Here is a 57,671-nt window from a genome sequence, read left to right on the forward strand (position 1 = left end):
TTCCTGCTGCTCGGCAAGACGCACCGCGAGGACCTTTCCCCCCTGACACTGCTAGAGCAGCTGCTGCCGGTCTACGAGGAGCTGCTCCAGCGCCTGGCCGCTGCAGGCGCCGAGTGGGTGCAGCTGGATGAGCCTTGTCTGGTACTGGACCTGGAGCCCGCTACCCTTCAGGCGCTCGAACAGAGCTATGCTCGCCTCAGTCAGGCGGCGCCGCAGCTGCGCCTGCTGCTGGCGACCTACTTCGGCGATCTCGGCCCCGCCCTCTCCACGGTCGTACGCCTCCCAGTGGCCGCCGTTCACCTCGACCTGGTGCGCGCCCCCCAGCAGTTGGAGCGCGCCCTGGCCGAAGCCCCCTCGACCCTGACCCTCTCACTGGGCATCGTCGACGGACGCAACGTCTGGCGCACCGATTTCGAGCAGGCTCTGACCCTCATTGAGCAAGCCCTGGCGCGACTCGGCTCGGAGCGCATCCTGCTGGCCCCCTCCTGCTCACTCGTGCATGTGCCGGTCGACCTGGAGCTGGAGAGCGAGCTGGACGCTGAACTGAAGCAGTGGCTGGCCTTCGCTAACCAGAAGCTGCAGGAGATCACCCTCCTGACACGAGCGGCCAACGAGGGACGGCAGGCCATCGCCGAAGAACTGGAGCGCAACCGTCAGACGATCGAGCGGCGGCGCACCTCGCCTCGCATCCATAATGAGGAGGTGGCTCAGCGCGTGCGCCAGGCGCGGGCCCAGCCTGCGCGGCGCCAGAATCCTTACCCTGTGCGCCGCCAGCGCCAGCGCGCTCAGCTGCAGCTCCCACCCCTGCCAACCACGACCATCGGCTCCTTCCCGCAGACCGACGAGGTACGGGCGGCCCGGGCTGCCTTCAAGAATGGACGCCTCGACGCGGCTGGCTATGAGGCCTTTCTGCGCGGCGAGATCGAGCGCACCATTCGCTTCCAGGAAGAGATCGGCCTCGACGTCCTGGTGCATGGGGAGTTCGAGCGCAGCGACATGGTCGAGTACTTCGCTGAGCAGCTCGACGGCTTCCTCTTCACACGCAATGGTTGGGTGCAGAGCTATGGCTCGCGCTGCGTGCGCCCTCCGGTCATCTACGGCGACGTCCAGCGCCGTGGCCCTATGACCGTGCGCTGGTCAACCTTCGCCCAGTCGCTGACGACGCGCCCCGTCAAGGGCATGCTCACCGGTCCTGTGACTATGATGCAGTGGTCATTTGTGCGCGACGATCAGCCACGGGCAGAGACCTGCTATCAGCTGGCGCTGGCGCTTCATGACGAGGTGCAGGACCTGGAGGCGGCGGGCATTCGCATCGTCCAGATCGATGAACCCGCCCTGCGCGAGGGCCTGCCCCTGCGCCGCTCAGAGTGGGCCAGCTACCTGGAATGGGCCGTCGACTGCTTCCGCCTGGTCTCGGCCTCGGTCCGGGATGAGACGCAGATCCATACGCACATGTGCTACGCCGAGTTCGGCGATATCATCGAGGCCATTGCTGCAATGGATGCCGATGTCCTCTCCATCGAAGCGTCGCGCTCGCGCCTGGAACTGCTCAATGTCTTCGTCCACTACCGCTATCCGAATGAGATCGGGCCAGGCGTCTACGACGTCCACTCGCCGCATGTCCCTTCGGCCAGCGAGTACGAGCAGCGCCTGCTGCGTATCCTGGAGGTGCTCCCCCCTGAACAGCTCTGGGTCAATCCCGATTGCGGCCTGAAGACGCGCCGCTGGGAGGAGGTCAGACCCGCCCTGGCCCATTTGACTCAGGCAGTGCAGGCAGTGCGCTCCCGCCTGGAGAGCGCGCCAGACTCGAATCTGAGGGCATAAGGCAATAGGACAGGGCTGGGCTGGGCTGGGCTGGCTGCTGGCTGTTGCGGGCGCTGGATAGGGAAACGCTCGCACCCGACTTCGACTGGGCATCCTATCCAGCGCTTGCCTCTCCTTGCTGGACTGCTTCTCTCTCCGCTTCCTCCCCCATCTGGGATGGCCGACGCCCCCTCCCTCCTTCCTCCGGCTCCTTCTGGCAAGGCGGGCTGGCTCTCCCTTGCCTGCAGGCTGTGAAGGAGATCACAGTAGCGCTGTGAGCTGCGTCCTGGTAACGACCATTCTACCGGACTATCTTGCCTTGCAGAGAGGAGAACTGGCAGCGCTTCTTGCTCACCGTTCCCGCGAGACCGCTAGCTAAGGCTCAAATGCGCTCTCTGGCTGCGTTTGTCACGCTGGCCTTGTCTGCCTGTCCCGTGGAAGTGTTCCGATAGAAGCATAAGATCTCCTGGCCCATCCAACTGGTGTGTCAGCCACAGCAGGTAGCCTGTTGATTCATTCATTCGCTGCCTATCCTGTGATATCATTGGTATTATTGCACCTCTGTTCTGTGAGGTGGCCTTATGACAACATCACATCATCCAGAAGGGGCGTCGGGCGGGTATAGCCTGAGCCGCCTCCTCGGGAGAACGAGCTTGGCAGAGACCTATCTCGGCGAAGAACGCGCCAGCGGAACGCCGATTGTCTTCAAGCTGCTCACACTCCCTCTCTCCGAGCGTGATCATCTTCAGCTCCTGGAGACGCTGCGCGCCTACGCGCGTATTCTGCATCCCGGTCTGGTGCGTATCCTGGAGGTCGGTCCGCGTGGCAATACCATGTTTGTGGTCACAGAGTATGCAGCCGCCGGCTCGCTGCGCCAGCGCTATCCGCACGGGACACGTCTCCGGCCTGAGATCGTGCTGCCGGCTGTCTCGCAGATTGGGGCGGCTCTGCAGCATCTGCACCGTCAGGGCGCCTTCCATCTGAACCTCAAGCCCGAGAACATCTTGTTGAAAGCCGATGGAAGCGTGATGTTGAGCGATGCTGGCTGGCCGAGCATGCCAGCACTGGCTCACCAGCGCCTGGCTGCCGAGATCGACAGCGTGGCCTACCTGGCTCCCGAGCAGCTTCTGGGCTTGCCGGTGGCGGCCAGCGACCAGTATGCTCTGGCCTGCCTGCTCTACGAGTGGTTGTGCGGACAGCCGCCGTTTGTTGGCTCACCGCGAGAAGTGCGACTCCAACATCTGCATGCGCTCCCCCCGCCGCTCAGAACCCCTCTGCCGGCAGAACTGGCGATGGTGCTCCGGCGCGCTCTGGAGAAGGACCCTGGCAGGCGCTTCCCCAGCATCACGGCTTTCGTGGAGGCTTGCACCCAGGCCTTGCGTGGGGCGATCAGCCAGAGCCAGCCAGCACCCGCCCCGGTCCCTCCCTCCACCCCTGCGGAGCTGGTACTCCACCAGCAAGAAGGAGAAAGAGGGGGGGAGATAGGTCAGCCTCCCTCTTGCCGGCTGTGCGGTCAGCCCCTCCCGACAGGCAGCAGCCTCCTGGCCTGTCCTGCCTGCGGCTACCCGGCAGATCTCCACGTGGAGCAACGCTTCCTGGAGCAGCTGACGAGTGAGCTGAGTCGCCTGGCCCAAGCCGGGGCAGCCTTCCTGCCTCTGGGGGCGCTGACCACGCTTTCTGTGCCGTCGTTGCTCGCGCTGCGACGCGAGGTGCAATTTGGGGCAGCCAGGTTGCCGCTTGGCCAGGCTGTCGACTACTACCGGCACCGTTTGCTTGAGGTGCAGCAGCGAGCAGCTGCCGGGCAGGAGCGCTTGAGCAGCGCCGCCTCATCTCAACAGGTGCCGAGCCAAAGCCCGGCGGTCGTCCAGCCCGCTCCCCGGCCACAGCCACCAGCCCCCACCCCAGTGCAGCGCGCTGCGGTGGCCTCCTCGGCTGAATCCTCCCCAGACCAGCCAGCGCCCACCGGCGAGCGCGAGGCGACTGGTGCAGGTGTAGAACAGCCTCTGCGACGGCCTCCGGCACCGCAGCCTCAGACGCCTGCCGCGCGTGTGGCCGGGTTGCAGGCGGGACCCCAGCAGCGAGGACCCAGCGAGGAGAAAAGACCGTCGCCTCGGCCTGCAGCTCAACCGGCTGTCCTGGCCCCCCTTCCGAGGCCACCGCGTCTCGGCCCCATTGCTACCCTGCGACCGCTGGTTGAGTCTCCAGTGGCCCTGATGGTCGCTCTGGGAACCTTCCTGCTGTTGGCCGCTCTGCTGGTCTTCCACATCGCGACGCGGCAGTATGCGCTTCCGGTAACCCTCTGCGCGCAGGCTTTCTTTGCTGCGATGATCGTTATCACGGGCCGCTCCAGCCACTTCCGTGAGTTTAGGGGCATCTATGCCCTCTTCTTCGCCTTGACTGTCCCACTCCTCTTCCCCGACCTGGGCGTGCTGCTCGGTCAATATGGACCCTGGCTCCTGGCCTTGACGGCGCTCTACGGAGCCGTGACCTACGGGGTGCTGGCCGTCTCTCAGCGTTTTGCTCCTTTTGCCATCCTGTGTACTGTAGCCCTTATAGTCTCCACTGTCTCTCTGGCGTGGGCCTTGTTCGGAAACCTCTGGTGGCAATGGGCGCCGGCTGGCCTCCTGGTGCTGGCCCTCATCGAGGGGGCTGCTCTGGGAGACCCGCCCACCGGGGCGCAAGGCTCGCCTCTGGTCCGGCTGCTTCATAGCTCCTGGGATGTCCTGCGACTGCCGCTGGCCTTTTCATCGCAAGCCCTGGCTTACGTGACCTCTGGACTGGTACTCATCGTCAGCCCCGTGCTGCTGCTGCTCCTCTGGATCTCGGCGCCTCTGGAGGGGATTCTGCGCTTCGCGGCGTCGGTTGCTGTGACCTTGCTTCTGGCCTGTGCCTGGTTCCTACGCGTGAGCGCGCGCACACGCCGGCCTGGGGCGCAACAGTACCCGCTCATGAGCCTGCTCTCCCTGGCCGTCCTGCTCATTGCTAGCCTGATCCACCCAGAAGCCGCCCGGCTGATGAGCTGCCTGGGTCTGCTCTTCCTGGCAGCCTGCTTGGAAGGCTATGCCCACCTGGCACCACCCTCGCTCTGGCTCTACCTGCGTCCCGGGCACGAGGTGACGACGCTGCGCTTCCTCCTCTTGCTCCTGCTTCCTTTCCTGGCCGTTCTACCCTCACAGATCACTGGTCAGGCAAGCGATCTGCTGCCTGGCTCATTGCTCGTCTTTGCCAGCGCCGCTTTTCTGCTGCTAATGGCGCTCTGGCCCGCTCCGGAGGCCTCCCCCGAGGGCAACCGTCGCCTCAGCGTTGACCGCTTGCCCTGGCTGCAACTGCCTGCTGGGGGGATGTTCCTCTGGGGCTATGCCGCCCTCGGGCAGGCTCTCAACTGGGGCTCCGCCGGACCTTTGTGGTGGTTTGGCCTCTTCTGTGGGGCCTTGCTGGCGCTCTCCTCCCTCATGCGCAGCCTGGCCGGACGTCAGCATGCTGCTCCCTGGGAGATCGTGACGCTCGCTGGGGCCATCCTGATCCTGGCCCTTCTCCCACTTCAGCAAGACCTGGTAGCCATGACGCTGGTGCCGCTGCTGCTAGGAACGGTGAGCTATGGACTGCTGATCGGACAGCGCCGTTCGCTGTGGCTCTTCCTGCCTGGCTTGTTCCTCGGCGTCGGGCTGTTGCTGCTTGGATTCTGGATCAGGCATCTCCAGGACAACGATGCCTGGGCCGTCGTTCTGCTAGGGAGTGCTGTCCTGTTGCCTCCTCTCGCTGCCACACTGCGGCGCCTGCTACCAGCCGGTCAGACGAACTTCGTGCAGTCGCTCGCCCAGACCTGGAGCAGCGAGCGCCTCTTGACGACCTGGGAATGGGATTGGCCGTTGACCGCTCTGGCTCTGGGAGCCAGCGGCTGGCTGGCTAGTTTGCTGCTAGTTGATCCAGTTCATTGGAGCGCAATGGCTCTGGCGGGGATAGCCGACTGGCCCTGGCTGGCTGGACTGATGCACTCTGGTTGGGTAGCTGTGGATGAGGCACTGCTGATGGCTCTGGCCTCCTACCTGGCTGGACTGTGGGCCAGGGCACGCCTCTGGCTGGTTCCCGCGGCCCTCTTTGCCCTGGTTGCGCTCTGGCTGGTCCAAAACCAGTTCTGGGCCTTGGTCGGCGTGGTCGTCGGTACCGCCACTGTGGGCTTGCTGGTCAGCCGCCTGCGAAGCCTGCGCTGGGCCATCCCCTGGTATGTCGCCAGCCTCTTTAGTCTGCTGCTGGTCATGAGGCACGCCTTGCTTCCTTCTGTCCAGGAAGATGGCACCTACGTCCTGCTGGGGCTGGCAGGCGTCGTGACGGTGGTCGGCTTGATGGAGGGGCAGCCAAAGGCGCTCTGGCTCGTTCCTCCCCTGCTGCTGGAAGCCTGTGTCGTGGCCTTACTCTACAGGCAGTTCTGGCTCTCCGATATGCTCCTGGTGCCCACGCTGCTCCCGCTGAGCGCGCTGGTAGGCCTGAGCTTAAGCAGGTGGAGTCAGCTGCAGCAAGGCAGGCCGGGCAGCGGGCAACGCTGGCGCTGGTCCCTCCCCTGGTACGTGGGGGGATTAGTCGGCCTGGGCGCAACGAGCCTGGTCGCCTTCGGGGGGCCGTGGAAGGCGGACCCGTTACAGATTCTGTGGCTGGTGGGGCCCTACCTGCTGCTGAGCTTTGCTGCTATCACCACTGTGGTCGCATGGCTAGAACGCACCCCCGAGCTGCTCTGGCTGGTGCCTGTCCTGATACTGCAAGTCTGCGCGCTGGCTCTGAGAGATCTCTGGACTGCCACGCTGGGCCAGCCTCAGCTCATGGTACCGGATCTGCTCTTGCCCCTCCTGGGACCGGCCTGCGCGCTGCTAGGGCTCCTGCTGAGCCGGCTGTCCAGGCACCAGCGCCTCTTGAGACTGCGCTGGGCTGCCCCCTGGTATGCCTCCGCCCTCCTGGCCCTGGGAGTGGTCAGCCTCGCGCTCTTCTCTCAACCGCCCCTGACACCCTGGCAGGGCAATCCGTACCTGCTCTTGGGCTATGCCGGCCTGACAACGGTCATTGCCTGCCTGGAAGAGGTGCCCGAGGCGCTCTGGCTGGCTCCGCTCTTGCTCATCGGGGTGAGCGTGGTGGCTCTGCTGCCAGCGAGAGCAAGTCGGCTGGAGAACGCCTTGCTCGTCCCGGGACTGGTTCCCTTCTCCGCCCTCCTCGGGTTTGGCCTGAGCACCTGGCGCCAGCGACAGCACCAACCCGCAGCCGCTGGGAGCTGGGAGCGCTGGCGTTGGAGCGGCCCCTGGTATGTCGGGGCCCTGGTGGGCATAGCCGCTACCAGCCTGGCGCTCTTCGCCGGAATCTGGACAGCTCATCTGCCAGCACTGGCCCAGGCGGGACCATACTTGCTGCTGGGCTTCGCCGGCCTTGCCACCGCCGTAGGCCTGGCCGAGGCCCTACCCGAGATCCTCTGGCTTGTCCCGTTCCTGACTGTCCTCGCCACCGTGGCGGCTCAGCTCACTGCCAGGGCCGATCTCGGGCACGCTCTGCTCCCGCCCGGCCTGGTGCTGCTCTGCACCCTCGTGGCGCTCGGGTTGAGTCGCGCTGCACGGAGGTGCTTGGGACAAGGATCGACAAATGCTGCTGCCTCGTTCTCCGAATTCTTCCTCCGGCTGACGGGCCCCTGGTATATAACGGCAACCTTCGCCGCCTGCGCCACCGCAACGTTCCCTTTTGTCCAGCAGGGAATGCCCTGGCCGGGCATCGTGCCTGTTCTACTCCTCGGCTATGCCCTGCTGGCCTTCCTCGCGGCGCTGCAAGAACAATGGCCGTGGCTTTCCCTGGCGACCATCGTCTTCGGACTGTGGGGGCTGGAACTGTTGATCAGGCGCGCTCCAGACCTGCTCCTGCCGCTAGGCGTCGGGGCGCTTGCTGTTGCCTTGGCGGCTGACTTGCTGCTGCGCCCGCCTCCCTGGCGAAGCTGGCCCGCCCCCCTGGCGAAGCTGGCCCGTCCTTCCTGGTCCCTGGCCTGGGTCCCGCTCATTGTTTTGACCTGGAGCGCGCTGGGCTGGCTCCGCCCACAGCCGGTGGCCTTCCTTCTGGCGCTGTTCCCTACGCCGGCTTTCTGGGGCGCTTCCCTGGCCGCGTTCCTCGTCTATGGCTCCGGTTTGCTACTGCGCCAGCTGCTGGTCTGCTGGCTGACACTGCCACTGGTCCTCTCTGCCCTCGCCCAGGTCAGCCTCGCCTCAGAACATGGCCAGTCAGGACCAGGCATCGGTGAGCTGGCCCTCTTCTGCCTCTTATGCACGCTCGCGCTGGCCATAGAAGCCTCGCTCGAGCGCCGCTGGCCGCTGCGTGCCTACCTCTTCCCGCTCGTGGCTGCCAACTGCGCTGGCGTCCTGATGCTGGGCATGGTGGGCACTACTGGACAGGGAGGAGCGGCCCTTTTCCTGGCCTCGGCTCTCCTGCTGGGCTATGGCCTCCTGAGCTGGCTCCTGGCCCTCCGCCTGGACTGGCCCTTGCTCACGCTGCTCACCGGGCTGTGGACCGTCTGGGGCCTGGCCTTGCTCGCACTCAATGACCAACAGGATCAGCCAGAGAAGATGCTGCTGGTCGTCATCATCGGCTCCGCTGCCACACTGCTGGGCCTCCTCGGCCTCCATCGCTCGACAGGCAGCGCTCCGGCCAAACGGCGTCAGTCGCCTGGCGCACATCCCCAGCCACATGAGGAGGAAACACTATGAGGACCCTTCCTCTCGTCAGCCGCCTGCTCTGGAACTGGCCCTGGTACCTGCTGGCGCTGCTGGCCGCCATCATCGTCGGACTCAGCTCTACCTCTTTCCGACTGCCCGGACTGGCCCTCTTCACCTTGCTCTCCGCACTCGTGATGCTCCGCGAGCGGCTCCCCGAGGCGCTGGTCTGGCCGGCGGCTCTCCTGGCCTGGCTGCTGGGCCTCTTGCCACAGACGCAACACTGGACCCTGGAGGAAACGCTGCTCCTGGCTAGCCTGGCCTGCGTCTTGCTCTTCTGTTCGCAGTTCATTTGGCTCCTCATCAGACCAAGGCCACTCTGGCTGACGCCGGCCACACCAGCCCAGCTGCTGGCGCTCGTCGGCCAGCTGGCCATTGTAGTCATCTGTGGCGGGGCCGCACTGGTGAGGAGCCAGTCCCACTCCTCACCGGGTACCCTGGCGCGCCTCCTCGACCTCTCTCTCCAGATGGGCCCGCTGGCCTTGACCGTCCTGGGCGGACTCCTGATCTGGCAGGCCCTGCTCCAAACGCGGCGCGCTCCACGCCTCTGGATAGGGTACACTGCGGGCTTGCTCCTGACCCTGGCCTTTTCCTGGGAGATGGGCAGCCTCTGGCAACCATCGCTTGATCTTCTCTGCCTGCCGCCGGCCAGCTATCTCATCGTGCTGAGTCCCTTCCTGCTCCGCGATCGCCAGACCGCGGGCAGCCAACAGCTGGGACGGGTGTTGACCGTGGTCGGCTCCTGCTTGTTGCTGATGCCCGCCTTCATTCTGAGCATCGTCACACAACAACTGGATGAGCAGCTGATGCCGCTCCTGCTGGCCCTGGCAGAGTCACTGAGCCTCTTCACCTTCGGTATCGCCGTGCGTGTCCGTTTCTTCGTCCTGGGGGGCGCTACTCTGGTGGTCGCTGGGGCAATCAGAGCGGTCGTCTATACCCTGACCAACCCTCACAGCGCTCCCATCGTCTGGCCAGCTCTGGCTTTAGCCGGAATGGCCTTATTGGGCGGCTCCATCTTCCTGACCCTGCGACGCTCGGCTCCCCAGCCCTGAACTCGGCCAGCGAACCACTTACGCTAGCCTCCAACTGCCTGGGCCGCCTAACTCCACCCTCCTCGCTCCCTTCGGGAAGCGGCTCGCTTTGGTGAGCACTCAGACATAGCCCCGCAGCCGATCCGCTTCCCGATAGGCCGCCTGCGCCTCCCGCTCGCGCCCGAGCTTCTTGAGGGCATTGCCGCGACGCTCATGCAAATCGGGATCGGTTGGCACCTGCTGCAGCAGGTGCTCATAGAGTGCAAGCGCCTCGGCATAGCGTCCGAGCACAAACAGCCCATCGGCGCGCCGCGACGAGGCTGTGGCCGTATCGCTGCGCTCCTCAGCCTCAAGCGCCAGCTCATAAGCCCGACGCGCCTCCGGCTCCCGCTTCAGTCGCAGCAAGGTCTCAGCCTGACCATAGCGCGCATCCACCAGCCAGGGATCGCAGCGCAGCGCATCCTCATAGGCCGTCAAAGCCCCTCGGTAATCGCGCAGTTGGTAGAGCGCATCCCCTCTGGCAGCGTGAGCCGCAGCAAAGCCCGGCTGGAGCTGGATAGCTCGCTCAAAGGCAGCCAGGGCCTTCCCATATTGCTCACGGGCCAGCAACAGAAGGCCGCGGCCATAGTGAGCTGCCACATTGCCTGGATCGACTTCCAGCGCCAGCTCGTAAGCTCGCAGGGCCTCCGCCATCCGACCAAGTCGCTGCAGCGCTGCTGCGCGCCCGCTCTGGGCTGAGCTGTCTCGCGGATTCTGACGCAGCGCCTGCTCATAGGCAAGCAGCGCCTCCTGGACATGGGCTCGCTGCCAGCAGCTATCACCCAGCCCACGCCAATCCAACGGCAGCTGCGGATCATGGGCCGTCGCCTGCAGATAGCTCTGAAGCGCCTCAGCATACTGCCCCTGCCGGGCGAGCTGGTCCCCGCGCTCCTTCAGGGCTTGAGCTTGTAACCGAGCCTGCACCTGCTTCGGCTCCTCTTCCTGCGACGGGCCAGGCGCCGCGACCGCCGAGCCAGCGGAGCCGACTGGAGAATCAAGCGGTGGAACAGGAGCAACCTGTGATCGCAAGGAGGAAGAGGCTGCCGCGGGCACTCCCTGCTGAGGAGCTGGCTTGAGCATCCTGCTTTCATATCGCAACTGGGGATCACCAGGATCAAGTCGCTCAAGCAGCTGATAGCGCAGCCAGGCTGTCTCTGCCTGACCCCCAACAGCCTCCTCGTGAGCCCGCTGCAGCCAACAGGCTTTCAGGTCCTCATAGTGGGCAGGATCAGGCGGAGCCGTCCGCAACGCTTGCAGGAACGCTCCTACCGAGGTGTGGCGCTGCCCCGGCTCCTTCATCAGCGCTTTCAACACAGCCAGCTCGATATACAGCGGTAGTTCCGAGCGAAAATGCGAGAGAGGAAGGGGCAGCTGCTCACGATGCTGCAAAGCCCAGCTGAACCAGCTCCCACGTGCGCCAGCCAGGGGCTGGCGACCAGTCAGCAGTTCATAGGCCAGGCAACCGAGCGCGTATTGATCACTGGCCGGCAATGCCCGCCCCTCAAATTGCTCCGGGGCCATATAGGGGAGCGTCCCCGCGATCGAAAGACGCTGCGTCGCCGCGACATCCAGAATCACCGCGATCCCAAAGTCAGCCAGCAAGGCATTGCCCACTGCATCAAACAGAATATTCTCTGGCTTCAGATCGCGATGAATCACTGGCTTTGCCTGGGAATGGGCATGTTCGAGCGCCTGTCCGACCTGCTCTAGAATCTGCAGCGCCGCCTCCACTGGCAAGCCACTCGGTTGCTGACGCAACCGCTCACGCAGCGATCCACCAGCAGCATAGGCAGCGATCAAATAAGGGGGGAAATCCTGGGCGAGGCCGGCATCATACAGCGGCAGGATATGGGGATGGCGCAGCGCCTCCAGCAGCCGGGCCTCTTGGAGAAAAGCCTGTTGCTCCTTGGCGGAGACACCATGCGCGCTACTGAGAAACTTGATCGCTGCGCGGCGCGGCAGCAGCAGATGCTCGGCCAGATAGACCTCGCCAAAGCTGCCGCTTGCTAGGTGCTCTCCAATGCGGTAATTCCCAAGTTGTTTACCGGTATAGGGTGCCGGTGCGGTCGGGGCCATCGTTCCTGTGCTCAGGCGGGCGCGCCCTCTCTCCTCTGGGGAGACTCCTCCCCATCCTGGTGCTCCTGCTCCCCATGCTCCCCACTAAGGATACCATACGCGAGGAGCAGGACGCCAGTACAGCACATCAGCCCTGAAAGGCACGTCTGTCGTCACCACAAAACAGACCTGGTGCCGCGGCTGGTCCCTCAGCCGCAACACCAGGCTGCTGCGCAGGTAATGGAGCTTTGCCGCCAGAGCAAAGATCCTGCTGACCGATCGAACCGGCCTAGAAGGGCGGATAGGCGTTCTGAACCAGGGTGTCGAAGCCCGCCTGGAACCAGGCCCCCGAGACCGGTGCGTTCGGCATCGCTCCCGTCGGCTGGTTATTGTTCATCGAGTTGCCCCCATAGGTCGGGTCGCACATCCGATCGAAGCCTTTGCCCGTTGGGTTATTCGGACCCTGTGGGATCAAGCTGCTGGACCCATCCGACTCCCCTGGTGGCTTGATCCACACAAAGGCGTCAAAGCCACTCGACGGGTTGGCCTGCGGACGCGCTCCAATCCCGCCTGGCTGGTTGCACCAGTTCCCCCGGCTGTAGCGGCGATCAATGCGCGTCTGATCCACGAACGTGTTCAGGTCCGTGGCTGTGCTCGGTCCCGTCGGACGGTTTGGCCCACCCCAGCCGTTGCGCGAGGTATCGATAAGCATCCCGATCGTACTCGGGAACCCCTGCGCAATGAAGGCATTGCGCATGTCAATGTCGTAGGGCAGCTCATCGATGTAGTTGTTCCACTGGTAGAAGTTCGCCGAGCGCACCGGCTGGCCCCCAATGGTCTCGTTGGCCGTCATGTACGGCTCCGTCGTCGGGGTGTAATTGGCCGTGTTGCTGATGAAACCATCAATGCTGTTGACCCCCGCCGTCGTTCCCTTGATCGTGTTGCTGATCAGGGTCACTGCCGGCTGGAAATTGCTGCTCCAACCCAGCCAGCCGCTGTGAGCAATGTCGACGTAGAGATAGACGTTGGGGATCGCATGCAACTTGTTGATGGCGTACTGAATCCCCTGCACATAGGCCCCACTGGAATTGGCCTCCGCACATTTGGCAATGCTGAGGTTGGTCACCAGGTTGGGCAGCGAGTCCGGCTCAATGATCGCCACAATGCGCAGGTTGCTGTACTTGGACTGGCTGAAGGTGGCCGCAATCGGATCGATGAACTGCGACTTGTAGGTGGCCAGCCCGTTGTTAGAGACGCTCAGCTCGCCGTTGGAGGCCAGGGCCGCACAGTCACGGTTAGGCAGATCGTAGACCACAAAGGTGATCACGATCGGCTGACTGCTGGAGGCCGCCTGCTGCTCGGCAGCGTCCAGGTAGCCGGAGAGGTTGGTCGGGTAGCCGGTCCCACCCGTGACCGCCCCAATGCTATCCAACCAGACTGCCGTCGAGTAGTTGGCTACCTGGGCTTCCTTCTGACCTAACGTGCCCCCAACGCTGGCCGCGCCCGCCCTCACTTCCGCCGCCCAGTAGGGATTGATGAAGCCCTGGGCCCCCGCGTAGGGGTTGTCCACGTGCACGCCCGGCGTGGGAGTGCTCGTCGGCGCCGCTGTGGGGGTTGGGGTCGGAGTGGTGCCCGGCGTTGGCGTGGGCGTTACCGTCGGCCTAGGCGTGGGAGTCGCGGTCGGAGTGCTGCCCGGGGTCGGCGAGGGCGAGGGGGTCGGTGTGGGGGTGCCACCGCCACTGCTTCCCCCGCAGGTGTTGCCATTGACGGCGAAGGTGGTCGGGGTCGGGTTGCTGGTCGTCCAGCTGCCGTTGAAGCCTAAACTGACTGAGCTGTTAACCGCTACAGTGCCGTTCCAACTGGCGTTGGTGACGGTCACGTTCTGACCCGACTGGCTGAAGTTGCCGTTCCAGCCCTGGGTGACCGCCTGGCCGCTGGCAGGGAAGGTAAAGGTCAGGGTCCAGCCGTTCCAGGTGCTGCTGCCGGTGTTCTGTAACACCAGGTTGACGCTGAAACCGCCAGGCCATTGACTGACGACGCTGTAGCTGACCTGACAGTAGCTGGCTGCATGCACTCGCGCCTGACTGCCAAATAGCCCCGTCAGCAGCAGGACGGGCAGGGCCAGCAGCACCAGCAGCTGCTTGCGCCTCCACAGACGCTGACGCCTGGGTACCTGTGATGCCATAGCTTTCCTTGCTTTCCTTTCCTTGTGCTACTACTCCTGCGCTCCCCGCTCCGCGAAACCGTCCCTGATTTCCACGGATCGCGAGGGCGAGTTTCCCCTCGCTTGCATCCCGCAAGCGGTACCGTAAACGATTACGTAAACGGTTACGAATAAATATATACCTGTAGGGGGCGCGCTTTGTCAAGGGAGGGAGAGAAAGGAGGCAGGGGGGCAAGGGGGCATCCCTCCTTGTTCCTCTGCCTCAGAGGGCCGGCATCCGTCTGAGAAGCAGCCGGGGCGCCAGTGGGCGTTACAGGTCATCGTAGCGACCGTGGCGGCCATGTCCCTCCACGAAGCGCCTGGCCCCGGCCTGGGCCTCATTCGACTGGAGTGTCTTGAGGCCATAGCTGGCTTCATGGCGCAGGGCCTCTGGCAGGGGGAGAGACCATTGCTCATAGAGCGAGCGTCGGTCAGAGCGCAGGCATTGCTGAGGAAAGCATGCGAGGTTGTTCGCCAGGGCCAGTGCTGTAGGCAAAGCCTCGCCGGGCGGAGTCAGGCGATTGACCAGCCCCATGCGCCAGGCCTCCTCACCTGAGACACCGCGTCCGGTCAGGATCAGGTCAAGCGCGTGGCTCTGGCCAATCAGGCGGGGCAGGCGCACTGTTCCCCCATCCATGAGAGGCACGCCCCAGCGACGATTGTAGACCCCCAGGATGGCGTTCTCAGCGGCCACGCGCAGGTCGCACCAGAGTGCCAGCTCCAGGCCGCCCGCCACTGCATAGCCCTCAATAGCCGCAATCACTGGCTTCTGCAAGAGCAGGCGCGTGGGGCCGAGTGGCCCATCCCCCTCGCTCTCAAGCCTGGGAGTCTCTCCTGCTGACAGCTCCTTCAGGTCGAAGCCGGAGCAAAAACTACCGCCGGCTCCCGTCAGGACCGCTACGGCCAGTTCCGCATCGTCGTCAAAGCTGCGGAACGTCTCCAGTAAGGCGCGGGCTAGCTCAACCGTGATCGCGTTGCGGCTCTGTGGGCGATTCAGCGTCACGATCAACACCGCCCCCTGACGCTCCACCAGCAGCGGCCTGGCTTCGTTGGGAGTACCCGCCGTGGTGGTCTCAGCATGCTCGGACATCGTTGCTCCTCTCCTTCTTCTGCGAATGGGCACAATGAGAATTCACAAGACCTCTTGGCGGGCCTCGCACAGCCCACCGCACCCCCTACTCTATCCTCTCGAGCTACCGCTTGTCCAGCCGCTGCTCCTGGCTAGTATTTATATGGGCTGCCCTCGGGCGTCGGCGTTGCCAGCTCGGAAAGCGAAGGGGTGGCCACGAACCAGCGTCCTCCAATGCCATTGCCCTGTGTCTGCCCCGGGGCGGTATCGCCGGCATACGTGTAGAGCAGGTGCCCGTTGTAGGCCACCTGCTGACCGTGGGCGTCTTGGACGACGCTAAGCTTGCCAGGAAGAGAAGAGGCGCTCTGAGGCGAGCCACTCCCCTGGAAGAGCAGCGGAGGCCAGGTACTGGCACAGCCACCTGTGCAGGCCGACTGCGTCGGCGTATCCGAGGTGAAGTAGTAGAGCGTCTTCCCCTGACTATCCGTCAGAATCGCTGTCGACTGGCCGTTGAGGGAGACCGTGGCAATCTTCACGACCACGCTGCCAGACATACTGACGGTCGTCGGCGTCCCGTTCATCGAGCCGCTTGCACTACTCGTGCCTGTACTCTGATTGCTACTGCCACATGATGCCAAAACGATCCCTGCGGCTAATATTGGCAGAAAGAACTTCAGCGGATTCGTGCGAAACCACTGCATCATTGACCCTCCAGCGTCGAAAGTAGGGATGAAAAGCTGGGTGCACAGTAGCCCAGCTATCGAGGTATCCGCTTAAGTCCTACGCTCGCAGGTTACAGGTTACCGAAGTCTGGATGAGGGGCTGCTGCCGAGACTCACGCTCCTTCATTCCCAAATTGGCCCGGGGTGACGGGATCAGGATGCCTTCGACGCGCGAACAGGCCCAAAAGTACCTGAGTGCCGGCCTTCCACCGGCACCCAGCAAGCCGCCTGGGGCGGCGAGGCTAGTTCCCGTAGGAGATCACCATCGGCGGCGGCTGTAAAGCCAGCACCTGAGCTGGAGTCATCAACGTTCGCGCCTCGATATGGTAGAAGAGCTTGAAGCCTCCATAGCGGAAATTATGATACTTCTGCATGTCCTGCTCTACCCACGTCGCATATTGGCGAATCTTATCCTGCTGATCGCCGCGATAGCCGCCAACACTATCGACGTGGATCACCACGTCAACGCGCGGATCATAGAGTAAATTGCGCTTATCTGCAAATTCTGCCATCGATGCATCGTATGGATTCTTCAGGCCATCTCCATCACCCCGATACTGATGAATTACCAGGATCTTGCGCGGGACATGGTATTGCATCGGCAGCGCGGCCAGCGTCTCAATGACTGGATTCAGATCGGCGGCCCGTACATTGCTGAGGTTGACGCCTGGAATCCCGTTGTGGCGCGGAAACATCCACTCGGGATCGATGGCCAGTTCCACAAAGCTATAGTGCTCCAGATAGGGCAGAAAGAAGCGCAACTCCTGCATCACAGGAGCTTGACCGAAACTGAGGTCCAGAAACAGCAGCAGATTGTTTTTCTGGCAGAAGCGGATGTAGGTCCCGATGGTTGCCGGGTCCAGGCGGTGGCTGTAGGTCTGCTCAGGCCCAGGATAGCGGTCGGGCACGCTGGCCACCAGGTCGATGGCCAGCTTTACGGGGTGGCTCGGATCAAGCCGGGCATAGGCTGCTCCTTGGGCCTGGAGCTGGGCCAACATCTGGGCGTTGAGCTGGTAAGCCGGTCCGGTCGCTGGCGCCCCGGGAATCCCGTAGAACGCTACCACCCGATAGCGAGGGAGAATCGCCCCCACATTAGGATCAAAGGGCTGTATTGGTTCCGCCCGCTCGCCCAGGCGCTCCTCATTGAGCAGCGCCGAGGGCTGCTGCTGACGGGCCACTAATTGCCAGGCCAGTACCGTCCCAGCTACCAGCAGCGGCAGCAGCAGCAGCCCAAAGAGCAGCCCCATCAGGACTGAGGTTCTCCTGGTGCCACGTGGACCAGGGCCCCTTCTGGCTCCCCCCAGGGGCCTGGTCGGAATGGTGCTGAGCGCCTCCCCCCGGCTGGAGCGTCTTGTCGGAGTCATCATGACGATCCAGGTCCTCCTCAAAAACCCCTGCTCTCTTTCCAGAAACGACCAATGGCGATACCTGTACATGGACGGTCACGAGGTGCCCCGGAGACACGGTTTGCTTCCTCCTGAACAGGACACTATAGACGGAAACGGTGCAGTGGCAGGATTCGGGATGCTCTCCCCCAGATAGGCTACTTCCCCTGGGGAAGGAGGCGAGGCGCAGGCCGTGGGCAGGGATATGGCTCCCTCTCGGCAACCATATGCTATCATAAAGACGGCTGACGGTCGTTCTCTCTATTTCCCGGCGTGACGAACGCTGCCGGAGCGGTCCGCTAAAGGAGGAGGGCACGCTATGCTTGTCAAAGATGTCATGACCAGAAAGCTGATTACAGTGACCCCCGATGATTCCCTTGGGCACGCTGCCACGCTGCTGCGCCAGTTTCAGTTTCATCATCTGCCGGTGGTTCAAGGGGAGCCTGCCATCTTCGGCTTCACGGGAGCGGCGAAGCCTCTCTACCTGGAAGGGCTGCTGACCTCGCAGGATATCGACCTGGCTGTCGCCGCCTCGGGTCAGCAGCCCTGGCAGGAGCGACATGTGCAGGAGGTCATGGACCATAGCCCCGTCTGCGTGACTCCCACGACCAGCGTCGCCGCTGCCGCCCAGCTGCTGGTTGAGCGCGGACTCAACGGCTTGCCCGTCGTCGAGTATGAGCAGCAGGAGCAGCGAACGCGCCCCCTCCTGGTGGGTCTGTTGACCCGCAGCGATCTTCTCATTGCGCTCGCCCGCGCTCTGGGAGCCTTCGAGCCAGGCATGCAGCTCCTGATCCCCTTCACTGCTGGCAACCCGACCCCATTGGCCCGTCTTCTGCTCCTGGCTGCTGAGCTGCATGTTCAGGTCCGTAGCCTGGTCGTCGTTCCGCCCAGGAACGGCCAGCCACACATGGCGACCGTACGCCTGGGCACCATTAACCCGGCCCCTCTCTTGATGCGCCTGCAGGATGAGGGCATCAACTATACGTTTCCTGATCTTGCTCTAGAGGAGCGCAGCCATGACCAAGCCTGATCTTGCTTCTTCCCACCCCCGCGTTTGCCTGGCTTTTGACCCGCTGGAACTCCACTACGATTTTGGGGCCTCCCACCCCCTGCAGGCAGACCGCATGCGCGCTTTGCTGGACCTGCTGGAGACCTGCCAGCTTTGGCGCCAGGACGATCCCCAGTTGCACCTTCCAATCCGCCCCGCTTCCCTCGATGAACTGCGGCTGATCCACACCGATGACTACCTGGCCGCGGTTCAACGGCTCGGGGCCGCAGCGACAAAGCTGCCCGCTCTTCCTCCCCAGCAACGACAGGAGCTGGAGCAACAGGCTTTCCGCTACGGCTTCGGCGATGGCGACACGCCTATTATGCCTGAAATGCATGAGGTTTCGGCGATGATCGCCGGCGGGACCTTGGTCGCGATGAGCGCCGTGCTCGGCTTGCCCGAGGGCGGCCAGTTCTCTTCGCCCGAGGAGCGGCCCGTGCATGTCTTCCATCCCGGCGGCGGCCTTCATCATGCCTGGGCCAGTCGTGCCTCGGGCTTCTGCATCTATAATGATGCTGCTGTGGCCATTGCTCATGTGCTGCGCGCCAGTGAGGCCAAAGTCCTCTATGTCGATTTCGACGCTCATCATGGCGATGGGGTACAGCGAGCCTTTTATGATGAACCGCGTGTCTTGACGGTCTCCCTCCACGAAACGGGTCGCTACCTCTTCCCCGGCACCGGCGATGTCCTGGAACTCGGGAATGGCCTTGGTCGCGGCTACTCTGTCAATGTGCCTCTGGAGCCATTTACACAGGATGACTCCTACATCGAGGTCATTGAGAATCTGCTGCCACCCCTGGCCCTCTCCTTTGCTCCCGACGTAATTATCAGCAACCACGGCTGCGACACGCATGCCTGGGACCCGCTGACCCATCTGGCCTTGACGACGCGGGCCTTACAGGCTCAGGTGCGGCTGGTGCACGAGCTGGCCCATCGCTACTGCGGTGGGCGCTGGGTCGCTGTTGGCGGCGGTGGCTATGATCCCTATCGGGTCGTGCCGCGGGCCTGGACCCTGGTCTGGGCGGAAATGTCCGGTCAGCCGCTCCCCACACAGCTCCCCGCCGACTGGATCGAGCGCTGGCGCCCGTCGTGGGAGGCCATGCGCGAGCGCGAGCGCGAAACCTGGGAGGTGATGGGCAAACCGCAACAGGAAAGCAGCTTCCCTACAGCCTTCGAGGACCAGCCTGCCCACTTCCCGCCGGTGCCGCGTATCCAGGAAATCACGCGGGCCAACCGCCATACGGCCTCTCTCGTTCGCCATCTAGCCGTGCCGCCTGCCGTGCGACCGGCATTTCCACCGCTGCGCCAGCGCTCACCGCTGGCGGGCCTCTTCGATTTGCTCCACCTGCGCGGCGCTGATACGCCCTCGCGTAGCCAGACCTTGCAAACGGCGCGCGGCCCGATCCTCCTGCGCGATTTCTGTCCACCCTCGCTTGTCGAACGCTTGCAACCCTCCAGCGGCCTCTGCTCCTTCACGCGCCTGCCCGAGCGTGAGCACCGTCTGCTACTGGAGATTGCGCAGCGGGCAGATTGCGCGCTCGCGCTCGCCCATACCCCGGGAGGCGAGATCATCGGCGAGGTGACCCTGGCCCCTGGTGACGCCTGGTGGGAAGGGTTGGAGCAGATCTATGAGGTGGCCATTGAGGTCAGCCGAGACTGGCGTGGTCTGGGCATCGCGCGCAATCTGCTGGCTTTTGCCCTCGATCTGGAAGCTCGCGAGGACTTGATCTTCTTTGCCGTTGGCCTCTCCTGGCACTGGGATATCGAGGGCACTGGCTTGTCGATCTATCGCTATCGGGAGATGCTTATCAAGCTCTTTGGTTCTCAGGGCTTTAAGGAGTATCCTACCAATGAGCCGAATATCGCTATGGACCCGGCCAATGTCTTGCTGGTCCGCGTCGGCAGCCGGGCTGATCAGCGCATCGTCAGCCAATTCTTCAGCCGGGTGCTGAGTACACCCCAGCTGCCCCGCTTCTGAGTTTGAGCTGAGCCATCTGGAACAACGGGGAGGTATCCCTCTTCTGACGGCGGCAAGGGGTGCCCCCTCGCCCGTCTTGGCTTGCTCGCTTGTGCGTCTGCCTCTTCGCCGCTCAGCGGGGACTGGCATTCACCTAGCACCTGGCTCACTTCCTGATCATTTGTGGAGGCTCTTCTATGGATCTGGGACTGGATGGAAAAGTCGCCATTGTCACAGGCGCCAGCCGGGGAGTCGGCCAAGCCATTGCCCGTGCGCTGGGCGCTGAAGGTTGTCGACTGGCTATCGTTGCCCGAGGGCGCAAGGCCCTGGAAGAAACTGCTGAAGGGCTGCGCAGCACCGGGATTGAAGTCTTGACCATCGCTGCGGATCTCATGCTCCCCCACAACGTCGAGCGCATTGTACAGGATGTGATGGATCGCTATGGGCGTATCGACGTCCTGGTCCATAACGCTGGGGGGGCCCGCGGCCAGACCATCTTTGACACCAGTGATGAAGACTGGCACGATGCTTTGGCCCTCAATGTCCTGGCCCTCGGTCACTTTGCTCGCCTCGTGGCCCCCATTATGAGCCGCCAGGGAGGCGGTCGCATTATTGCCATCTCCTCCATCTTCGGGCGCGAATCGGGCGGACGACCGGCCTACAATGCCCTCAAAGCTGCCTCCATCAGCCTCACCAAGTCGCTGGCTCGCCAGTTTGCTCCCAACAACATCCTGGTGAACAGCGTTGCGCCCGGCTCTTTACTCTTCCCCGGTAGCTCCTGGGACCGCCGACGCCAGGCTGATCCTGAGAGCATCGAAGCCTTTGTCAAAAGCGAGTTGCCGTTAGGCCGCTTTGGCACCCCTGAGGAGGTGGCCGCTGTTGTGGTCTTTCTGGCCTCCTCCGCGGCCTCGCTGGTCAGTGGGGCCTGCATCCCTGTCGACGGCGCCCAATCTCGTTCCAATATCTAGCTCGCGCGAACCAGCAGCCCTCGGACAAAGCTTAAAAAGCCCTAAGAAAGGCAGGCTCTGGTTTAGTTTCTCCTTAGAGCCTGCTACTGCAGAGCTTATCGGGGCCAGAATGCCTTGTAATCCACTCGGAAAAACGGTACTCTTCTGTCTAGCAAGAAGGAAAAAAGACGAAGAGCAACGAGGAAACGAAACGATGACAAAGCAAGAACGCCCTGCGGTCAATATAGATGGCATTCTGGCCCGAAAAGCCTTGGCCGGCGATGAGCAGGCCTTTGAAATGCTCTTAAAGCGCTATCAAACAGCTCTGTTCAGCTTTATCTATCACTTTCTCGGCGACTACGACCAGGCATGCGATATTCTGCAACAAGTGTTCTTGCAGCTCTACATCTCCCTGCCGAATCTGCGCACCGGTGAGCCGCTGAAAGCCTGGCTCTTCCAGGTGGCCCGGAATCGCTGCCTCGATGAGCTGAGGCGCAAGCGCGCCGTCCACTTCTCCGAGCTAGAAGGAAACACGGAGGAAGATGAGCCGTCGCCCCTGGATGCTCTCCCTGATGGCAATCCGTTGCCGGAGGAGCTGGCTGAGCGCCACGATCTCCAGCGCCTCCTGAGCGAGGCCATTCAGACCCTGCCACCGCGCTTCCGGGCTGTGGTCCTGCTGCGCTATCTGGCCCAGCTCAGCTTCGCCGAAATTGGCCAGACGCTCCAGATGCCCGAGGCAACGGCCAAAACCTACTTCCAGCGCGCCAAGCCGCTCCTGCGGGCGGCCCTGCGTGAGTACACCGGCAAGGCTACAGCGGCCCTGGCCTGAACGCTCTGCCTATCCCTCGGGGCAGAAGCCGCAAGCAACCCCTGCCTGATGAAACTTCCCCTGGATGTTGTTCGTTGTACATAGCAGAGCACGAGCGAGCTAAGGAACAACATCCAGGGGAATGTACTTATGCGGGAGCAGCGCGAGCGATCGCCTCGACCAGCGACAGAAGCGCAGGAAGGGGAAGAGCCGCAAGAAGAGTTCGATGAGCTAGACCGTCTGTTTGTAGAGCACCTGCCGCGCCTTGATCCCCCGCCGGAGGTCATTGAGCGTATCCTCGCGCTCGCGCGTCAGTCGCCTCCTCCAGTGGCCCCTAGTGCCGGGCACCAGATGCCTCATAGCTGGCAAGGGAAGGACAACTCTCATGAAAATCGGAGACGAGCGGACGAGCGAGAAAAGGATCATCGCAGCAAGTAAAAGGGGGAGAAGGAAGCAAGTTCTTCTAGAGAGAGGCGAGACTCCCAGCGACGGTTGGCAAACGAACGAGGGCAGCTTCTACCAGCCCTGCTGATCGGCAAGGCCGGGGCTGCCCTCGGCTGTAAGGTCCATGGCACCGAAGAGGATGAGACGAATGCCTGATCTTGCTTGGCGTAGCGCGGGCCAATCCTCTTTGCTACAGCAGACTCTTCCGGTTCCCTGCCCTCTCTTCTCTGGCGCGGGCCTCTCTCACTGAGAGTGATCGGCGCCGCCTTGCCTCATGCAATTTGATCGCTCAACTTCCCCCTTGCGACAAGCCAGCGGACAAACTCCAGGCGGCGATGTTCTGCAAGAGCCTGTTGTTGTTCCCTCTCGGCGTACTCCTCACGGAGCCTGGCCAGACGGCGCATTTCCACCTCATCAAAACCGCCACGGCGCAGTATCTCACGATCATCTTTGCGGTCCTGCATGTGGTCCTCCTTCTTCACTGGCAAGCGGGCGGGTGATCAAATTCACCAACGGGGCGGGGCCAACAGGCGTAGCTGCGACCCGTCTCAGAAGAGCCTGCTTGGCATCATAAGGCTTAGGCCACTGACACTGATCTTCTTTCCTTCCCTCCTCCTGGCAGTGAGCGCCTTCCCCAGTCTTCCAAGAAGCCTGCATGTGGGCGCTCAAGCAGGCGCTACGCTCCTTTCTTCTCACTGAGCGAACAGGCAGGTCACTATCAGCTTCTCTGCTACAGAGTATACATTACTGCGAGTGACAAATGTGTGAACACGGCCAGGGAGCCTGTGAAAATCCTGTGAAGGTTGATCTTGATGAATCAATTGCCCCAAAGAGATGCTCTTGTCTATGACCAATTGCTGAGCAGAGGGGCATCCGGTGGAGGAACAAAGTAGCCGACGCCCGGCTCATTATGCAAGAAGCGCGGATGGGCAGGGTCAGGTTCCAGCTTACGCCGCAGATGGCGGATGAAGGTTCGCAGATAGGTCGTTTCTCCAATATAATCGGCGCCCCAGACGCGCTGTAACAGCTCGCGGTGCGTCAGCACCTTGCCAGCGTTGCGCGTCAGCTCGTAGAGCAAATCATATTCGGTGGGGGTCAGATGCACCTCCTTGCCGCCAGAGCGCACCTTGCGGCGAGCAAAATCCACCTCCAGCCCATCAGGCCCGCCACAGCGATACACGGGTGTACTGGGGCTGGCGTTCCCCTGTCCCAGGCTGCTCAGCAGTCGCTCCGTTTCAGCGGCGCGGCGCAGCGCCACGCGCACACGTGCCAGGAGCTCGTTGATACTGAATGGCTTGGTCAGATAGTCATCGGCCCCCTGATCAAGGGCCTTGATTTTGACCGGCTCCTCGTCGTGTGCCGAGAGCACAATCACTGGGGCATTGCTCCACTCGCGCAGGCGGCGCAGGAAAGCCAGGCCATCCAGCGTCGGCAAAGACAAATCGAGCAAGACCAGCTGCGGCTGCACCAGGGCCGCCAGCTCGATCCCCTGGGCTCCATCACGGGCTGTCTGGACCTGGAAGCCACGCGCTTTCAATTGCGCGCGCAGAAAGGCGCTCATTTGTGGATCATCTTCTACACACAGAATACACGGTTTTTTCTCGCGCTCAGAAGCTGACATCATGTGCACCCTCCCTGGAGCCGGTCGTATTGCCGCGTGGGGCTGAGGCGGGCAATAGCGGCTGGGCGGCTGTTGGCTCGCCGGCAATGCTCAAGCGGAAGGCAAAGGTTGTGCCCTGACCGGGGCTACTCTGGAGTGTTAAGGTGCTCTGATGAGCCTCGATAATGCCGCGGCTGATGTAGAGGCCCAGGCCCGTACCGGGACTCCAGCGGGCGCTATCGCGACGCCGATCGCGAGCCGGTTGTCCAGGGCGGTCCGCCGCCGGGCGACGGCTGGCAGCGAACGTACTGAAGCGGGTGAACAGCTCTTCCTGCTGCTCAGGCGTCAGGCCGGGGCCGTGATCGGTCACGCGGATCTCCACCTCGCGGGAGCTGACCTGCTCGGCCTCCAGCAGGACCGTATCGCCTTCTGGCGCATGGTAAAAGGCATTGCTGAGCAGGTTCGTCAGCACACGAATGATCATCTCATAGTCCGCCAGCACGGTGGGCAACTGAGGAGGGACGCGCACCTCCAGGCTGCGGTGCGAGCTGGCAATCAGGGCCTCCAGGCGCTCCTGCAAATCCTCGACCAGCTCGGAGAGCAGCACCGGCTCCAACTCCAGGCGCAGAGCGCCGGCCTCTACTCGGGCAGCGTCCAGGAACTGATTCACCATACTCACCAGGCGCTCAACCTGCTCATCGGCGGTCCGCAGAAAGTCGCGCTGCTCCTCCACTGACCAGCGCAGGTCGTCGGCCTGCAGGACGCTCAGGTGCGCGCGGATATTGGCCAAGGGCGTTTTCAGCTCGTGGGCCATTGTCGTAAAGAAATCCTCACGCTCGCGCTCCAGCTCCTTCATGCGCGTGATGTCGTGCCAGACAAGAATCGCTCCGCTGATCGTCCCGTCGGTCGCCCGCAGCGGCGCCGCGCTGGCCAGCAGGAAGAGAAGACCGCCATCGGGCTGGCTCAGGTGCAGCTCACTCTCGCTGGCCTCACCGCGGAAGAGCGCGCGCGCTAGCGGACGTTCCTCGGTCGCTACCAGCTCGCCATTGGGACCATAGACATGGATGGGGTCGATGATCTCCTCGCTGGCCCGCCCGGCCAGGCGACGCATGACCTCCTCGGGATCATCCACCTGGGCCTCCGGCACTCCCATGCGACGCAGGAGCCTGGCGGCCTGGCGGTTAATAATGCTGATCCGCGGGCCCTCACAAGCCTCTTTGGAGATCAGAAGCACACCCGAGGGCAGCCGTTCAAGCAGCGTCTGCATGCGGGCGCCTTCCTCCTCCAGGGCGGCCTTGGCCTCCTGGAGCGCTTGATTGCGTTGGGCCAGTTCCAGCGTGCGAGCGATAACCTCAGCCTCGATGCGCTCGCGGGCAGCGGCCTGCTCGGTTACGTCGTGATAGATGACGATGAAGGCAAAGATATCGCCGACCGCGTCGTGGATGGGGGCGTAGGAGCGGCGGATGACATAGGGATGGCCGTCGGCACCGATGACTTTCATCTCATCGACACTCTGCTCCAGGGCGCGGCGCTCCAGGTCTGGCAGATCTTCCGGCCCTCGGGGCAGCGGCTCCTCAAAGCGAGCCTGACTGCGGGCCAGGGCCTCCCAGATCGGCAGCCCCAGGACCTCATCGCTCCAGCCGAAAAGACGGCGCACGGCATGATTGATGTCGGCCACGCGCCAGCGAGCGTCATAGATCACCACTCCATCGGGAATGGCCTGCATGATATTCTCGCGCTGGCGCACATTGCGACTCGCCGTGCGGGCCAGGCTGTCGATGCTGAAAAAGAGGCGAGCGTTATGAATGGCCAGGCCAGCTTGGCGGGCAAACTGTTCTAACAGCTCGACCTCTTCGGCGGGAAAGCCACGAGCCCGCCGGTGATAGACCTCGATCGTCCCTACGACTGCCGGACGATCTGCGCGACCCTCCCGTAGCTTCATCTGCTCGGGATGAGGGTCGAAGATGGGCACGCAAAGCACGGAACCGGGTCGGCGTGGGAAACCGTCGTCGTCAAGGAGCGGCAGCTCCAGCTCTGGGCAACTGCTGGTATCCTCAATGATCAGCGCTCGCTGTTCGCGCAGAATCCGACTGAGGAGCAGACGCTCAGTCAGCCGAGGGCGCCAGTGCTGGGCGCTGGGGTGCAGACCTTTCTGGGCCGCTAGTGTGACCAGTGGCTCGCTCTCACCAGTCTCCTGCTGCCCCGAGGGACGCGGCTGAGCGATATCGGGCAGCACCGCCTCAACCTCGGTGACCGGCTCCAGTAGCAGGATCGCACACCGGGTCGAACCGACCATCTCCTCAACAGCCTGCAGAATACGATCAAGAACCTCGGGCAGAGCAAAAGGGCCTGCGATGGCCGCAGAGATGTGCTGCATCGCCTTCAGCAATAAGCGCGAGCGTACCTGGCTGGTCACGTCCTCCACGGTGATCAACAGCGCGTCTCTCTGGCCCGCCCCCTTCCGCTCTGCTGGCTGACGTTCCCAGGACACCGGAATCAGCGAGATGCGCCAGTAGGTGCGCCCACGACTGGCCAGCAGACCCTCATAGGGAACATCCTGAAAGACCAGACTCTGGCGCATGGCACTGGCCCGCTGCAGCTGAGGCACAGCCGTGGAAGCCAGCTCTGGGGGCAGGATCTCAGACAGACGATGACCAAGCACTCCTTGCGAGCGCCACGGCTCGCTCAGCAGCGAGGCCAGGTACTGGTTGATGTAGAGAACGCGCAAATCAGTACCATCCAGGACTGCGGCTCCGACCGCAATATGTCCCAGAATTTGTTCAAGTTGCACAGATGGCTCTGGCTCCATAGATCGGGGTTTCTAGCCACGCCGGGTCTCTACCTGACCTGGACTGGAAAGGATACGCCCCACACAGCGCCGCCCACCAGGACGGCGCTCGTACTCTCGTACTCTCGTACTCTCGCTCCCTCCTTCCCACTACTACACACTATTATATCGCCTGCCGACGGTGGCTGTGAGCCAGGAGGACAGGCGCCACTCACCTGCCACAGCGCTAGCTGCCCCCTCCAATGCCGCAAGCCTGCGGCTGCTGCAGGCCTCTGAACCTTAGAGACAGCGCGATAAACCAGGTCTCCTATTCAGACAGCAGAGATTAGCCAGGCGCGATGCTAAAGGGAGCGGTTTGTGGTATGATGATGTCAACTCCCGAGAGAGTACTGCAACCCTGAAGCGTACGACCTTCCGGGTCCTTTTGGGCCGCCTGAGACCAGCGGCATCCGCCTACTTGCTTGCTCACTCGCTCGCCAGATCAAGCCCGCTCCTCCTCCAGCGCTGGGGTGAAGGGTGGCTGAGAGCGCTCGCCAGCTAGCGCGGAGCCGCGGATCACATGATGGCTGCACTCTGGGCTGTTTGTTGGCTGAGAACGCTGCGAGAGGCGTCAAAGAAGCTCGGTGTCGCAGCCGGTTCGTTCTGCGAGGAGGGATTCATGGAGCTTTCGCTGCGGCTGGATACCCTCGGGGTGGTCGAGGTGCGCTATCTGCGTGGCCGCGAGCGCTACCGCGATTGGCCCCCGTTCCAATTGGTGGCCGCCTCCCGGCAGGCCCGTATCCAGGCGTATATGAGCCGCGAGGTCGCTGAGCAGCTGCATCAGCAGATCCTCGCGGTGGAGGCGGCTGTTGGTTTGGATGTTGAGCTTGAAGACGATGACGATCATCTTGAGAAGGAGCACAGTAGTCGTTCAATTGATGAAAAGCACTTTGACGATGCAACAGAGCGAGAGAGCAGCGCAAGTACTTTCTCTCCCTCCCTCGCCCAAGCCTTGGATCGTCTGAACGAACTGGCACGGCAGCGCTTACCCGAGGCCAGTTCCTCCTCTAGCGCTACAGATCGTGGCGAGTCGCTGGCGGAGGAGGGAGAATTGAGCGCCGAGGAAGAGGGAGCCCTGGAGCAGTTGCAAGATGCTTTTACGCAGATGATGGATGTGGTGCGGGAATTGGCCGAGGAGATGGCCACCGATGCTCTCAAGCTCAACGGGCGATTCCGCTGCGCGCGCACCAACATTATCTTTACTCAGGCCGATCTCCCCGAGGAAGAGGAGGAAGAGGAGGCAACAGAGGAGGAGGTCGAGGAGCTGGAGGCAGAAGACATTGAGGCCGAGCTGGGAGAAGAGGAGGTGGTGGAGTTTGAGGTGGAGCTGGTGATGATCCTGCAGCTCTTTGAGGAGGGGCGCACCCGCTCCGACGATCCGCCTGCTGTGGAGTTGCAGCTCGACGTCGACGATTTCGAACGCCTGCATGAGACGCTGGATATGGCGCTGCAGCGCGAGGAGCGCAGCCGCCGGCGCAGCTCCTCTCATCTGACCTCTGAGCGTGGGCGACGCAATCGCCGGCGTCGCTAGCGCCGAGTCACTCGCTCGCTACCTCACGGAGGATGGCCGCCGATCCCTGACTGCACCGCTCGCTTGTACCCTCGTTGCTGATGCTGGACCCTGCTCGGAGATGAGGCCGGGCTGAACTGGGTTTCGCCGATGCTTCTCTCTGCTCTTCCTCATCCGCTTCGCGCTGCCTGGTGGGGTGATTATGTGGCCAGGGTGCTTCTCCTGCTCATGTTTCTCTGATGGTCCTCCACCGGGGAAGATTCTGCCGGCTGAGGAGCTGCCTATGGGCCTCTGCTCGATCTCCGGCCTGGTCAATCTCGCACCAAACACGGCCATGCCTGTGGTCAGATGACTGCTGATCTGCTACAATGGGGACGGGTCTAGGGGGGTGAGAGGCAGCAGCGACCAGGGCCGTTCAGACGTTTGCTCTGCGCTGGAACTCGCTGCCTCCTGGGAACGGTTGGCAGACACAGCAGAGAAGGAGAGGTCGCAGCTCTCTAGCTATTGCCGTGTTCTGCCTGCCAGCGTGCAGGCCTGCGTGGTGTGTTTGTGAAGGGAGCTTGACCTGTATGAGTGATGAGCGCACGAGGCGTGGGCCCCGACCGTGCTGGAAGCGGGGAACGTACGTGATCGAGGCCGATGATGCTGCTGAGCTGGCGCGGGCGATGCAGCTGGAGCAGCTGATTACGCGGCAGATGGGGGGCCTTTTCCCGGAGCGCGGTGGTGACCTGAATACTGTACAGACGATCCTCGATATAGCCTGTGGCCCCGGTGGCTGGGCGCTGGCTGTGGCCTATGCGTATCCGCATGTGACAGTGATCGGCATCGATAACTGCCCGGCGGTTGTGGAATACGCTCAGGCCCAGGCCTGGTCGCGAGGCCTGGGAAATGTCGAGTTCGTGGTGATGGATGCACTGCAGCCCCTCGATTTCCCTGACGATGCCTTTGATCTGGTGAATGCCCGCTTTCTGATGGGGATGATGCCCGTCTCGGCCTGGTTGCCCTTGCTGCGCGAGTGCCGTCGCGTTACCCGTCCAGGGGGCAGCATTCGTCTGACCGAGGCCGAGCTGTGTTTGACCACCAGCCCCGCTTTTGAGCAGCTCTCAGCCTGGCTGGCACGGGCCTTCTGGCGCAAGGGATATAGCTTCTCTCCCGATGGGCGCACGTTGGGAATCACCGCCGTCCTGGGCCAGCTGCTGCGCTCGGCAGGCTGGCGCAACGTTGGCTATCATCCCTTTGTCGTGGATTTCTCGACCGGCGCCCCCGCTCAGACTGGGGGCTACCAGCACTTTATGGTGTTTTGGAGGCTCATACAGGAGTTTGTCTGCTCCTGGGCGGAGGTCCCCACAGAGACCTTCGAACGCTGCTATCAGCAGGCGATGGCCGAGCTCCTGCTCGATGAATTCTGTGGGCAGTGGTTTCACCTGCTGACCTGGGCGGAGAACTTTCCTGCCTGACTGAAAGGCAGCCTCCAGGCCGAGACGCTCAACTGGCCTGCTCTGCTCTCCCAGCGAACGGCGGCAGGGTGGGAATGGGGCCGTTCCCTCCTGCTTGGATTGGCGCGCGCTGCAGGTAGCCCTCCTGCTTTGTGACTGAATAGCTGGCTGGGGTGGCTCGCTGCCTGGAACGGGGCCGCTTCAGCTCCCTCTGTAAGAAGAAGTTGTCTATGACCAGAACGATTACGATTGAGGATCTGTATCGCCTGCGCTTTGTGAGCCAGCCGCGTCTTTCGCCCGATGGCTCACGTGTGGCCTTCGTGGTCACGACGATCGATGAGCGGGAGCACGAGTATCGCTCGGCAATCTGGGTTGCCCTGCCAGGAGGCGAGGTCAGACGCTTTACGAGCGGGCGCACCAGGGCTCACAGCCCAACCTGGTCACCTGATGGGCGCTGGCTGGCCTTCGTCTCCGATCGCGAGAGCGATGAGCCGGCGAGAGGTGCTGCAACAGCTCCTGCTGGGGAGCGCGGGGAGCAGCGCCCTGCTCAGATCTGGCTGCTGCCAGCGGACGGCGGTGAGGCGCGCCAGCTGACCTGGATGGAACATGGCGCTGAGCGCCCCGTCTGGTCGCCAGATGGGCGCTTCCTGCTCTTTTCGGCCCAGGTTGGTCCAAGTGACGAGAAAACGCCAGAGGGCAAGCCTCTGCCAAAGGCGCGGGTCATCGAGCGCCTCTGGTATCGCCTCGATGGGGTCGGCTTTATCCACGAGCGTCGCAGCCACCTCTTTCTGATCCCTGTTGAGGGCGGTGAACCCGTCCAGCTGACCGATGGCGACTGGGATGACTCCGACGCGGCCTGGTCTCCTGACGGTCAACAAATCGCCTTTGTCTCAAGCCGGGCGGAAGATCGCTGGCGCCTGCCCTGCCCCGATCTCTATACGCTGAGGATCATCTCCGGCCAGCCAGGCGAGCTGCGCTGCTGGACCGATGGGACGCTCTCTTGTGCCTCGCCTTCCTGGTCGCCAGATGGCCGCCAGCTCGCCTTTTTGGCTATGCAGAAGTACCGCTCGGCGAACCACGTCGATCTGTATGTGCTCTCGCTCGATGGAGCAACTCCCGGCCAGGTCCAGCCGCTGTGCCTGACCAATGATTTTGAGGGGAGCTGCGTCGACTGGACCAATAGTGATCTGGGGGACGAGCATCTGATGCCTTCCCCTGGCTGGTCCGCCGACGGGCAAACGCTCTATGTGCTGGCCTCGCGGCGCGGCGCAACGCGCCTGTATGCTCTTCCCGTCAGCGGGTCCAGCCAGGAGCCGCCGACCCTCACGCCCGGAGCAGTGCATGTGCGCGACTTCTCCCTGGATCAGGCTGCCCGGGGCGTAGCCTTGCTCATGGGCAGTGCCACACAGCCGCCAGAGATCTATCGCTGCTCGCTTGTCGGCGAGCGCGCCGAGCTGGAACAGGTCTCGCATTGCAATGATGAACTGCTGAGCGAGCTGAAACTAGCCACGCCGGAGTATTTGCCCTACCGTGGCTGCGACGACTGGCCTATGGATGGCTGGCTCTTGCGTCCCCCCGACTACGATCCTGCCCGGCGCTACCCGCTGATTGTGGAGATCCACGGGGGTCCCAATACGCAGTATGGCTACGGCTTCTTCCATGAGATGCAGGTCCTGGCCGCCGCGGGCTATGTGATCCTCTATACCAACCCGCGTGGAAGCTGCGGCTACGGGCGTGAGTTTGCCCTGGCCGTGCGCGGGGCCTGGGGCGAGAAGGACTCACTGGATATTCTGGCCGGCATCGACGCGGCGCTGCAACAGGGCGGTCTTGATGAGCAGCGCATCGGGGTGATCGGCGGGAGCTACGGCGGCTTTATGACCGCCTGGCTGATCGGCCATAGCCAGCGCTTCCGCGCTGCGGTGGCCGATCGCAGCGTTACTAACTTGATCTCCGATTTTGGCAGCAGTGATTTTGGCTGGACGTTCGCCGACGATGAGCTGGATACCACACCCTGGGAGAATCTGGAACGCTACTGGCGCATGTCGCCTTTGGCCTATGTGCAGCACGTGCAGACGCCGCTCCTGATCCTCCATAGTGAGCAGGATCTGCGTTGCAATATCGAGCAAGCTGATCAGCTCTTCACTGCACTCAAGTATCTGGGGCGCGAGGTGCGCTATGTGCGCTTCGAGGGCCAGAGTCACGGCCTCTCACGCGGCGGCCATCCCTACCTCCGCCTGCAGCGCCTGCGCTTCATCGTCGACTGGTTCGAACGCCATTTGCGAGAGCCTGAGCGGCAACCGTAGCCGCGTCGCTTCAGCAGCCCAGCTACCTCAGCGAGCCAGTCAGGTCAGACGACTGGCTCGCTTGCTTGCTCCTCCTGGCGCCTTGCTTTCTCTTCTCCCCCTGGCCGGTCAGTGGTAGTTTGCTTTCCCCTCTCTCCCCTGAAAGAGGCATGTCAGGCACACTATGTGGTCTACCGACAGAGGCAAGCAAACAATCGCATACATTATAAAATTGATCCAATCAATTTGGAGGGCACTTTTATAGTAAAACCGTAACAGATCGCGGATGTCGAATCAGTATCGGCCTGCAATTGCGACGGTATGTCATGCCGGCCAGGCGGAGCATGTATGCTTTGACTGGCTAGTGATAGTTGCAACTTGCGAAGGGACGAGACATTGCGAGTACACCAACGAATCTGGCATTACCTGTATCAACGGCAGCGGACGGAGTCTCAGAGAAGCACGCGGGCGCTAGCGACCCTGGTGTTGCTCCTCTCGGGAACAGCCGCCGGCGCGGCGCAGATGCCGCTGGCGGCTCAGGTCAGCTGCCTGCATCACCAGCCGGCTCTGGTCCGTGGGGCGGTGCAGACCTGCCGCGTGTGGGGGCCTGCCCCGCTTGGTGCAGAGGCTGGCCAACAGCAACAGCGATCCCAGCATCTTTTCCCCTACAAAGAGCCTCGGCCAACGAGTGCAGATACTCAGTACCCGCGACCTATCAACAGAGCAGTGTTGGCCCGTTTGCTCCGTCGACAGGGTCGGCAGGAACCGGCCCAGCTTTCGCTGCAGCTCTCCGCTGGAGGAGGAGCCTCTCAAGCTCAGATCTCCTCGGGATCGAGTGCTGAGAGTGGACCATCTTCCCGGGGGGATGCCACTCCACCGGCAGCGGGGCCACCAGAGCCGCCGCCAACGCTGCCCGCAGAACCAGCGGGAGGGAGCGGCAGGCCAGTGACCAGTGGCAACGTCTTCCCCTATGGACAATGCACCTGGTGGGCTAATCAGCGGTATTTCCAGCTGCACGGAAGCTATGTCCCCTGGCGCACCCAGGCTGATGCCTGGCAGTGGGTGGCACGGGCCTATGAGTTTCACTGGCACGTCTCGCGTGATCCTGTGCCGGGGGCCATCATCGTGCTGCAGCCGGGGGTCGAAGGAGCCTATGCCTTGGGACATGTGGCGGTGGTGGAAAAGGTACTGGGCCAGGGGCGTGTACTGGCCAGCACCATGAATTGGGGTGCCGCCCCCTGGAAAGTCCAGTACGTTGTGTACAGCGTCGGCCCTGGTGTCGCCTTTATCTACAGCGACTAGCTTGCGCGGCTCGTCGCGGCTCAACGTCCGGCTCGCATATCTATGGCCTGACAGAAAGCTCTGCCTGCCCGCCTCATATTGAGCCGGTTGCCTGCGCGAGCTGCTACCTACCAGAGCGAGAACGGAACGAGGAATGCTGATTGCAGGCCATGCCAGACCAGCTGGCATGGGATGGCGGAAGAGAGCTGTGCTGCGCGCACGGCCTCTGCTGGCCAGCCTTGCCGGTGTGTCCTGGCGCTCTCTCCATCCGTGGTCGCGCGCCCGCAGGGCGGTGAACGGTTGTAGACCATCTATCCGCACATGCGGACATCCGTCCCGCGGGCGCTCTCAGGAGAGGCAGGCCACCTGTCCAGGCAGCCTTCTCCTCCTCACCTTCCCCTCACGTCAGCGTCAGCAGGCCGAGCTGATTGGCACCGGCTTCTGTAAACCAGACCTGCTGGCGATGAGCTACTGCGATCCCGAAAGGAAAGCTGTTGGCCGTTGGCACTGGGTAGTACAGGAAGCGCTGCTGCTCAGGGAGCAGATGCGCCAGGGCATTCGCTGCCGCTACCGTTACCCAGACGCCGCCGCTCTCATCCAGAGCAAGGCCATAGAGGCCCCCTGACGATCCATCAGGGGTCGGGGCAGCGTAGCGAGTGAACTGGTGGCTGGCAGGGTTAAAGCGCAGCAGGAGATTGTGAGCAAAGGTGGTGATCCAGACCTGGCCTTGCCGGTCGACAGCGATCTCCATCGGCATCGCTCCTGGATCGGGTGTCGAGAAGGTTGTTAGCTTTCCGGTGCGGGGGTCAAGATATCCAATGCGGTTCTGGCTCGATTCTGTGAACCAGAGGTTGCCCTGGGCATCGAGCGCCAGGCCATAGGGATTAAGCTGCTGGGCGGTATGGTGTGCCGAGAGGGGATACTGGCGCAGCTCGCCGGTTGCGGGATTGAGGCGTCCCAGGGCGTCGGCATTCATCTCAGTGAACCAGATGAGGCCCTGCCGATCTATGAGCAGCTCATTGGGCGCGACTGGCAAGGTCAGCTGCTTCCCCTTGTGGGCCGGATCAGGGGCACTGACCGTAGGCAAGGGATAGATCTGGAAGCGGCCAAGGCGGGGCAGATAGTGGCCGATGTAGTTGGCGTACTGTTCCGCAAACCACAGCGAGCCGTCGGGGGCCACAATCAGGCCCATCAGTCCACCCCGTCCGCGGGGAGGAGTCACTGTCTGCCAGCTGGCTCGCTGGGGATCAAACATCGCAATGCGATTGCTGGCCATCACCCCAAACCAGACACGCCCCTGCTGATCGATAGCGGGCCGCATGAGCATGTCGCCCTCGGCACGACGTGTCAGCGCATACTCGTGGAAGGTACCCATCTGGATCAGGGCCGGCAGCGACCCTGGACGGCTCAGCAGGGTGGGGACGACCGTCGTCGCTGCGGCAGATGGCTGACCGCTGGCGCTCGAGAAGCCACTGCAGGCGCTCAGGACCGCCAGCAGGAGAAGCAGCAGCCAGGAGAGCCAACGGCTGCGGGTGGGGAAGACATAAAACGCCTGCCTGGCTCGGGACGATGGCTCTCCAGATGCGCCGGTACTTCGATGAGCAGCAGGCCCATCCCCGTCCAAGGCTAAACGACCTCCCCTACGAACATTCCCCGGGCCCCGTCTTCGGTCAGTTGCTCCAGGCGAACTGTCACAAAAGTATTCTGCCAGGTGCGTGTCTCGGCCTCCGGCAGGTGCTCCACTTCGACGCGCACATAAGTATCGGTCAGCCCCTCCCAGTAGCCTTGCTTGCGCTGCTCTAGCAGTACCTGAACGGTCTGGCCCAGAAAACGGCTGCGGAACTGGCGGGATAGCTTCCCTGCCAGTGCCAGCATACGCTCGCTGCGAGCCTTCTTGACCTCTTCCTTCACCTGGGAAGACATACGAGCTGCCGGCGTGCCCTGGCGCGGCGAAAAGCGGAAGACGTGACAGCGAGCAAAGCCCAGCTCAGCCGCAAGCGCGTAGGTCTGGGCGAAGTCCTCCTCGCCCTCCCCTGGAAAACCGGTGATAATATCGGTGCTCACGGCGATGTCGGGGATCAAGCGACGGGCCGTAGTGACAATTGTGCGATAGCGCTCGGTCGTGTAGCGCCTCCCCATGCGGCGCAGAACAGCATCCGAGCCGCTCTGCAAGGGGAGGTGGAGATGACGGCAGAGGCGCGGATTCTCCCACAGCTCTAGCCACTCCAGACGGAAATCCTCCGGCTCCAGCGAAGAGACGCGAATGCGGGGGATCGGGGTCTCGCGCAGCAAGGCCGCCAGCAGATGGCCAAGATCCTGCTGCGGATTCTCCGGGGGGTGATAATCACCCAGATGGACGCCAGTCAGCACTACCTCCTTGTAGCCGGCGCGGGCCTTGCGCCGAACCTGCTCGACAACTGAAGCGATGCTGCGACTGCGCGATCCACCGCGTACATATGGGACGATACAGTACGTGCAGCGATTATCACAGCCATCCTGGACCTTGATCTGGGCCCGCGTGCGCGAGAAGGGAGGACGCCAGTTCTCAGGCAGCGTTAGCGCGGACAGGCTATCGGCGTTCTCGGGGAGCGGCTCCTCATCGGGAGTCCAGTCGCTACCGATATGATAGCTATCGAGCGGCAGCATGGGCAGAGTTCGCCCCGAGCCACGACCTTGTTGCTGGTAGCCGGGCACCACGGTAGTGGCCTCACGCTCAGCAGCCTGCTTCCCCTCGCGGAGGCGCTGACGAATAGCCTCCACCAAGGCAGTCTTGCCGCTATTACCGACCACCAGATCGACGCCAGGCAGTGCGGCCACTGCTTGGGGGTTGGCTTCAGCATAGCAGCCCGTTACCACGAGCAGAGCATGAGGCTGGCGACGCTGCACCTGATGGATCAATGCCCGCGAGCTTCGGTCCCCCAGATGGGTCACTGTGCAGGTATTGACGATATAGACATCTGCCGGCTCGTTGAAGTCTTGCTGGACAAAGCCGGCAGCGTGCATCTGCTCGCTGATTGCCTCGCTATCGGCCTGATTGACCTTGCAGCCCAAGGTGGCGATGGCGAAGGTGGCCGGTCCACGTTCTGAAAGACTCATACGATCCCCAACGCTCTCCAATGCTGACTTATCTATCCTGACTTGGCTGGCCTCCCCCTGTCAGGGGCTCACGCCATTCCTGCCACACTGGAGACCGCCAACAGCTTCCCGCTGGCGGTCTGCTCTGGTCTGCCTGTAGCTCTGGCAGTGGACAAACAGGCAGAGAACCACGGCGCGGCTTTCCCTGTGCAGAGAGAGTATCTAACAGAGCGCCTTTCGCTGTCAAGCAACCCAGGACAGCGTGCCCTTCTCAGCACTCATCTGGCCTCTTCTGCTGCCGCTCCTGTGGCTCTCAACTCAAAAACTCAACGCCGATCCCGCTGCCGCCTCTCGTCTCTCTCGCTCGGCTCCCCGGCGTCAGGGACAAGCCTCCGGTTCGTGCTGGGGGAGACTGGACTCCCCTGCGCTGGGCTGCTGGGGCAGCGGCACCGTGGTCCGACTGCTCACTGCCGGCGGAACGGGAACCGAAAACGCCACGGGCCCAGAGGCAGGCGCCGGGACCTGCCCGTTGACGAAGGCGGGTGCACTGGCCAGACTAGACCCGGCAGGCACCAATGAGGCGAAAGACTGGTAGGCCAGCCCACGGCGCAACTGCAAGGCCGCGCTCATTTCGGGAGTGACGACCAGGTTGCGCTCGATCAGCGGCAGCACAAAGAGTACATTGCCCAGGCCGAAGATGGTGCCCGTCAACACGCGCAACAGGGGCGTGCTCTCACGCCAGCCGAACATCTGCGTAAAGCCATCGAGGGCAATTGGCACCAGGGTTAAGGCCCACAGCCACCAGGGAATGCCAGGCAGGCGGCGCTTACTCAAAACAAAGAGCAGCGATCCAACGAACATCGATGCATAGATGGAAAAGTTGCGCTCACACATCCCCAGTGGGTGACCGAAGATGTAGAAAGAGTGTGACGGTATCTGGGCGCAGATGAGATGTAGCGCAAAGTAAATGGGACGGGCGAGCGTGTCCAGGCCAAAGTAGAAGAGAAAGGGCACACTCAGTGCCAGCAGCACAATGCTTCCCAGCAGGGTGGTCACCACAAAAGCCCAATAGCGCAACAGCCAGGACCCTAGACTGTCAATCAGCGTGTTCAGGCGGCTCGGGCGACGTCTATGGGGCATGGGAGCAGGGCGGGTGAGCGACTGAGGGAGTGGAGAGACTCCCTGATCGACGGCCATGAGCCTGGTCCTCCTCTTTTCGTTCACTACTCAGGGCAAGTGGAAGGCTCTCAGCAGATCGCGGAATTCAAGGCGCCCTTCCAGAATCTGCCCATTAACGACAATCACCGGAATGCGATAGCGGTATAGTTCGAACAGCTCAGGATTGCCGCGAATATCGATCTCGGTCAAATCGAAGTCTATCTGGCTAGCGATTTCCTCGAGCATCTCGCGGGCCTCGTCGCACAAGTGGCAGCCAGCTTTCGTATAGAAGGTCACCTGTGGCGAGGGCTGCTGTTTCTGCCGACTCACACGCGTTGCTCCATCGTCGTTCTCAGGGGAAATGATACCACGTCGGCCTGACTGACGACAAGCGGGGAAAGAGTGAGCCAACGTAAAAGTGCCGTGGATATACTGCAAGATAGGCCCTATCCCCGTATACAGCCTTTGGTTCTGTCTGCAGATCTTGAGCAGGTGATACAATACAATATACTCATTGAGTCTGCTACTGCCGAGCGATGGCAAATGTGAGGAAAAAGGATGGCAACGAACGCAGCAGAGAGAGAGAGAGGCAGTAAGAGCTTTTCGGAGAAAGCCCGGGCTGAGGCCAGAGCAGCCGTCAGCCGGGTGCCAGCCCTCCTGGAGGGGCGCCCACTGGTCAAGGGGATTACCATCGATGGACCAGCCTCGCGCGATCTTGATGATGCTCTCTGGCTGGAACCCCTACCCACAGGGGGTGCTCTCCTGCAAATCAGCATAGCCGACGTCGCCTCACTGCTCACTCCTCAGCTCACGCCGGCCCTGGAGCGCGAGGTGCGAGAGCGGGCCTTTACACGCTATTACTCCAATCACACGGTACCACTCTTGCCGCGTTTGTTGAGCGAGGAGCATCTCAGTCTGCTGGAGGGCCAGCGGCGTCCGGCGGTGACCCTCACCCTGCCCTTCGACACCTCCTGGCAACCAGGTGAGCCGCATCTCGGCCTCACCTGTCTCGTGAGTGTCAAACGCTTCTCGTATGCGGAGGCCGATGCCTTGCTGAACGAGCCTGATCGTCCTCTTGGGGCGATGCTGCGTGGCCTCTATCGCCTGGCCGAGCAGCTCTTTCAGCTACGGCGTGCCCGTGGCTCGCTGGCTCTCTACGACCTGCATCGGGGGTGGGCCACCAGCGAAGAGGGGTTCCTTCTGCGCCTCAGCAGCGAGCAGCGGCATCGCTCCTATCTCCTGATTCAGGAGTGCATGATTTTGGCCAACCAGCTTTTTGCTCAGCTCCTGGCTCAGCGCGGCCTGCCGGCTCTCTACCGCAACCACTGCTCCAAGCCCATTGCTCCCACGGGTGAAGCCCTGCGCGAGATGCTTGAGACAGCCCTGCTGCGACCCGACCACGTCAGACCGGAGCAGGTCAGCGCCACCATCCAGCTGGTAGTGGAGCGCGCCACCTACGCGCCGACCCTGCGCGGGCATTTCGGCCTCCAGCTGCCAGCCTATCTGCACCTGACCTCGCCGCTGCGACGCTATGCCGACCTGGTCAATCAGCGCATCCTGCTCTCCCTCGTGCAAGGCGAGAGCTGCAAGCCTCTCCCTGCGCGAGAGGAGCTGGAGGAGATTGCCAGCCACCTCAACGAGGTTGAACGCAGCCTGAAGGCGGCAAAACCAGCCTACTTCCTGTCGCTCTACGAGCAGCAGCTGCAAAAACAGGTTGAAGATGCTCTTGCTCAAGGAGGAGAGGGTTCCCGCCCTCTGGCCGGACTGGACGCGCGGCGCTTTCACAGCCTGGTGCGCATCGCGGCGCAATCGCAGCTGCTGCCGCCGGTCATTGAAGCAGAGATTCTGGCCCGCCTGCAGGAAGACGCCCTCGGTGCTCATGACCTCTTTACGCTGCTGTTCCGTTTCTCGACTGCCGGCCAGAGCTGGGAGCGCCTCAAGCGCGCTGCCCTCTCCTCCCTCTGTCGTCAGCCGCAGCACGCCATCAGCCTGCTGGCTATGGGCCAGCAAATACTCGGCTGGGAGGCCCCGACCTATGAGGAGCAGACCTTCTTTAGCAGTGGAGGACAGCCCTGCTTCATGGCTTGCGCCAGCCTGCGCCTGACCGACCAGCACTATCGCTCGGCGACCTATCAGGCTCAACGCAAAGATCGGGCGCGTCAACTGGCCAGTGCCGATCTGCTGGTCAGAGTGAGCGGCCTCGGGTCAGAGGAGAGCGCCCCCCTGCTGCAGGAGCTTTCCAACTCGCGCTGTCCCACTCCTGGAGCTGAAGAACAACCTGGGGAGCCAGAGGAACGGAAGAAGCAGGTGGAGCAGCAATCGTATCAAGAGGATCAAGGGCCGGAATCTCTGCCCGCCGAGGGCAACTACAAGGGGACCTTGCAGGAGCTGGCGCATGGTCATCGGTGGGGAACGCCGCTCTACCGTCTGCTCGCTCATAGTGGGCCGGCCCATGCCCCTCACTTTATGGCGGAGTGTGAGCTGACCATCGCTGGCGAGCGCTACAGCGCCAGTGGCCATGGCTCAAGCCGGGCGCGCGCCGAACAGGCCGCCGCCAGAAATCTCTTACTGCGCCTGCCTCTTCCTCCGGCGCAGCGCCAGGCTCTACTGGGGCCATCCGAGCGCTCGGCGATGCGTCTGTTGAACGAGCTGCTCCAGCGCCGACGCATCGAGCGGGCCGAGTATACCTATGTGCAGAGTGGATCGCCGCAAGAACCACTCTTCACCTGTACCTGCACAGTCACCTTGCCTTCCGGGGAAACGCGCACGGCAGCTGCCCAGGGCAAGACCAAGCGCTCCGCGGCCAGGGGGGCAGCGCTGAAGATGCTCAAAGCCTTGCGCACCCCTACGGATGAGCAAGGCTTTGAGAACCACTGAGCGTGTCGAGAGAGCAGGGCACAGAGACTCAGTCGGAGAGAAGCGTGGCGTGTAAGGGAATAGCCTTCTCGATCGTCTGCCCCACTGGTGAAGTATGCAGTACATGCCGATGAAGCTCTTCAAGCACTTCCTGTGGGGCATCAGCCTTCAGATGGACACGCACCTCGATCCCAGTGTAGCCGGCGTGCCCCTCGTGAAGGCCCAGAAATACGGGTAAATCGATGTGGCCTTCGAGTTCAACGCGCAGCTCCTGAATCTGGATGCCGCGCAAAGCCGCGTTGGCCGTGTAACCAATGGCCAGGCAGCTTCCCAATGCGCCGAGCAGCTGCTCTACTGGATTGGGGGCAGTATCGCTGCCGCCCAGCGCCTTCGGCTCGTCGGCATAGCTGGGAGGCAGGTCGCGAATGCGAATCTCATTCAGGAAGCCGCCTCTCCAGGTCACCTCGGCTCTCCAGAGCGTATCACCAGCCGCTGGCTCGTTTTGCAGCTTCGTGCGCAGAGCTGCGATGGCGGCAGTATCGACGCCGTTGACCGTCGCGGATGTACTCACCTGGTCCTCCAAAATTGACTTACTGGATCAAGAAAATCAACTTTTGGGTAAGTATACGGCAGACGAGGCTCTCTGTCAAGGGGGAAGGCGAGCAGAAAGAGCAATGCCTGCTCCTCCCAGCCTCCCCTGTTCAGGTGGCGGAGAAGAGCAGGCAGCCAACGCCGAGCAGGCTGCTGTCCTGTCTACCTGCAAACGAGTGAGCAGAACAGAACGGCTAGCCTGTTGTGTAGGTGACAGGGATATAGGCGCTTGGACAGGACGAGCCGCAGCTACTGGGGTAACTGAAGTAGTAGATGCGCCCGTTATTAATCAGCTGGTTGGTGGCGTCATAGACGCGGATAGCATACTGGCTGCCCCCTGGCGTCGTGGGCAGAATCACATAATCGTTGCCCATGTCGGCGTCCATCTGGGCGTGGACCCAGTTCCCGTTTTGATAGTAGTCGACGCCGTGGATGCCGTTGGCCAGGTGCGTGATGGAGATTGCCGACCAGTAGGGATTGGCCCCCTGAAGGAAGGCGATATGGATATCGCCCGTATAGTTGGGCGCGGGAATGAACTGCCAACTGATCTGGCGGTTGTTCCAGGCGTTAGGGTACATATTGCCCACTGGCTGGCCATTGAGCTGGAACTGGTTGAGGGCGCGCTGGACAATGTCCAGGTGATAGGGATCATCACGGCACCAGGCATTGCCATCCTGGCAACTATCGGCCACCACCAGGTCAAGCGTGGCTCCTGTGTACTGGTCGTTGACCCAGCTTCCATTGCGACAGAAGGGCTGGTTTGGGGCACCATCGTTGACGCCAGTGCAGTAGGCCCCGATGGTCACGCGCACCCAGCGCCCGCAGTTCAGGCCGTTGTTGAAGACGCCGATTTTACTGGCATTCTGGGCCGAGATCGGGCGCGAGAGATAGGTACTGTAGTCGCCCGGCGTATTTTGCACGTTAAGGGCCACGTAGTAAGAGGAATCGATGTAGCCATCGGGTACGCCGCAGCCGCCATAAGGGCTTCCCACTCCAGAGAACCAGGTTGCATTTCCCGTATGCACGCCGTCCAGTGGCAGGGGTGTGGTCGGAAGCCCGGGAATGCCCGGCGTTGGCGTTGTACTCGCCGTTGCTGTCGGCGTCAAGGCCGGCGTGGGGGTCGGCGTCGGGGAGGGGGTTGTGCCGACGGTGGGTGTCGGGCTACTGCCCGGTGTGGCTGTCGCGCTGCCACCGCTGCTGCAGGCGGTACCGTTCACCGCGAAGGTGGTCGGCACGGGATTACTGGTGGTCCAGGCACCGTTGAAACCAGGGGTGACTGTCCCGTTCGCCGGGACGTTCCCATTCCAGCTAGCATTTGTGACTGTCACATTCTGCCCCGATTGGCTGAAGGTCCCATTCCAGCCCTGGGTGACACTCTGGCCCGCCGCCGGAAAAGAAAAGGTCAGGGTCCAGCTAGTCCAGGCGGAGCCGCTCGTGTTCTGAATGACGATGTTGGCCCCGAAACCGCCGGGCCACTGGCTGGTAATAGTGTAGGTGACCTGACAGTACGCAGCGGCGTAGCTGACCCTGGCCCGGCTGACTAGACCGGCTACCAGCGAGCAGACAACGACGACGGTCAGGCCGATCAATAGGAGGCGCGAGCGTCCAATACTCCTCATTCCGCTTCTCCTTGCACAGTGCGGCCAGTCGTGAGTCGGGGACAGGGCGCTCATGACCAGGCCCGGCCAGGTCGGACCTGTGACGCCGTCTGCAGCCCCGGCTCAGGGTCTTTCTGCCCCAGTATAGAAGAACAGAAGCCGTCATAGCCAGAGCAGGTAGCAGTCATCTGCACGACAGTGGCCAGGGGCAAGGGAAGCCTCCCCGCACCGGCCTGCTTCAGGAGCCTCGAGAGAGGCTGTGACGGCCAGGCATGCTACAATACAGGGCAGCCAGGCTGCGTGTGGCGGGAGCCTGCTCGTCTCCTATCACGCCGCTGCGCTTTCAGTGACCAGAAAGAACCTCGCGCGATAACCCGGCACGGCCCATGTCTGGACCATCCAGGCGCGGATGACAAGGAGGAACAGCTATGCCACTGACTCTGGTAGCGCGACTGCGCTTGCAGGAGAACATGACCTTTCTGGCGGAAACAGCCAGGGGAAAGCAGCTGCGGCTGTCAGCCGCGGCTGACCAGGGGGGAACAGAGGAGGAGCTGCGCCCGATGGAGCTGCTACCGCTGGCTCTGGGGGCTTGCACTGGCATCACGGTTCTGTCCATTCTACGCAAAAAACGTCTGCAAATTACCTCTTATGAGGTCGTTGTTCATAGTGAGCGGGCAGAGCACCACCCACGTGTCTTTACCGCCTTTCATGTAGAGCATCGTATCACTGGCGTTGCTCTTGGGCAGGAGGTGATTGAACGCGCTATTGAACTCAGCGAAACTAAATATTGTCCTGTGAGTGCTATGCTGCGGGCAGCAGCCCCGATCACTCACAGTGTGACGCTCCTGGCCTCCACTGAGCCGTAGAGCGCCTGGGAGAGGCTTCCCTTTCCGAAAGTAGGGTGGGTGGCCTGGGGCTTGGGGGCCAAAGAGGGGCTGGAAAGAGGCTTGTCAGCGGCTCTTGGAAACGGTATGATAGACGCATCTCGATGCCAATGCTGCAGACACAGAATACCGTCATAGCGGTTCCAGGGCGCGAGAGGAGCCGGCCCAGTGGAGTGCCGGTGAATAAGAGAAGAGGTATCCCCAGGTCCAAAGGGGGGCTCCAGGCGAGGGACAGCCCTGGGGTGTCTGTCTCCTCTCCTCTCTTCCTCCTTTTTCCCTGGAAAGTGGCTGTGGCGGACCGGCTGTCTGCGAAGGAGAGAAGGTTATGGATCGACATCTGGAAGTGGAAGAACTGCTCACAATCAGCGAAGTCGCACAGCTCTTGCGGGTCGATGCTACCACGGTCCGGCGTTGGGTGAAGGAGGGCTTACTGGAAGGGGTGCGCCTGCCTCGTGCCAGCCAGCGCCAAAGCTATCGTATTAAGCGCTCAACGCTGGAACGGCTCTTAGGAGAGGGTCAGAAGTAGCGTCAGGCGTCGCACGGTGGCTGGTGGCCGCTGATAGCGGGTGGCGGGGCTGATGGTTGTTGATGCTTGTGACGGCTGTGGCTGGGATGGCTGCCCCTCCGAAATGCAACGAGGTGCAACCAGCGATCGCGGTCAGAGGGACTCTGGTCATTGTGGTCTGTGTCTCTCTACTATTTCTCTCCTCGGTTGAGGAAAGGCTGTTTGTGTGAGGGGGCGTGTCTCCTGGTTGCCGTGGCATCGAGTCGTTTTGTTGCCAGCAGTGAGAGGGAGGCAAGAGCGACCATGATGAAGCGAAGCAGGGAACACCCCCTGAACAATCTTGCTGCGTTCTGATTGTTCGCTTCTGTTGTTTTCGGGCCAAGAGGTTCAATGCTACCTGGCGACGAAGCCGGGTAGCTTCTCTTCTGTGCACTGGCAGAAACAGTGGCATGGCCTCAGCTTCAGCTGGCTTCTCTAGTGACTGGGCACGAGATGGGGCTTGCTGAGGACCCAACAGAGGAAGAGGACACCAAGTCCCCAGATGACCAGCACAAGCACGATCCCCCCTCGAAAGCGTGGCTGCTCCTGAGCCTCAGCGGCGCGTGCGCGGGCCCGGCTCTCCTCTAGAATGGCGGGCGGCAGGAGCTTGATGGCCAGCAGAATTCCTAGCGGCAGTATGACAAGGTCATCCAGATAGCCGATGATAGGGATGCAGTCGGGGATCAGGTCGATCGGGCTGAAGGCATAGCTCAGGAGACCTAGCAGCAGCAGGCGATGGTACCAGGGCAGGCGTGGGTCGCGATAGGCCAGGATCAGGGCCTGAATCTCTTGCCGCAGGTGGCGGACACGCCCCTGCCAGCGCGCTCTGAAGGCTGGCATGACTCTTGAGTAAGCTCCTCCTTCCAGTGTCTCCTTCTCCTTCTCTTGAGAGGCAGTATACAGACCAGTGCAAGTCGCCACACTCCCAGCCAGGATGAGTACCACGGTAATCCAGTCGCCAGCGCAGCGCGTATCTGCTCAGTGTCAAGATAGAGAGGGCCGCTGCAGCTCAACAGGCCGGCCTATGGTGCGGCTGTCCCTGTTCTCTCTGCCTTTGCCGGACTGACTGACCAGCGGGGGGGCGCAACCGCTGGCAGCCAGCTTGCTCACTATTCTGAAGGAGATGAGGAAGACGAAGCATGTTCGATCCTGTACGACAGCACGATGTGCAGATAACGAGCCAGCGGTCTGACGCTCAGGGGGCGAGGGCTACTGCTGGCGAGACTGGGATCCCGGCACGCCGGGCCTTTTTGCGCCGCTCGCTGACGGGCATGGCGCTGGCGGTGCCCGTTGGGGGCTTGCTGGTGGCTTGCGGTTCCAGCTCAACAATGACAGGGGCGGCCTCAACACCGACCAGTGCGGCCACCTCAGCGCCTACATCTCCCACGCGCCTGCTCTCGCTGGCTTCGGTGGCTGATAGTGGCTCAGCCTTCCGCGAGATTATGCAGGATGAGAATGCCCACGTGACGTTTCTCCAGCAGGCCCTGACCAAGGCGGGAGTCCAGCCCCGTCCCAAGCCGACTTTCAAAAATCTGGAGCAGATGGATGTTCAGTCCTTTGCTCAGGTGGCACAGACCTTTGAGAACGTGGGCGTGGGGGCCTATTTGATGGCGGCTCCGGCCATCGCTACCAAAGCCTATCTGGCCGCCGCTGGCTCTATTCTGACAGTGGAGGCGCGCCATGCCGGCTTTCTCGATGCGCTGCTCAATAAGCCGCTGAGCGCCAACGGAGCCTTTGACAAGCCACTCTCGCAGGCCGAGATTGTCAGGGCTGTCTCGCCTTTCATCGCCAGCCTCAATGGTGGCTCTGATCCCTCGGCCTCCCTCAAGAACGATGCGGCTATCCTGAATTTCGCGCTCCTCCTGGAGTTCCTGGAGGCCGAATTTTATAATGTGAATGTGCCAAAATTCTTCAAGTAGAACCGTCCTCTCTTCGCTCCTCTTCCCCTGATGGCCTGAAACATCCCTGGGAACGAAACGCCGATGGAAGGGGGAGCGAGCTGGGCGCCAGGCCTGGGGAGGCCACGGTCGCTCAGGTGCTGCCGAAGAGGCCGCCTGTCGCCACTCTTCTCTCCTGGCCGGCGCTCTTCTCTTTTTTGGGGAGGTGTGCCCCGCGGCTATACTGGCGCCGATGCACGAGCACCTCGCTTGCGCTTCTCTGCCACCAGTGGAACCCGCCCAGTGGTCCCCATTCTTGTCTTCTGTGCTAGTTTTGTGCAATATGACTAGTAGCCTGGGGAGAATCTTCAGTTATTCTGCCAATGACTGCCCTAAAAAACGCATGGTAATCTAGATTCGCAAACGGGAACTGTGCATATTAACCAACAGCTCTGCGAGTGATCGGCCTTATCCAGGTAGAGATCGCAGAGCCGCAGACGGTCGCTGACCGCGGGTCGCGCGAGCCGACCGGAGCAGATCCCACAGCGCTGCTGCTGCCCCGTTCCCCTGTCATGAGCCAAACCGCGTGTCAAGAGCGGGAGGAACGACGAGCGACGTTGAGCACCCTGCCGGTACAAGGGCAGTTCTGCCCGGACCAGGCTGACTCTGGCCTGGCTGATTGACTGCCTTGCTTCCACAACGAGGGAGAGTGGCCTTGCAGCAGCGGCGAGAAGAGAAGAACAGCAGTAGCAACAGCGTAGCAACTCACTGTCCATACTGTGCCTTTCAGTGTGGCATGCTCCTTGGGGGCAGCCCGCAACAATTATGGATCGAGGGAGACAAGAGCTTTCCTGTGAACAGAGGAGGGCTGTGTCTCAAAGGATGGACCTCTCCCCAGACGTTGGCTCATCCTGAGCGCCTCCAGACACCGCTCAAGCGCCAGCCTGATGGGCGCCTCTTGCCGGTCTCCTGGGAGGAAGCGCTGGACAGCATTGTCCAGCAGATCCAGGCCACTCAGCAGCACTATGGGAAGGAGGCTGTTGGCGTCTTCGGGAGCGGGGCCTTGACCAACGAAGAGGCCTATTTGCTCGGCAAATTTGCCCGCCTTGCTCTGAATACTTCCCAGATCGATTATAACGGGCGCTTCTGCATGTCCTCGGCAGCGGAGGCGATGAATCGCGCCTTCGGCCTCGATCGGGGGCTGCCCTTCCCTCTAGAGGACCTGGCTCAGGCCGAGGTCATCCTTCTGGCGGGAAGCAATATCGCCGAGACCATGCCCCCGCTGATGCAGTATCTGGACCGGCAACAGCGAGCCGGCGGCCTGCTCATCACGGTTGATCCCCGCCACAGTGTCACTGCTCGCTCAGGGCAGCGGCACCTACAGCTCACACCCGGCAGCGACGCGGTGCTGGCTAATGGCCTGCTGCATATTCTGATCCGCGACGGCCTGCTCGACGAGGAATACATCGCCCAACGCACCAGCCACTTTGAGGCAGCGCGAGCGATGGCCGCAGCCTATTGGCCTGAGCGGGTCGAGCGCCTGACCGGTGTCCCCGAGCGAGATCTGACCGAGGTAGCTCACCTGCTGGGTCAGGCTCGCTCAGTCATCATTCTGACCGGACGTGGCGTCGAGCAACAGCGCCAGGGGGTGACCAATGTGCTGGCCTACATTAACGTGGCCCTGGCTCTTGGTGTCGTTGGCAAGCCTGGCAGCGGCTTTGGTAGCCTCACTGGCCAGGGGAACGGCCAGGGCGGACGCGAGCATGGTCAAAAAGCCAATCAGCTCCCAGGCTATCGCCGGATCGACGACCCGGCGGCCAGGGCCTCCATTGCTCGCGTCTGGGGAATTGACGAGAGAGCGCTGCCCGGTCCTGGCCGTTCTGCCTACGAGCTGCTAGCCAGCCTGGGTACCCCAGGAGGGGTGCGCTGCCTCTTCGTCATGGGCAGCAACCTGGTTGTCTCTGCCCCCAACGCTCTGCACATCGAAGAGCGGCTGGCGGCCCTCGATTGTCTGATCGTCTGTGACTTTTTCCTATCTGAGACCGCGCGCCTGGCGACGATCGTCTTGCCCGTCACCCAATGGGCCGAAGAAGAAGGGACGCTCACCAATCTGGAAGGCCGCGTCATCCACCGACGGCGCGTCCTTCAGCCGCCTGCAGGCGTCTGGGATGAGATCACGCTGCTCTGCGAGCTGGCCAGACGCCTGGGCAAAGGCCAGTATTTCCCCTTCAGCAACGCTCGTGATGTCTTCGAAGAACTCAGGCGTGCCAGCGCTGGGGGCCTGGCCGACTATGCTGGCATCACCTATGAAAAGATCGATGCTCAGCAGGGAGTCTTCTGGCCCTGCCCTACGCCGGAGCACCCGGGCACTCCTCGCCTCTTCTCCGATGGCTTTCCGACTGCTGACGGACGCGCTCGCTTTCATGTCACTCACTACCAGGGGCCTGGCGAAGAGCCTGACCGCGACTATCCCCTCTATCTCAGCACGGGGCGTCTTCTGGCCCATTATCAGTCGGGCAGCCAGACCCGGCGCATCAGCCAGCTACAAGCCCTCTGCCCTGAGCCGTTGATCGAGATTCACCCGACGACAGCCAGAGAGTATGGTCTCTCTGACGGGGACCTGGCTCTGCTCTCGACGCGCCGGGCAAGCATGCAAGGCCGTATCAGGATCAACGAGACGATTCGCGAGGATACGCTGTTCGTCCCTTTCCACTGGGGAGATGCCCAGGCTGTCAACCGTCTCACTAATCCCGCGCTCGATCCGACCAGCCGTATGCCCGAGTTCAAGATCTGTGCCGCGCGGATCGAGCGCCTGGCCAATCAATCCAGGTAAGTAGCACAGGGAGGGAGCAACGCAGATGACGAGAAAACAGCGACTTGTGGTCATCGGCAATGGCATGGGCGGAGCCCGCCTTGTCGAAGAGATCGTCAGCCGCCCAGGAGGAGAACGCTACGACATCACCGTGCTGGGGGCCGAGCCCTACGGCAACTACAACCGTATCCTTCTCTCAGGAGTCCTGGACGGCAGCTATTGCCCCGAACATATCTTTCTCCATCCCCTGACCTGGTACGAGCAGCACAATGTCAGGCTCTGCGCCGGTCGGGCCGCCGTCGGTATCGATTGGCAGGGGCACCGTGTACAGACCGCCGATGGTTCCTGGGAACTCTACGACTGCCTCGTGATTGCCACCGGCAGCAGTCCCTGCCTGCCGCCTTTGGCCAACCTCGTGCGCAAGGATGGTCAACTCATCGCAGGCGCCTTTACGTTCCGCACCCTGGACGACTGCCAGGCCATCCTGGCTCACAGCAGCCGGGCCAGACGGGCTGCCGTTATCGGCGGGGGCCTCCTCGGACTGGAGGCCGCCAGCGGCCTGGTCAGGCGAGGTCTGGAGGTTCATCTCGTCCATCGCTCTCCCCACCTGCTTAATCTCCAGCTCGATGCGGCAGGCAGCGCTATCTTAGCACGGCTCATCGCTGAACAGGGGGTCCAGCTTCACCTCGGCAAGGAGACGGTGGCTGTCCTTGGGCAAGACCGGCTCTGCGGCCTGCGCTTCAGCGACGGCAGCGAACTCGCCTGTGACCTCTGCATTATCGCCACTGGCGCTCGCCCCAATACCGATCTCGCTCGGACAGCAGGTCTGGCTGTCAGGCACGGCATCGTGATCGACGACGACCTGGCCTGCAGTGTCCCCGATGTTTTCGCTCTCGGTGAATGCGCCGAGCACCGGGGACAGACCTATGGGCTGGTTGCCCCCGCCTGGGAGCAGGCTCGCATCCTGGCAGAGCGTCTGACTGACAGGGCCAGTCGCAAGCAGTATACTGGCTCAGTTCTCTCCACACGGCTCAAAGTCAGCGGCCTTGATCTGACGGTGATGGGCGACAAGGAGCCAGCTAGCAACAGTGACGAAGTCATTACTTACGCCGAGCCTGCCCGTGGGATCTACAAGAAGTTGATTGTGCGCGAGGGGCGCCTGCAGGGCGCTATCCTGCTGGGCGACCTACCGGGCAGTGTCCCTGCCGCCCGTCTGGTGCAACTCTTCCATCGCGGTGATCCCCTGCCCGCTCACCGCGCCGAGCTGCTTTTCCCGTGCCCAACCGGCAACAAGCAGACGTTATCGGTGGCCGACCTGCCCGACGATACCCAGATTTGCAACTGTAACGGCGTCTCCAAAGGGACCATTCTCGCCGCCGCGCGCGCGGGTAAACGCAGCCTCCAGGCCCTCTGCGAGGCCACACGTGCCGCCACTGGCTGTGGCTCTTGCAAAGGCCAGGTCCAGGAACTCCTCGTCCTGGCCTGCGAAGGCGAAGTGGCCGAAGATCCCGCGGTGCACTACTACGTCCCCGCCATCCCCTTGACCAAGCCCGAACTGGTACGCGTCATCAAAGAGCGCGGGCTGCGCAGTGTCTCTGCTGTCTTCCAGGCGCTTGCCGACGGCAAAGAAGATCCAGCCAGCAAAGCTGGCCTGGCCTCGCTCCTTAAAACCATCTGGGGCAAGGACTACCAGGACGAGCGCGATGCCCGCTTTATCAACGACCGCGTGCACGCCAATATCCAGAAAGACGGCACCTTCAGTGTCGTGCCGCGCATCTACGGGGGGGTGACCACGCCAGAGCAATTGCGCCGCATTGCCGACGTTGCCGAAAAGTATCGCGTGCCACTCGTCAAGATCACCGGCGGGCAGCGCATCGATCTGGTAGGTGTGCGCAAGGAGGAGCTGCCGGCCATCTGGAAAGACCTCGGGATGCCTTCAGGCCACGCCTACACCAAGGCCTTCCGCACCTGCAAGACCTGCCTGGGGAGCGACTTCTGTCGCTATGGTCTGGGCGACAGCACCACGCTGGGGATCAAAATTGAAAAGCGCTATCAGGGCATCGAGATGCCCCACAAGGTCAAGCTGGCCACCGCTGGCTGTCCACGCAACTGCTCCGAGGCTACGACGAAGGACCTGGGAGCGGTGGCCATCGAAGGGGGACGCTGGGAGATCTACGTTGGGGGAGCCGCCGGCTCACGAGTCCGGAAAGGCGACCTGCTTTGCACCGTCGATACCCATGAGGAGGTCCTGCTCTACATGGGACGCTTCATGCAGTACTACCGGGAGAATGCGAAGTACCAGGAGCGCAGCTACGACTTTGTGGAGCGCGTTGGCATCGAGCATCTGCGGCGCGTCCTGGTGGAGGATGCCGAGGGCATCTGTGAGCGACTCGATCGCGAGATCCAGGCCGCCGTCGAGGCCTATGTTGACCCCTGGCAGCGCGAGGCCGAACAGCCGGTCACGTCCACCCAGTTTAGCCAGGTCCTGGAGGCCATGCCCGTCCCGCTGGGAGCCGGCGATTGAGCGCAGCCCAACCATCACCCGATCACGACTTACGCACTCGGGGCGGCCACACCCGAAGGCAATCCTGCCAGGGGACAGATTGGAGCAGAAAGGAGAGAAGGAGCAAGCCCCATGAAAGCGCCGCTATCACCTGGAGCCGTGTGCTATAATCTAGGGCACATCAGCCGCATTCCACGCGGCGAAGGTCGCACCTACCGGCTGCACGATCGGCTCATTGCCGTCTTTCGCAGCCGCAACGACGAGCTATTCGCGACGCAGGCCGATTGTCCCCATCGGGGAGGGCCTTTAGCCGACGGCATCATCGGGGATGGCAAAGTGATCTGCCCGCTACACGCCTTCAAATTCGACCTGCGCACGGGCGCCCCGCTTGGGAATACCTGCCCGCAGCTGCACACCTATCCCGTTCGCCTTGATGCCAAAGGGAACATCCTGGTCACTGTGGACGACTCATAAGAAAAGGGCGGGCAGGGCCTGCCCCTACCTCCTCAGTCCAGCGCTCGGCTTGCTCGGACGGCAGACGAACGAGCAGCTAAGGCCAGCCAGTGAGCTGCCAGCTGCCAGGAAGCCGGGCGCAAGAGGGGCGGGGCAAGCGGCAGCGGAACGCGGAAAGAGGAAAAGGACCAGCTATGACGAGACGCTTTGCAGAGGCCGAAATTGCAGTGCTGGAGGCCCGCATGAGCGGGGAGCTTGCCAATCTCATTGCACGTCATGGCGGGCATGCACGTTGCATTCCTGCCGTGCGCGAGGTGCCCCCGACAGATGCAACCCAGCAGGCCATGACCTTACTACACGAGCTACGCACCCATCGCCTGGACGCCATTATTTTCTCGACTGGCGTGGGAGCCAACGCCCTACTGCGGGAAGTCGAGCGTCAGGGCCTGCTTCCAGAGCTGCTTGATGAACTCAAGCGGATCACTATCATTTGCCGAGGGCCCAAACCGGCCACCGTCCTCAAGAAACATGGCCTGCCAGTCCATATCAGCGCGCCTGAGCCTCACACCACTGAGGAGCTTCTCGACGCCCTGGAAGCCATCGAACTGCATGGCAAACGGCTGGCGCTGTTGCACTACGGCGAACGCAACGCCAGGTTGGTGGCCTATCTGCAGGAGCGCGGCGCCCAGGTTGCAGAGTTCTGTCTCTATGAGTGGCAGCTTCCTGAAGACACCAGCGCTCTCAGCCAGCTTGTCTACGACCTCTGCGCTGGACGGGTCGATGCCCTTGTTCTGACCAGTCAGGTCCAGGTGCGGCATCTCTTCCAGCTGGCGGAGCGTGAGGGCTGTAGCCAGAGGCTGGCTGAGGCCCTGCGCGAGCGGGTGACGGTCGCCTCGATCGGCCCCACATGCAGCGAGGCCCTCCAGCAGTATGGCGTCAGGCCGCATGTTGTACCAGCGCATCCTCGCATGGGCCACCTTGTCAAAGCCCTCTCAGACTACCTAGAGCGCCAGAGCCAGGCTCTACCCAGGAGCTAGGCAAAGCGGCATCTGGCTCCCGGCGCAGTCTGCATCGGCAGGCAGACAGACAGGCAGGAGATTTTCCCTTTGCCTGGCCTCGTGCCACTCTCCACGCCGGGCCCTCAAGTAGTGGAGCCCGGTGAATGGGGGGCTTTCTTCCCTTGGATAGTAGTCAACCTGCCATCCTATCATAGGGAGGTCAGTACAACTATGCGTATCCCTCGTACACCGTTCACTACCCTGATCGCGTCTTTTCTCCACTTTGATACTTGCTTCGCACTCTGGGTTCTGCTTGGAGCGCTGGGCATCTTCATTGCCCAAAGCCTCAAGCTCAGCCCTGCCGAGCAGGGTTTTCTCGTAGCCGTGCCTACTCTTGGCGGCTCGCTGGCGCGCTTCCCGATGGGTATGCTTGGTGACCGCTTTGGCTACAAGCGCGTCGGCACTCTTCTACTGCTTTTCCTCTTTCTTCCTCTGCTAGCCGGCTGGCTTCTGCCCCTCAACTTTCCAGCCCTGCTGGTCGTTGGTCTCCTGCTGGGCTGTGCTGGTGCCTCCTTCGCCGTTGCTCTGCCGCTAGCCAGCCGCTGCTATCCTCCAGAGCGGCAGGGGCTGGTCATGGGGATCACCGCTGCGGGCAACATGGGGACCGTGATTGCCAACCTTGCCGCTCCTACTCTGGCGCGTAGCTATGGCTGGCATGCCGTCATGGGACTTGCCATGATCCCTCTGGCCCTTGTCCTCCTCGTCTTTGTTGCCCTGAGCCGCGAGGCCGGGAAGGCACTGACCAGCGCTGCCGCTCCCGCCCAGCCGGTGGGGGCTGTCTTCAAGAGCGCCGATCTCTGGTGGTTCTCTTTCTTCTACAGCATTACCTTTGGGGGCTTTGTCGGCCTGAGCACCTTCTTGCCCCTCTTCCTGCATACTCAGTACGGCCTGAATGCCGTTAATGCCGGTCTCCTCACGGCGCTCGCCAGCCTTACTGGCAGTCTGGCGCGTCCCCTGGGGGGCTACCTCGCGGATCGCCTGGGCGGCACCTTCATGTTGCACCTCGTCTTCAGCCTGGTGGCTGTCAGCTATGCCTTGCTCGCCTGTCTTCCACCGCTGGGCCTGGGGGCCGCTCTGATCCTCTGCCTGCTGGCCATGCTTGGGACAGGCAACGGCGCTGTTTTCCAGCTTGTCCCCCTACGCTTTCCCCAGCAGATTGGGCTGGCGACTGGATTCGTGGGGGCCTGTGGGGGGCTTGGAGGCTTCCTGCTGCCATCGCTGCTGGGCGAGGCCAGGCAGCTGAGTGGCGGCTACGCTATGGGCCTGGTGAGTCTGGCGCTTCTTGCTCTCGGCGCCCTCATCAGCCTGCGTCTGCTTGTGAGCCTGAGACCTGGCTGGCAGCCTGGCCAGCGCCTTGTTTCTCCTGCGGGACAGCCCACGGCCTACTCGCGTGGCCGCAGCGGCTCCTAGTCTGCGGAGCCAGGCCAGGCCAGGCCAGGAAGACCATTCTGTCAGCCTGGCCTGGCTTTGCTGATAGCCATGCTCCTGGGCCTCTGGCCAGTCCACGATGCCTCATGCTATACTGTGGCTACGCGAGTAAGAATAGCCCGGTCCACTGGGAGCGCTGCCTGCAAGCTGGGCCGGGCAGGGTCTTATCTCGCTACCTGGCACGTACCCACCCAGCTACAAAACGCCAGTAACTGCTGCAGAGAGGAAGCGTGGAGATATGCAGGAGAAGCAAGCGGCTGAACCCGCACCAGGAGACATGCGCTACTATGATTCCATCCTCGAAGCCATCGGCAACACCCCACTGGTGCGCCTGCGTAAAGTGGCTGCCGATGTTCCTCCTCTCGTGCTCGCCAAGATCGAGATGCTCAATCCTGGCGGCAGCGTCAAAGATCGCATCGGACCAGCCATGATCGAATACTGCGAGCGCCAGGGCCTGCTACGACCCGGTGGCACCATTGTCGAACCCACGAGCGGGAACACCGGTCACGGCCTAGCCATCGCTGCCGCCATCAAAGGCTACCACTGCATCTTTGTCATGACGGACAAAGTCAGTGAGGAGAAGCGCAGTCTGCTGCGAGCCTACGGAGCCGAGGTCGTCATCTGCCCGAGCACCGTGCCCCCCGACTCGCCTGAGCATTACAAGAACGTAGCCCATCGGCTTGCCAGGGAGATTCCTGGGGCCTGCTGCCCCGATCAGTACTCCAACCCTGCCAATCCAGCAGCCCACTACGCCAGCACCGGACCCGAGATCTGGCGCGCTACCGCCGGGCGCATCACGGCCTTCGTTGCTGGCATTGGCACCGGCGGCACCATCACTGGTACGGCCCGCTATCTCAAGGAGCAGAATCCGGCCATCAAGGTCATTGGGGCCGACCCGGCAGGCTCCGTCTACTCGGGCGACACCCCGAAGCCTTATAAGGTCGAGGGCATTGGCATGGAGGTGTTTCCGAAGAATTACGATCCCTCCGTTGTCGATGAAGTCATTCGCGTTGAGGATCGCATCTCCTTCTACTGGGCCCGGCGCCTGGCCCGCGAAGAGGGGATTCTCGTCGGAGGCTCCTCGGGCACAGCGCTGGCGGCAGCCCTGACCTATGCCCGTCGGCTCACCCCCAACGATGTCGTCGTTGTGCTCTTCCCCGACACTGGACGCGGCTACCTGAGTAAGCAGTTTAACGATACCTGGATGCGCGAGAACAACCTGCTTATGCAGGCTGAGAGCGAACAGCCGACGCTGCGAGACGTGCTCACCTATCGGCGCATGCATGAGGGCAGCATGCCCCTGGTCGTGAGTGTCGCACCCCAGGACTCGATTGCCGACGCCGTTGAGCTGCTCCGCCGCTATGGGATCAGCCAGACACCTGTGATGGAGCACGGACGCATGGTCGGCAGCCTGACTGAGGATCTGCTGCTCCAGCATCTGGCCAGCGGAGAATCGCTAAGCGAGAAGACCGTTGGCTCGCTCCAGGGTCCGCCTTTCCCCGAGCTGCCCGCTGATGCTTCCGTCCAGGAGGCCTATACCCTCTTTCGGAGTGGTCAGTCAGCGGTGGCCGTCATGCAAGGCTCCCAGCTCGAAGGCATCGTCACCCGCAGCGACCTGCTGGAGTTCTGGGCTCACAGCCGCGAGCGAACCTGCTAGCTCCCTCTCGCATCTCTCCCTCACTCTCTTGGTTCGGGAAGCTAGATTGCGCTTGAGCAGCGTAGCAGGAGACAAGGGAGAGCGTGGCATGGCTTCCCCCGCGCTCTCCTTTAGCTTGACAAAGCGCAAATCTGCTGCTACCATGAAAACGTGGTGCTTAAAAGCAGCGGACTGGCCGGCATTCGGGAAGGAGGCAACCATGCAGCACAACGCCAGTGCAGTGTCCCCGGGGGGCAGGAGTGCCACCAGCGAGCCAGGGCTCGCCCGGACGCAGCCAGGGCGAACGATCCTGAGCGGTAGAGAGCGGGCCTAGCTATGGATGAGCCGCCGTTTGAAGTCTTCGAGCACACAGCAGACGTCGGGCTGCAGGTCTACGGGCGGACACTGCCGGAACTCTTCATCCATGCAGCCGAGGGGATGGAGAGCCTGGTGGTGCCTCTGGAGCAGGTCGAGCCCAGGGTCAGTCAGGAGGTGGAGGTTGAAGGGGATGATCTGGTCTCGCTACTGATTGCCTGGCTCAGCCGCTTGATCTTCCTGTTCGACACTGAGTTCTTGCTCTTTCGCCAGTTCGAGATCGAGGACTTCTCTGAGACCCAACTGAAGATGAAGGCGCGCGCCAGCGGCGAGCCGTACGATGAGCGGCGCCACGAGCTGAGCAGCGCTATCAAGGCGGTCACCAGGCATCAGGCCGAGGTTGTCCCTACCGCCGACGGCTACAAGGCACGAATTATCTTCGACATCTAGCGCTCGGCCCGGCTCAGCTCGTCGAAAGTCTCCCGCTTCTCTGCCTTCGCCCGCCGCTCTCTTGTTTGGCTTACCCAGCGGCCTCGCCATCTCCCCAGTTATCTAGGTGCTTGCTTGCTTGTAGGAGGGAGACTGCGTCTCGCTGTCCATTGCTGCCGCTCTCCCCTCGGCCTCCCTCCGGGACGGGCCAAAGCGAACGGAGCGGAGACTGGTCCTTCGCCCGCTCCGTCGACCCTCTGCCGCGCCCGGGATTCGACCGGTCCAGGAGCATCGTCTTCCATACGGGCCGCCTCCTGGAGACCAGAGAAGAACGGGAACGGGCGAGCTCGCGCTGACCCGTTCCTGGTTCGATTGGCAGCAACAGCGCGAGTATCTCAGTGTTTGCGCTGATACGAGATGAAGGAGGGATTCACGATGAGCGACACCGGGGCGAAGATTCCCCTCCAGCGGATTGATGCCTATCGCTGGCTCATTCCTCAGAGTTACCAGCCGAAGATGCGCGTGCCAGGCATGGTCTACGCCGACGACGCTCTCATGGAACAGATTCGCCAGGACAACTCGCTCCAGCAGGTAGCCAATGTGGCCACATTGCCGGGCATTGTCGGTTACTCGCTGGCTATGCCCGACATTCATTGGGGCTACGGATTCCCTGTAGGAGGCGTTGCTGCGACAGACGCAGAGACAGGAGTGATTTCGCCCGGAGGAATCGGCTTCGATATCAACTGCGGAGTGCGCCTGCTCGCTACAGATCTGAGCTACCAGGAAGTCAAAGGGCAGGCCGACCGTCTGGCCGATGAACTCTTCCAGCGCCTGCCCTCGGGTGTGGGAGGCAAAGGTATGCGCAGTTTGAGTGAAAGGGAGCTGCGCGAAGTGATGGTGCGCGGTGCCGCCTGGGCCGTTGAGCAGGGCTATGGCTTCCCGGAAGATCTGGCAGTTACCGAGGAAGAAGGCTGTCTGACCGGTGCCAATCCCGATGCCGTCTCAACGACGGCTATCCAGCGCGGTGCTAACCAGCTTGGGAGCCTGGGCGCAGGCAACCACTTCTGCGAAGTTCAGGTCGTCGATCAGATCTATGATGAAGAGGCAGCCCAAGCCCTCGGCCTCTATCCCAAGGACCAGGTTGTCACTACCATCCATTGCGGTTCGAGAGGATTCGGGCATCAGGTCGCTGACGACTTTATCAGAATCGCCGAGTTAATGGTAGCAAGAGAGCATAGTGAGATAGTGGATAAGCAGCTCGCCTATCTGCCGCTGA

At 62.4% G+C, this 57,671-nt stretch carries 39 protein-coding genes (2 of these 39 cut by a window edge); 24 read left to right on the plus strand and 15 right to left on the minus strand.

The window, feature by feature from the left end; genetic code table 11:
* The 3 genes from metE to N688_RS09195 all read left to right on the plus strand — a co-directional run.
* Window positions 1–1,824: the 3' portion of a 5-methyltetrahydropteroyltriglutamate--homocysteine S-methyltransferase gene (gene metE / locus N688_RS09185; protein WP_052889002.1), read on the plus strand. The gene continues 513 nt to the left of window position 1, outside the view; the window shows 1,824 of its 2,337 coding nt (coding positions 514–2,337); its start codon lies beyond the left edge, outside the window; the stop codon is at window positions 1,822–1,824.
* A 560-nt stretch (window positions 1,825–2,384) separates the two neighbouring features.
* Complete coding sequence (locus N688_RS09190) at window positions 2,385–8,528, plus strand: serine/threonine-protein kinase (protein WP_081838673.1); 6,144 nt, start codon at window positions 2,385–2,387, stop codon at window positions 8,526–8,528.
* Entirely contained in the window at window positions 8,525–9,586 is a 1,062-nt protein-coding gene (locus N688_RS09195; protein WP_052889004.1) for a hypothetical protein, read from the plus strand. The genes N688_RS09190 and N688_RS09195 overlap by 4 nt, the downstream gene beginning before the upstream one ends.
* 99 nt (window positions 9,587–9,685) lie before the next feature.
* Here N688_RS09195 and N688_RS09200 read toward each other — a convergent pair whose 3' ends face one another.
* The 5 genes from N688_RS09200 to N688_RS09220 form a co-directional block, all read right to left on the minus strand.
* On the minus strand, window positions 9,686–11,680 hold the full coding sequence (locus tag N688_RS09200) for a protein kinase domain-containing protein (protein ID WP_052889005.1): 1,995 nt from the start codon (window positions 11,678–11,680) through the stop codon (window positions 9,686–9,688).
* Between the two features lie 268 nt (window positions 11,681–11,948).
* The gene (locus tag N688_RS09205) at window positions 11,949–13,844 is read right to left on the minus strand and encodes a glycoside hydrolase family 6 protein (protein WP_081838674.1); all 1,896 of its coding nucleotides are present in this window, start codon (window positions 13,842–13,844) and stop codon (window positions 11,949–11,951) included.
* A 289-nt stretch (window positions 13,845–14,133) separates the two neighbouring features.
* Entirely contained in the window at window positions 14,134–14,952 is an 819-nt protein-coding gene (locus N688_RS09210) for a crotonase/enoyl-CoA hydratase family protein (protein ID WP_052889006.1), read from the minus strand.
* 131 nt (window positions 14,953–15,083) lie between these two features.
* A complete protein-coding gene (locus N688_RS09215) occupies window positions 15,084–15,635 on the minus strand; it encodes a COG4315 family predicted lipoprotein (protein WP_081838675.1) in 552 nt (183 codons plus the stop codon).
* Window positions 15,636–15,895: 260 nt separating this feature from the next.
* The gene (locus N688_RS09220) at window positions 15,896–17,020 is read right to left on the minus strand and encodes a hypothetical protein (RefSeq protein WP_156025355.1); all 1,125 of its coding nucleotides are present in this window, start codon (window positions 17,018–17,020) and stop codon (window positions 15,896–15,898) included.
* A gap of 337 nt (window positions 17,021–17,357) precedes the next feature.
* Between N688_RS09220 and N688_RS09230 the strand changes: the two genes are divergently transcribed.
* The 5 genes from N688_RS09230 to N688_RS09250 all read left to right on the plus strand — a co-directional run bounded on the left by N688_RS09230 (window position 17,358) and on the right by N688_RS09250 (window position 22,236).
* Window positions 17,358–18,068: a CBS domain-containing protein gene (locus tag N688_RS09230; protein WP_052889010.1), complete on the plus strand. Its 711-nt coding sequence runs from the start codon at window positions 17,358–17,360 to the stop codon at window positions 18,066–18,068.
* Window positions 18,055–20,064 (plus strand): GNAT family N-acetyltransferase, encoded by a 2,010-nt coding sequence (locus N688_RS09235; RefSeq protein ID WP_052889011.1) that lies wholly within the window; start codon window positions 18,055–18,057, stop codon window positions 20,062–20,064. Before N688_RS09230 ends, N688_RS09235 begins: the two co-directional genes overlap by 14 nt.
* A 176-nt stretch (window positions 20,065–20,240) precedes the next feature.
* Window positions 20,241–21,011, plus strand: coding sequence for an SDR family NAD(P)-dependent oxidoreductase (locus N688_RS09240; protein WP_052889012.1), 771 nt, complete (start codon window positions 20,241–20,243; stop codon window positions 21,009–21,011).
* A gap of 193 nt (window positions 21,012–21,204) precedes the next feature.
* A complete protein-coding gene (locus N688_RS09245; RefSeq protein ID WP_052889013.1) occupies window positions 21,205–21,819 on the plus strand; it encodes an RNA polymerase sigma factor in 615 nt (204 codons plus the stop codon).
* Between the two features lie 129 nt (window positions 21,820–21,948).
* Window positions 21,949–22,236, plus strand: coding sequence for a hypothetical protein (locus N688_RS09250; RefSeq protein ID WP_052889014.1), 288 nt, complete (start codon window positions 21,949–21,951; stop codon window positions 22,234–22,236).
* A gap of 278 nt (window positions 22,237–22,514) precedes the next feature.
* Here N688_RS09250 and N688_RS09255 read toward each other — a convergent pair whose 3' ends face one another.
* The 3 genes from N688_RS09255 to N688_RS09265 form a co-directional block, all read right to left on the minus strand.
* Window positions 22,515–22,706 (minus strand): hypothetical protein, encoded by a 192-nt coding sequence (locus N688_RS09255; RefSeq protein WP_052889015.1) that lies wholly within the window; start codon window positions 22,704–22,706, stop codon window positions 22,515–22,517.
* Between the two features lie 380 nt (window positions 22,707–23,086).
* Window positions 23,087–23,866 (minus strand): response regulator, encoded by a 780-nt coding sequence (locus tag N688_RS09260; RefSeq protein WP_081838676.1) that lies wholly within the window; start codon window positions 23,864–23,866, stop codon window positions 23,087–23,089.
* Window positions 23,850–26,633 (minus strand): PAS domain-containing protein, encoded by a 2,784-nt coding sequence (locus tag N688_RS09265; protein WP_162179522.1) that lies wholly within the window; start codon window positions 26,631–26,633, stop codon window positions 23,850–23,852. Before N688_RS09265 ends, N688_RS09260 begins: the two co-directional genes overlap by 17 nt.
* Window positions 26,634–27,288: 655 nt before the next feature.
* On the opposite strand from N688_RS09265, the gene N688_RS09270 reads away from it, so the two are divergent.
* The 4 genes from N688_RS09270 (at window position 27,289) to N688_RS23135 (ending at window position 33,199) form a co-directional block, all read left to right on the plus strand.
* On the plus strand, window positions 27,289–28,200 hold the full coding sequence (locus tag N688_RS09270) for a hypothetical protein (protein WP_052889018.1): 912 nt from the start codon (window positions 27,289–27,291) through the stop codon (window positions 28,198–28,200).
* 548 nt (window positions 28,201–28,748) lie between these two features.
* Complete coding sequence (locus N688_RS09275) at window positions 28,749–29,636, plus strand: class I SAM-dependent methyltransferase (protein ID WP_081838677.1); 888 nt, start codon at window positions 28,749–28,751, stop codon at window positions 29,634–29,636.
* 209 nt (window positions 29,637–29,845) lie between these two features.
* Window positions 29,846–31,918, plus strand: coding sequence for a S9 family peptidase (locus tag N688_RS09280; protein ID WP_052889020.1), 2,073 nt, complete (start codon window positions 29,846–29,848; stop codon window positions 31,916–31,918).
* A 717-nt stretch (window positions 31,919–32,635) separates the two neighbouring features.
* On the plus strand, window positions 32,636–33,199 hold the full coding sequence (locus N688_RS23135) for a CHAP domain-containing protein (RefSeq protein WP_162179523.1): 564 nt from the start codon (window positions 32,636–32,638) through the stop codon (window positions 33,197–33,199).
* Between the two features lie 379 nt (window positions 33,200–33,578).
* On the opposite strand, the gene N688_RS09295 is transcribed toward N688_RS23135, so the two are convergent.
* The 4 genes from N688_RS09295 to N688_RS23140 form a co-directional block, all read right to left on the minus strand.
* Window positions 33,579–34,802, minus strand: a complete 1,224-nt coding sequence (locus N688_RS09295; protein WP_052889023.1) for a Vgb family protein — start codon at window positions 34,800–34,802, stop codon at window positions 33,579–33,581.
* A 2-nt stretch (window positions 34,803–34,804) separates the two neighbouring features.
* Complete coding sequence (gene mtaB / locus N688_RS09300; RefSeq protein WP_052889024.1) at window positions 34,805–36,274, minus strand: tRNA (N(6)-L-threonylcarbamoyladenosine(37)-C(2))-methylthiotransferase MtaB; 1,470 nt, start codon at window positions 36,272–36,274, stop codon at window positions 34,805–34,807.
* A 357-nt stretch (window positions 36,275–36,631) separates the two neighbouring features.
* Window positions 36,632–37,450, minus strand: a complete 819-nt coding sequence (locus N688_RS09305) for a DUF2085 domain-containing protein (RefSeq protein WP_052889025.1) — start codon at window positions 37,448–37,450, stop codon at window positions 36,632–36,634.
* 30 nt (window positions 37,451–37,480) lie between these two features.
* The gene (locus tag N688_RS23140; RefSeq protein WP_052889026.1) at window positions 37,481–37,741 is read right to left on the minus strand and encodes a glutaredoxin family protein; all 261 of its coding nucleotides are present in this window, start codon (window positions 37,739–37,741) and stop codon (window positions 37,481–37,483) included.
* Window positions 37,742–37,969: 228 nt separating this feature from the next.
* Here N688_RS23140 and N688_RS09315 point away from each other — a divergent pair, with 228 nt between their 5' ends.
* A complete protein-coding gene (locus N688_RS09315; RefSeq protein ID WP_052889027.1) occupies window positions 37,970–40,288 on the plus strand; it encodes an RNB domain-containing ribonuclease in 2,319 nt (772 codons plus the stop codon).
* Window positions 40,289–40,316: 28 nt separating this feature from the next.
* Here the strand turns inward: N688_RS09315 and N688_RS09320 are convergent, their stop codons facing one another.
* Together N688_RS09320 and N688_RS09325 are read right to left on the minus strand one after the other, a co-directional pair.
* Window positions 40,317–40,838: an OsmC family protein gene (locus N688_RS09320; protein WP_052891434.1), complete on the minus strand. Its 522-nt coding sequence runs from the start codon at window positions 40,836–40,838 to the stop codon at window positions 40,317–40,319.
* Window positions 40,839–41,052: 214 nt separating this feature from the next.
* A complete protein-coding gene (locus tag N688_RS09325; protein WP_052889028.1) occupies window positions 41,053–42,477 on the minus strand; it encodes a cellulose binding domain-containing protein in 1,425 nt (474 codons plus the stop codon).
* Window positions 42,478–42,884: 407 nt separating this feature from the next.
* Here N688_RS09325 and N688_RS09330 point away from each other — a divergent pair, with 407 nt between their 5' ends.
* Window positions 42,885–43,322, plus strand: a complete 438-nt coding sequence (locus N688_RS09330) for an OsmC family protein (RefSeq protein ID WP_081838682.1) — start codon at window positions 42,885–42,887, stop codon at window positions 43,320–43,322.
* Between the two features lie 343 nt (window positions 43,323–43,665).
* A complete protein-coding gene (locus N688_RS09335; protein WP_052889029.1) occupies window positions 43,666–43,866 on the plus strand; it encodes a helix-turn-helix domain-containing protein in 201 nt (66 codons plus the stop codon).
* A 453-nt stretch (window positions 43,867–44,319) separates the two neighbouring features.
* Here the strand turns inward: N688_RS09335 and N688_RS09340 are convergent, their stop codons facing one another.
* The gene (locus N688_RS09340; RefSeq protein WP_052889030.1) at window positions 44,320–44,724 is read right to left on the minus strand and encodes a YkvA family protein; all 405 of its coding nucleotides are present in this window, start codon (window positions 44,722–44,724) and stop codon (window positions 44,320–44,322) included.
* 299 nt (window positions 44,725–45,023) lie between these two features.
* On the opposite strand from N688_RS09340, the gene N688_RS09345 reads away from it, so the two are divergent.
* The 9 genes from N688_RS09345 to N688_RS09395 form a co-directional block, all read left to right on the plus strand.
* Window positions 45,024–45,803, plus strand: a complete 780-nt coding sequence (locus N688_RS09345) for a ferritin-like domain-containing protein (protein WP_052889031.1) — start codon at window positions 45,024–45,026, stop codon at window positions 45,801–45,803.
* A gap of 667 nt (window positions 45,804–46,470) precedes the next feature.
* Window positions 46,471–48,594, plus strand: coding sequence for a molybdopterin oxidoreductase family protein (locus N688_RS09355; protein WP_272945034.1), 2,124 nt, complete (start codon window positions 46,471–46,473; stop codon window positions 48,592–48,594).
* Window positions 48,595–48,619: 25 nt separating this feature from the next.
* Window positions 48,620–51,097 carry a nitrite reductase large subunit NirB gene (gene nirB, locus N688_RS09360; protein WP_052889034.1) on the plus strand — a complete coding sequence of 826 codons (2,478 nt, stop codon included), beginning with the start codon at window positions 48,620–48,622 and terminating at the stop codon, window positions 51,095–51,097.
* 111 nt (window positions 51,098–51,208) lie between these two features.
* Complete coding sequence (locus N688_RS09365; RefSeq protein WP_052889035.1) at window positions 51,209–51,550, plus strand: Rieske (2Fe-2S) protein; 342 nt, start codon at window positions 51,209–51,211, stop codon at window positions 51,548–51,550.
* 173 nt (window positions 51,551–51,723) lie between these two features.
* Complete coding sequence (locus N688_RS09370) at window positions 51,724–52,566, plus strand: uroporphyrinogen-III synthase (RefSeq protein ID WP_052889036.1); 843 nt, start codon at window positions 51,724–51,726, stop codon at window positions 52,564–52,566.
* Between the two features lie 192 nt (window positions 52,567–52,758).
* Window positions 52,759–53,997, plus strand: a complete 1,239-nt coding sequence (locus N688_RS09375) for an MFS transporter (RefSeq protein WP_052889037.1) — start codon at window positions 52,759–52,761, stop codon at window positions 53,995–53,997.
* 295 nt (window positions 53,998–54,292) lie between these two features.
* Window positions 54,293–55,672, plus strand: a complete 1,380-nt coding sequence (locus N688_RS09380) for a cystathionine beta-synthase (protein ID WP_052891436.1) — start codon at window positions 54,293–54,295, stop codon at window positions 55,670–55,672.
* Window positions 55,673–55,987: 315 nt separating this feature from the next.
* Window positions 55,988–56,416: an archease gene (locus N688_RS09390; protein ID WP_052889039.1), complete on the plus strand. Its 429-nt coding sequence runs from the start codon at window positions 55,988–55,990 to the stop codon at window positions 56,414–56,416.
* 414 nt (window positions 56,417–56,830) lie between these two features.
* Window positions 56,831–57,671, plus strand: partial view of an RtcB family protein gene (locus N688_RS09395; protein ID WP_052889040.1) — the 5' portion only. 623 nt of this gene lie beyond the right edge of the window; 841 of the gene's 1,464 nt are visible here — the first part of the coding sequence; its start codon is at window positions 56,831–56,833; its stop codon lies off the right edge, out of view.

Source organism: Thermogemmatispora carboxidivorans (assembly GCF_000702505.1).
Taxonomy (GTDB): Bacteria; Chloroflexota; Ktedonobacteria; order Ktedonobacterales; family Ktedonobacteraceae; genus Thermogemmatispora; species Thermogemmatispora carboxidivorans.

Bases quoted from the DNA above. Each gene is read 5' to 3' on its own strand.
- N688_RS09335 (WP_052889029.1), top strand. From the start codon at position 43,666: ATGGATCGACATCTGGAAGTGGAAGAACTGCTCACAATCAGCGAAGTC.
- N688_RS09215 (WP_081838675.1), bottom strand. From the start codon at position 15,635: ATGATGCAGTGGTTTCGCACGAATCCGCTGAAGTTCTTTCTGCCAATA.
- N688_RS09240 (WP_052889012.1), top strand. From the start codon at position 20,241: ATGGATCTGGGACTGGATGGAAAAGTCGCCATTGTCACAGGCGCCAGC.
- N688_RS09235 (WP_052889011.1), top strand. From the start codon at position 18,055: ATGACCAAGCCTGATCTTGCTTCTTCCCACCCCCGCGTTTGCCTGGCT.
- nirB (WP_052889034.1), top strand. From the start codon at position 48,620: ATGACGAGAAAACAGCGACTTGTGGTCATCGGCAATGGCATGGGCGGA.
- N688_RS09190 (WP_081838673.1), top strand. From the start codon at position 2,385: ATGACAACATCACATCATCCAGAAGGGGCGTCGGGCGGGTATAGCCTG.
- N688_RS09370 (WP_052889036.1), top strand. From the start codon at position 51,724: ATGACGAGACGCTTTGCAGAGGCCGAAATTGCAGTGCTGGAGGCCCGC.
- N688_RS09305 (WP_052889025.1), bottom strand. From the start codon at position 37,450: ATGGCCGTCGATCAGGGAGTCTCTCCACTCCCTCAGTCGCTCACCCGC.
- N688_RS09230 (WP_052889010.1), top strand. From the start codon at position 17,358: ATGCTTGTCAAAGATGTCATGACCAGAAAGCTGATTACAGTGACCCCC.
- N688_RS09270 (WP_052889018.1), top strand. From the start codon at position 27,289: ATGGAGCTTTCGCTGCGGCTGGATACCCTCGGGGTGGTCGAGGTGCGC.
- N688_RS09205 (WP_081838674.1), bottom strand. From the start codon at position 13,844: ATGGCATCACAGGTACCCAGGCGTCAGCGTCTGTGGAGGCGCAAGCAG.
- N688_RS09375 (WP_052889037.1), top strand. From the start codon at position 52,759: ATGCGTATCCCTCGTACACCGTTCACTACCCTGATCGCGTCTTTTCTC.
- N688_RS09200 (WP_052889005.1), bottom strand. From the start codon at position 11,680: ATGGCCCCGACCGCACCGGCACCCTATACCGGTAAACAACTTGGGAAT.
- N688_RS09380 (WP_052891436.1), top strand. From the start codon at position 54,293: ATGCGCTACTATGATTCCATCCTCGAAGCCATCGGCAACACCCCACTG.
- N688_RS09250 (WP_052889014.1), top strand. From the start codon at position 21,949: ATGCGGGAGCAGCGCGAGCGATCGCCTCGACCAGCGACAGAAGCGCAG.
- N688_RS09260 (WP_081838676.1), bottom strand. From the start codon at position 23,866: ATGATGTCAGCTTCTGAGCGCGAGAAAAAACCGTGTATTCTGTGTGTA.
- N688_RS09345 (WP_052889031.1), top strand. From the start codon at position 45,024: ATGTTCGATCCTGTACGACAGCACGATGTGCAGATAACGAGCCAGCGG.
- N688_RS09245 (WP_052889013.1), top strand. From the start codon at position 21,205: ATGACAAAGCAAGAACGCCCTGCGGTCAATATAGATGGCATTCTGGCC.
- N688_RS09195 (WP_052889004.1), top strand. From the start codon at position 8,525: ATGAGGACCCTTCCTCTCGTCAGCCGCCTGCTCTGGAACTGGCCCTGG.
- N688_RS09390 (WP_052889039.1), top strand. From the start codon at position 55,988: ATGGATGAGCCGCCGTTTGAAGTCTTCGAGCACACAGCAGACGTCGGG.
- N688_RS09220 (WP_156025355.1), bottom strand. From the start codon at position 17,020: ATGATGACTCCGACAAGACGCTCCAGCCGGGGGGAGGCGCTCAGCACC.
- N688_RS09365 (WP_052889035.1), top strand. From the start codon at position 51,209: ATGAAAGCGCCGCTATCACCTGGAGCCGTGTGCTATAATCTAGGGCAC.
- N688_RS09255 (WP_052889015.1), bottom strand. From the start codon at position 22,706: ATGCAGGACCGCAAAGATGATCGTGAGATACTGCGCCGTGGCGGTTTT.
- N688_RS09340 (WP_052889030.1), bottom strand. From the start codon at position 44,724: ATGCCAGCCTTCAGAGCGCGCTGGCAGGGGCGTGTCCGCCACCTGCGG.
- N688_RS09325 (WP_052889028.1), bottom strand. From the start codon at position 42,477: ATGAGGAGTATTGGACGCTCGCGCCTCCTATTGATCGGCCTGACCGTC.
- N688_RS09280 (WP_052889020.1), top strand. From the start codon at position 29,846: ATGACCAGAACGATTACGATTGAGGATCTGTATCGCCTGCGCTTTGTG.
- N688_RS09275 (WP_081838677.1), top strand. From the start codon at position 28,749: ATGAGTGATGAGCGCACGAGGCGTGGGCCCCGACCGTGCTGGAAGCGG.
- N688_RS09210 (WP_052889006.1), bottom strand. From the start codon at position 14,952: ATGTCCGAGCATGCTGAGACCACCACGGCGGGTACTCCCAACGAAGCC.
- N688_RS09330 (WP_081838682.1), top strand. From the start codon at position 42,885: ATGCCACTGACTCTGGTAGCGCGACTGCGCTTGCAGGAGAACATGACC.
- mtaB (WP_052889024.1), bottom strand. From the start codon at position 36,274: ATGAGTCTTTCAGAACGTGGACCGGCCACCTTCGCCATCGCCACCTTG.
- N688_RS09315 (WP_052889027.1), top strand. From the start codon at position 37,970: ATGGCAACGAACGCAGCAGAGAGAGAGAGAGGCAGTAAGAGCTTTTCG.